Consider the following 57,182-nt stretch of genomic DNA (forward strand, 5'->3'; position numbering starts at 1 on the left):
TGGGGATTGCGCTCCTGGACCGCCACGCAGGACGTCAGCGGCCGGGGACTCACCGCCGGCGTCACCTCCGCGTCCGGCAGTGGGGGCGCCGGGGCGAGCCCCGTCGTCGCCAGGAACGCGCCCACCAGCCGCGCGCGCTCCCGGTTCGACGCGAGGCCCTCGAAGGGGAAGCCCAGCACCAGCACCTGTCCCGCCGGCGCCGTGCCGGACACCAGCCCCGCGCCCAGCGCCGTCCCGGCGTAGCGCAGCACGTCCCTGCCCCCGCCCGTCGGCGCCAGCACGTCGGTGACGCCCACCGGATAGGCCCCGAGCGTCCCGTCGTCCAGCGGCGTGGCGGTCAGGTCCGAGAGGAAGCCGCCCGCCGAGCCCTCCAGCCGAAGCACCGGCGCCCCCGTGCCGATGGAGGCCCTCAGGATGTCTGAAAGGAAGAGCTGATCCTCCGCGCTGCCCGCCGCGAGCGCGGACACGGTGCGGCCACCCGACAGCATCAGGTGTCCGCCCCCGGTGACGAACGCGCGCAGGGCGTCCTGTTCGGTGCGCGTCAGCCCCGCGCCCCCCACGCCGCCGCGCCCGGTGGACCAGTCCACCAGTTGGTAGCCCGAAGGGGACACGAGCCCTGTCGCCACCGCGTTGCCCGTCGCGCTGTCGAAGGCCACCGCCGCCTGGGCGAACGCCGCGCCGTGCTGGCGCAGGTAGCTGCCGTCGTTCATCGCCTCCAGGTAGACGCGCAGCGGGGCGGACAAATCATACGGCGTCAGCGTCTCACCGCAGGCCACCGTCGCGTCCAGCCGCTCGTACGCGTTGACGAGCAGCGCGCGCGGGGCATCCCCCACACGCACGCCCAGCGTGGCGGACGGGAACGATTCGCCGCCCGCGTTCACCGCGGCGACGCGGAAGTAGCGCAGCGTGCCGGCGGCCAGCGTGACGGTGGCCTCGGTGTTCGTCACCGCCGTGCCCTCGTCCCACGCCCGGCCATCCGCGCTCTGGTAGAGGCGGTAGCCCGTCGGCGCATCCGTGCCCTGCTCCGAGGCGACCCGCGGCGGCGCGGTCCACTTCACCTCCACCGCGCCCGGCGTCGCGTTGCGCGCGGCCACCGCGCCCGGGGCCTCCGGCGGCAGGTGCACCGCCACGCTGTCACGGGCCGCGAAGTACTTGATGAGGCCCTGCACGATGGCGCGCGCGGCCACGTGGCGGATGCGGGCCTCCTTGAGCTTCGCCGCGTCCGCCGTGTTGTCGTGGTACGCCATCTCCAGCAGCACGCTGGGCATCTCCGGGTTGTGCGTGGGGTTCACCTCGCCCAGGTTCGCCGAGCGCAGGGTGCGCACCCGCCAGGCCGGATCCACCTCGCGCTTCAGGTCCGTTTCAATCTGCGCGAGCAGCGCCCTGGCCATCACGTCGCTGTCCTTCACGCCCGTGAAGTTGAGGGTGCCGTCCACCGGGTTCGGCCCGTAGACGTACGCCTCCGTGCCCACCACGTTGCCGGAGGTGGACGCGTTGGTGTGCCACGCCACGTAGACGGCGTCCTCGCCCTCCTCGTGCAGCCACGCGGCGAAGCGCGGCCGGGCCGTCACGTCCGCGTTGCGCTCGTTGGACAGCGCGTTGGCCCCCGTCGGCGCGTACACGGTGAAGGGCGCCCCGCTGTACTGCACGTGGTAGCGCGCGCTCTCCTCGAAGCGCGGACGCGGAAGCGGTCCCTGCGCCGCGTCTCCCATGAGGCCCCGTCCGCCGCCCAGCCGCACCGCGTCCACCGACAGCGTCGCGCCCGTGCCCGCCGCCGAGTCGTTCCGCAGCTCCACCGCGCCCGAGTCCGGGTGTTGCCCCGCCTTGAAGTAGAAGCGGCCCAGCAGCACCCATGTCCCGCCGTGGCGGCGCTGGTTCACGCGGAAGTGACTCTCCCCGCCCGCGTGCTTCACGACGTAGTGCGCATCCTGCGCGCGCGTGGGGTCCGCGCCGTAGGAGACATAGACGTTGTAGGCCGCGTCCGCCGGCACGTCCGGCGTCCACGTCGCGCTCGCGGTGACGGTGGCCGCCGTGTCCAGCGTGCGCGTGGTGCCCAGCGTGAAAGGCTCCACGTTGTTGGCCATGGGCACGGGCGGAGCGCCCCAGCCCTTCTGTTCGGAGGCGTGGAAGCGCCCAGCGTCACCAGCCTCCGCGTAGCCCGCCTGACCGTCATCCACGATGGCGAGCAGCGGGTTCAGGTCCGTCTCCCGCACCGGCACCACCGTGGCGCCCGCGCCCACCAGCAGGGGTAGCAGCTCCTGGGACACCACCTCCGCGGAGATGAAGTCCTCCACCACGCCCCAGGTGTTGCCCCGCTGCGTCGCCCAGCGCTTCAGCCCGTTGTCCCGGTAGAAGCCGTGTCCCGGGCTCAGGTAGATGACCTTGCCGGACAGCGCGCCCTCGCCCAGGCGCGTCTGCGGCACGCCGGCCGTCTTCACGTTGGCTTTGGCGCCCCGCGCTTCACGCCGCACCACCGGTGGTTCCTGGGAGGACAGCCGGTGCTGCTCGTGCGCCCGGGGCCCCGGCGCTGGCAGATAGTGAACACCTGGCGGCTCCAGGCCCAGGTCATCCCCTTCGAAGCTCGGGAGGGAGGCGCCTTGCGCTCGCGCGACGGCACCGGTGCACAGCAGGGCCAGCGCCACCAAGCGCGACCAGGACGGAAAGGACGTTCGCATCACGCGGCCGACCTTACCCGTTCACTCAGGAGCGGCAATCGGACCCGTGGGTGCTAGCCTGCCGCACCCTTCACCCTCCGATGACCGTTCCTGCACCACACCGTCCCCAGTTTCCCTCCCGCCGCAGCAACGGACTGTTCGCCTCGTTCGGACATGCGTGGGCGGGCCTCATCCACACCGTCGCCTGGCAGCGCAACATGCGCATCCACCTCATCTCCGGCGTGCTGGTGGGGCTGGTGGGCAGCGGCATCCCCCTGGGGCTCGCGGAGAAGGTGACGCTCATCTTCTGCGTGCTGCTCATCTTCTTCGCGGAGATCCTCAACAGCGCGCTGGAGCAGCTGGTCGACCTGGCCGTACAGCAGTTCGACGAGAAGGCCCGGCTCACCAAGGACGCGGCCGCCGCGGGCGTGCTCGTGCTCGCCGGGGGCACCGTCGTCATCTTCGCCGCCATCCTCATCAACTACTGGGAGACGGTGCGCACCAACACCGACGCCATCTTCCGGCAGGTCGCGCTGGGGTTGCCCCTGGCCGGGTGCGCCACGGTGCTCGTGCTGCCCCAGCCTCGGCCCGTGGCCGTCGATGTGCTCGCGTTCCTCACCGGCTGCGGCCTGCTCGCGCTGACGGCGCCCACCTCCGCCAGCCTCGTCTTCACCGCGCTCACCGCCGCGCTGCTCTTCATCGCCGGAGCGGCGGCCCGCGAGCGCAGGCGCCATCCCCAGCCCTGAGACACAGCGCGTCAAAGACTGGAGCGTGGAGACAAAAAAACCGGCGGTCGCCGGTTCGCTCCCACCACCTTGCGGGCGGGGACCCCGGAACCGGTCCGGAGCCCGCTCACCCGCGAGGGTCTGTCGTGCATCCTAACGGGCTACGCGCGCTGCTGCCACTCCGGCACGGCCTCGGGTGTCGGCTGGGTGGCACCTGCCTTGTCGCCCTCCCGCAGGTCGGTGGTGACCAGCTCCAGCAGCTCCGTCGCGATGCCGATGACCTGGTGCGGCGTGTAGCCGGCTGCGCGCAGCTGATTGAAGAAGGTGCGCGCCAGGATACGGGTGCCCTTTTGGTCGGTGCTCACGGGAATTGCCTCCGGAATCGGGCCCAGGCCAACGGGCGCCGCGTCATCACTCGGCTGCTGAGTTCAACCGGCGTGCCAGTCGTTCTCTTCCAAACGGATTCCCCAACAGTCCCCAGGGGTTGAAGCCCGGAAGTGGACGGCACGGGAAGTGGAAGGTGCGAAGGGGGTTACGCACCCGGACGTCCGCTCCGCCCGCGAAGGGGAAGCAGGGTGCATCAGCGGGTACGCACCTACCCCGGGGCCTGCGGACGAGCGTCTCGTCTTTTCAAGTGCTTGCATTCCCTGGGGTGGCTGGAGCACATACGCGCCCCCACCGAGGAGCAAAACCAAGATGGCGTACCGGGTGAACAACATCGGGCTGTGGCTGGACGAGCCGGAGGAGCTGCTCGGCCAGCGCGCCGCGGAGAAGCTGGGGGTCACCCGGAGCGACCTCTCCTCCGTGCGCGTGGTGCGCTCGGTGCTGGATGCGCGCAAGAAGGGCAGCCCGCGCTACATCTACACGCTGGAGGTGGAGCTGGCGCCGGGCAGGAAGGCGCCGAAGCTGCCGCCGGATGTCAGCGAAGCGCCGCCCCCGCCGGAGCTGCTGCCGCGCGTGAAGGAGCCGGAGAAGCTGCCGCTGATCATCGGCACCGGACCCGCCGGGTTGTTCTGCGCGCTGGGCCTGCTGGAGCGCGGCGTGCGCAGCATCCTCTTGGAGCGCGGCCGCGAGGTGGTGACGCGCCGCAAGGACGTGGCGAAGCTCATGCGCGACGGGTCCCTGGATCCGGAGAGCAACATGAACTTCGGCGAGGGCGGCGCGGGCGCGTACACGGACGGCAAGCTGTCCACGCGCATCAACCACCCCATGGTGCGCAAGGTCATCGAGGCGTTCGCCCGCTACGGCGCGCCGGATCACATCCTCATCGAGGGCAAGCCGCACATCGGCTCGGACCTGCTGCCCGGCGCGGTGGCGAAGCTGCGCGACGAGCTCATCGCGGGCGGCTGCCAGGTGCACTTCGAGCAGCGCGTGGACGACCTGCTCTACCGCGACGGCCACATCGCGGGCGTGAAGATGGCGGACGGGCGCACGCTGGAGAGCGACCGCGTCATCCTGGCGCCGGGCAACTCCGCGCGCGAGCTGTACGAGCGCTTCGCCGCCGACGGCCAGGTGAGCGTGGAGGCCAAGCCCTTCGCGCTGGGCTTCCGCGCGGAACACCCGCAGTCGCTCATCAACGGCATCCAGTACGGCGCCGCCGCGAAGCACTCGAAGCTGCCGCCCGCGGACTACAAGCTGGCGGAGAACCTGGACGTGGACGGCGAGGTGCGCGGCGTCTACTCGTTCTGCATGTGCCCCGGCGGCATCGTGGTGCCCACGCCCACGCAGGACGGGCTGCAGTGCACCAACGGCATGAGCAACTCGCGGCGCAACGCGAAGTTCGCCAACGCGGGCATCGTCGTGTCCGTGTCCGTGGCCGACTTCGAGCGCGAGGGCTTCCGGGGGCCGCTGGCGGGCCTGGAGTTCCAGCGGCACTGGGAGGAGAAGGCCTACAAGCTGGGCGGAGGCCGCTTCTTCGCGCCCGCGCAGACCATCCCGGACTACCTGGCCGGCCGCGTGAAGAAGGACCCCGGTGACACCAGCTACCGCCCGGGCCTGGCGCACACGGACCTGAACCAGCTCTTCCCGGAGCGGCTGACGCAGTCGCTCAAGGCGGCGCTGCGCACCTTCGACAAGAAGATGCGCGGCTTCATCAGCGACGAGGGCAAGCTCATCGGCATCGAGAGCCGCACCAGCTCTCCGGTGCGCATCACCCGGGGCAACGACCTGCAGTCGGTGTCCATGCGCGGCCTGTATCCGGCGGGCGAGGGCTGCGGCTACGCGGGCGGCATCGTGTCCTCCGCCATTGATGGACTGCGCATCGCTGAGCAGATTGCCACCGAGCTGACTTGAGGTCCCCTCCCCTTCCGGGCAGGGTGGCCGGGGAGGGAAGAACCCATGGCGTACCGCGTGCGCACCCCTGACGGAGAGCTGATGTTCCCCTCGCTGGGCGACATCGAGCGCGCCTACGTGCAGGGGCTGGTGGACCCCGACGACGAGGTGCGCGAGGACGGCTCGGAGAAGTGGCGCAAGGCGTCCTCGCTGCCCGTCCTGGCCCACGCCCGCAGGCCCCAGGCCGCGAAGGACTCCCGGGCCCAGACGCTCACGGTGCTGGGCGCGGTGGCGGTGGGCGTGTTCGCGCTCGTGCTGCTTGTCATGGGCAGTTCCTGGAATGTGCGCATGCTGGGCATCGCGTTGGCCCTGGTGGTCAGCGGAATGCTCACGCGGGTGACGTTCAAGGCCTACAAGCGGCCCCCGCCCGTCCCCTGACGCCGCTTCCTCCCCTGCCCTCCGGGGCAGCGGGAAGGCCCCCGCCGACAGCAGGCCCCACACGGCCCATCTTCCAGGGAAGGCGCCCTCCAGGGTGCCTTCCATCGCGCTGGAGGAGGACCGCACCTTGCTCAGCACCTACCTGTCCCGAGAAGCCGCCCGGAAGCTTCGCCATGGAGCGCCCTGGCTGCGCCGCGAGGACATCGTCTCCATGGAGGGCGAGCCGGAGCCCGGCACGCCCATGCAGCTCAAGGACGAGGATGGACAGGTCCTGGGCCTGGGTGACGTGGACCTGGAGGCCTCCTATGCCGTGCGCCGCCTGGGCCTGCCGGACGAGGCCGTGGAGGGGCTCATCCCCCGCCACGTGCGCCACGCCTTCGAGCGCCGCGCGCGCCTGGTGGACGACCCGCGCTTCTGCCGCATCGTCAACGACGACGGCGACGGGCTGCCCGGCCTCATCGTGGACCGGTATGATCAGCACTTCGTCGTGCAGACGCTCACGCGCTCCATGGACGCGCGCCAGGAGGAGATCACCCGCACGCTGGGCGAGGTGACGGGAGCGGCCTCCGTGCTGCTGCGCAACGACACGCACCGGCGCAAGGCCCTGGGCCTGCCCGCGCAGCGACCGCACGTGATGTACGGGACGCCGCCGCGCTGGTGCCGCCTGCTGGAGATGGGCGCGCGCTTCACCGTGGACCTCACGTACGGCCGGGGCACGGGCTACGGGTATGATCACCGCGAGCTGCGCCGCTTCCTGGGCCGCACCGGCAACGGGGACCGCGTGCTGGATGTGGCCTGCAACGTGGGCGGCCTCTTCGTCCACGCGGGCAGACATGGGGCCAAGCAGATCCTCGCCTTCGACGGCAACGCGGACTCCGCGGACCTGGCGCGCGAGAACGCGGAGGCGAACGGACTGCTCGGCAGGGTGACGGTGGAACAGGGCGAGCCCCTGGCGGTGCTGCGGGCCCTCAAGGACACCTTCGACCTGGTGCTGCTGGACACGCTGGGGGTGGCCGCCGAGGAGGACTTCATCGAACAGGTGCGCCTGGCCCTCCGGCGCACCCGCCATGGCGGCAGGCTCCTGGTGGTCGGTTATCACCCACCGCTGGCCCTGGGGTCGTTCACGGAGGCCGTGGCCACGGCGTGTGAGCTGGAGGCGCGCATCGCCTTCCGGCTGGTGCGGATGGGCCTGCCGCCCGACCACCCGGTACCGGTCGGCTCCCCGGGCGCCGAGTACCTGGAGGCGGTGGCGCTCGAGGTGAGCTGAGCGGACACCCGAGGGGCCCTGAGCGACTTGTCTCGCCTGGAGGGCCCCCTCCGGTGGTAGTGTCCGCGCCGCGATGACTACCGAAAACGAAACCCAGGCCGCGTCTTCCACCCCGGAGGCTTCCGTCGAGACCGTCCGCAAGGTGTACGCGGTCGACCTGCGCGAGAAGGACCGCGTCAACACCGTCTTCCGCGTCACCAAGAAGGAGAAGGTGAACGCGCGCAGCGGCAAGGTGTTCCTCTCGCTGTCCCTGGCCGACAAGAGCGGCACCGTCGACGCCCGCGTCTTCGACAAGGTGGACGCGCTCGAGCCCACGTTCCAGAGCGGCGACTACGTCCTCGTGCAGGGCGGCGTCATCGTCTTCCACGGCCGCACCCAGGTGGTGGTGGAGGCCGTGGAGCGGCTGGATCCGGAGCCGCTCGACCCCAAGGAGTTCGAGCCGCCCGCGGCCCCTCCCGCCGAGGCGAAGCCCGCCGCGGAGGCCAAGGAGCCCCGCGAAGCGAAGGAGCCGCGCGAAGCGAAGGAGCTCAGGGAGGCCAAGGCCCCCGAGGCGGCGAAGGAGCCCCGCGAGCCCAAGCCGGAAGCCCGTCACGAGGGCGGCGGTGGCCCGCGCGCGGTGGGGCAGATCCGCGAGCTCATCAACGAGCGCGTCAACGACCCGTACGTGAAGCAGTTGCTGGTGGCGTTCCTGGACGACGCGCAGGTGTCGGCGGGACTGCCCGTCGCTCCGGCGGCCAAGGGCGTGCACCACGCGTGGCGCGGAGGCCTGGCCGAGCACGTCCTGTCGGTGATGCGCCTGACGCTGCGCGTGTCGGACCACTACCCCATGGCGGACCGCGACCTGCTGCTGGCGGGCGCGTTCCTGCACGACGTGATGAAGGCGGGCGAGGGGTCCTCCGACAAGGGCTTCGAGAACACCGACGAGGGTCGGCTCGTGGGCCACGCGGTGCTGGCGGCGCAGAAGATCCGCGAGAAGACGCTGGGCATCCCCGGCTTCCCTCCCCTCCTGGAGCAGCACCTGACGCACCTGGCGATCTCCCAGCAGGGCGCGGGGGGTTCCGCCGGGGCCCGGGTGCCGCTGACGCTGGAGGCGCAGATCGTCGATTCGCTCAGCGCGCTCGACACACGCATCTCCTCGTGGGTGGAGGCCATGCAGCGCGATCCGAACGAGCGCTGGACGGAGCACCTGCGGGCCTATGATCGCGCGCTCTGGAAGGGCTCCGTGCCCACCGGTCGCGGCCGTGCGCCCGTGGAAGGTGGCAGCGGCCGTCGCAAGCACCGCGAGGAGAAGCGCAAGGCCCGGGGCGACAAGGCTCCGCAGGCGCCTGCTGGCGCCGAGGGCACCAGCGCTCCCGCGACCGAGGCGAAGGAGGCCCGTCCGGAGCGTCCGCCGCGTCCTCCGCGCGAGCCTCGCGCCGAGCGTCCCCCGCGCGAGGACCGTCCGCCCCGCGAGGAGCGTCCGGCCCGTCCGCCGCGCGAGGACCGTCCGCCGCGCGACCCCAAGAACCTGCCCGGCGAGTTGACCTTCAAGCCGTTCAGCGCGCTGGCGCCGTCCGCGCCCGCGAAGTCCGGTGGTGAAGGCGAGGGCTCCTCGGAGGGCTGAAGTCCATGGCGAAGCGGCTGGGAGAGCGGTTGATTGAGGCCGGCCTCGTGACGCCAGGGGCCGTGGAGCAGGGACTGGAGCACCAGAAGATCACCGGCCACAAGCTGGGGGACTGTCTGGTGGAGCTGGGCCTGCTCCAGGAGGCCGCGCTGCTGCGGCTCCTGGCCAACGAGTTCCAGACCCGCTTCGTCACCGCGGACAAGCTGGCCAAGGTCCGCATCGACACGAAGGTGCTCGACAAGCTGCCGGTGCGGCTGGCGGAAGCGCAGAACGTGCTTCCGCTGGCCATTGATCCGGAGCGCCGGCTGTTGTCGGTGGTGGCCGCCGAGCCGCAGAACAAGTCGCTGCTCGACGAGATCGCGCTCGTCACCAACATGTCGGAGGTCTACGCGTACATCGGCCTGCGCAGCGCCATCTCCGCCGCCATCCGCAAGCACTACTACGGCGACCCCACCGCGTTCACCGCGCTCCTGGAGGGTCCGCACGGCGGCGGGCCCCGGCGTCCGGAAGCCCCCGCGAGCAACAACGGAAGCTCCGACTCCGGCCGCAGCGGCACCTCCCCCGGGCGCAGCACCACCACCAGCCTGCAGATGCGGCTGGAGACGGACGCGCGGATGCGCCTGCGGGGGCCCGGCAGCGGCACCCAGGTGCGGGCCGCCACGCAGCGGCGAGAACCGGGTGGCCCGCGCGGACTCATCAGCGACTCCGACTACGTGGAGACGCTGAGCCTGATGGTGGGCCTCTTGGAGCAGGACCGGCCGCGGCACCGGGGACACTCGGCGCAGCTCGCGCGGCAGGCGGGCATCGTCGGCCAGCGCATGGGCATGCCCCACAAGGAGCTGGCGGCGCTCTCCATCGCCGCGTACCTGCACGACCTGGGCAAGCCCGCGGAGCGGCACTTCTCGCTGGCGAGCAACGCGGCGAACGCGGAGTGGAAGGCCCAGGCGAAGGCCAGCTACCGCGCGCCGACGAAGCTCTTCGAGACGGTGCACCTGCCCACGCAGGTGAACACCATCCTCGCGCAGCTCTACGAGGCCTGGGACGGCTCCGGCACGCCCCAGGGCGCCAAGGGCGAGGACATCACCCTGGGCGCGCGCATCCTGGCCGCGGTGGACAGCTTCCTGGAGCTGACCAAGAACCCGGGCAACGCGCACGGCCGCGTCTTCACCAAGCAGCAGGCGCTGGAGCACCTGCGCAAGCACGCGGGCATCCTCTACGACCCGGTGGTGGCGGACATCGTCGGCCAGCTCCAGAGCGGGGAGCTGCTGGTGCACCGACTGGCCAGCGAGGGCCGGCAGGTGCTCATCGCGGAACCGGATGAGACGACGCGCGGCGAGCTGCTGGAGGCGGTGCTCAAGCAGGAGCTGGTCGCGCACGCGCTGTCCACGCTGGATGGCGCGCTGGACGGCCTGGCGCGGCAGGACTGCGACGTGCTGGTGGTGAGCCTGCGGCTGGGACAGCAGGAGGTTTTGGACCTGCTGGAGGCCGCGCGCGCCGCGCCGGAGAGCGCGGGCCTGCCCATCGCCGTGGTGGGCGAGCCGGATGCGCAGGCGCGCGAGCGGCTGCTGATGGCGGGCGCGACAGCGGTGCTCGCTCCGGGCGACAAGGCGGAGGTCGCGCGCACGGTGCACACGCTCTTCCAGGACCGGGTGCAGCACAACGGCCCGGGCCGGGTGGTGCGCGGCAGCTTCGACGAGCTGCCCCCGCGCGAGCTGCTCCGCACGCTGGGCGGAGGCCGCAAGAGCGGTAGGCTCCAGCTGCGCCACCACACGCTGGAGGGCTTCCTGCACCTGGAGCGGGGCCGCGTCGTCTTCGCCTCCTTCGGCGGACACGCGGGTGAACCCGCGCTGCAGGCCCTGCTGAAGCTGAAGCAGGCGGACTTCCTCTACGATCCGGACGCGCTGCTGCTGGACATGCCGCAGCTCGACCAGGACCTGGAAGCCCTGGCCGGCGCGGTCAGCGCAGGGTGAGGTTGAAGAGGCGGGCCGCGTTGGCGGTGGTGACGCTGGCCACCTCCTCCAGCGGGACGCCCTTCAGCTCCGCCATCTTCTTCGCCGTCTCCAGCACGTGCGCGGGCTCGTTCTTGCGGCCCCGGTGCGGCACGGGCGCGAGGTAGGGACTGTCCGTCTCCACCATCAGGCGCTCCAGCGGCGCGAAGCGCACCGCGTCCTGGAGGGCCTCCGTCTTCTTGTAGGTGATGACGCCGGACAGCGACAGGTAGAAGCCCCGGTCCAGGTAGCGCCGCGCCGCGTCCGTGTCGCCGGTGAAGCAGTGGATGACGCCGTTCGTGACGTCCTCGGCCGCCAGGGCCGCGTCGCAGTCCTCATGCGCGTCGCGCACGTGCACCACCAGCGGCTTGCCCAGGCGCTTCGCCAGCGCGCACTGGCGCCGGAAGACGGTGGCCTGCACGTCGCGGGGCGAGTGGTCGTAGTAGTAGTCCAGCCCGGCCTCGCCCACCGCGCGCAGCTCCGGACGGGCACAGGTGCGCTCCAGCACCTCGAAGTCCGCCTCGGTGGCGCGGGCGGCCGCGTGCGGGTGGATGCCCAGCGTGGGCGACAGGAAGTCCGGGTGGCGGGCGGCGATCTCCAGCGCGTTGCCCCAATCCCCGGGGTTCTCGAACTGCCCCACCAGCACCGCGTGCACCAGGCCGGCGGCCCGGGCGCGCTCCAGCACCACCGCCACGTCCGCGTAGTCCTTCGGCTCCAGGTGGCAGTGCGCGTCGACCAGTCTCATGGGCCCTCCCGAAACAGCTCTTCCAGCTCCAACCGCGCCTCTTCCGAAGCGAAGGTGGCCACGGCCGCGCGCACGCGCTCCTGCCCCTCCGCCACGCCCAGGCGCCACACGCCATCCGCCGCGTCCAGCCGGTCATCCTCGGGGGCGGCGCGGTTCTCCAGGACGGAGAGCAGCCAGGGCAGCGCCCGGGCATCTCCCAGCCGGCCCAGGCCCCGCGCGGCGGCGCCACGGCAGGGGTCCTTCGCATCCTCGAGGATGTCCTTCAAGCGCTCCAGCGCGCCCGGCACCTTCAGCTCGCCGCACAGCTCCACCGCGAGCGCCCGGTCCGCGCTCCACTTCTTGCGCGTGCGCTGCATCAGCCAGTCCGCGCCCTCCGGAGCCCCCAGCTTCATCAGCACGCCCGCCGCCTGCGTCTTGTCGAACGCGGGCAGCAGCCACTTGCCGAACAGCTTCTTCACCGCCGGCAGCGCCCGCACGTCCTCCAATTCCGCCAGCGCGCCCAAGGCCCGGAAGCGCAGCGTGTCCACGTCCAGCGCGGCCACCAGCACGTCCAGGCCCGCGGGGTGCTTGAGGGCGGCGATGCCGCGCGCGGCCTCGAACCGCACCTCCGGCGTGGGGTCCTCCAGCATGCCGGCCAGGGCCCCGCGCGCGTGCGGCAGCGCCAGGTCCGCCAGCCGTCCGGTGGCCTCCAGCCGCACCCGGGTGTCCTCGTCGCGCAGGCGGGGCAGGAGCGTGTCCGGAAGCTGATCCGGCGGCAGCACCACCGACGCGAGGCTCACCCCGGAGCGGCGCACCTCCGGCTGCGAATCCGCGAGCAGTCGCACCAGCGCGTCCGTGAACTCCGCGACGTGCGCGGACTCCTCGGAGGCCAGTTGGAAGAGAAGATCCGCCGCCTCGGCCCGGCTCACTGGACGCTTCTCGCGCTCCAGGGTCAGCAGGGCGCGATCCCGTTCGGCACGCCAGTCCACCACGTCTTCTCACCTCGCTGCCGGGAGCGGTGAACCGCCCGGTGTGTCGTGTTCCTGGAACAACCCGTCCGGCTGCGGGCTATTTCTTGTTACCGCCGGGCGGTGATGAACCGCCCGGCGCTTCGTGCCCCAGACGCCTTCCGCGAACGGAGCCGCCCTACTTCACGTCACTGCCAGGGGCCACGTCGCCCGGATCCAACAGGGACAGGTCCTTGCCACCCGAGCCGGCCGTCAGCAGCATCCCGCGCGACTCGATGCCCTTGAGCTTGCGCGGCTTCAGGTTCGCCACCACCACCACGCGCCGGCCCGCCACCGCCTCGGCCGTGTAGGCCTCCGCGATGCCGGAGACGATGGTGCGCGGCGTGCCCTCGCCCAGGTCCACGTCCAGCTTGAGCAGCTTGTCCGCGCCCTTCACCTTCTCCGCGGCCACGATGCGTCCCGCCTTCAGCACCACCTTCGCGAAGTCCGCGTACTCGATGTCCGCGGCGGGGCCGGCCTCCGCGGTCCCCGTGCCCGCACCGGCGCCAGCAGACGCCTGCGTCGTGGGCACCGCGGGCTGGGCTTCAGGCGTCTTCGCTTCCACGGGCTTCTTCTCCTTCTTCTTGTCCTTGCCCCCAGACCCGGGAGTGGTGGAATCGGCCACAGGCAATTCCGGGGGGGCCTTGATGATGGCGTTGACCCGGTCCTCTTCCAGACGGGGCAGCAGCGGCTCCGGCGTGCCCAGCGGGCGGGTACGGTCGAGAAGTGGATACTTCGCGGTCGCGAGCGCCTGGAACGTCAGCGGCGGTGCGTTGAGCTGGGCGAACAGCCGCTCCGACACGCGCGGCGTCACCGGGGCCAGCAGCGCGCCCAGCAGGTAGGCCACGTCCGCCGCGTCCGACAGGTCGGCCCGCGCGGCCTCCGCGTCCTTCTTCACCAGCGCCCAGGGGGCCTGCGTCTGGAGGAAGGCGTTCGCGGTGGACGCGATGTCCGTGATGATCTTGATGGCGGCGCGGTACTCCAGCTTCTCGAACGCTTCGCGCACCTCCGGCACGCGGGCCAGGGCCTGCTCCACCAGCGTGCGCCCCGCCCCTTCCTGGCGGCCCGGCGCGAGCTTCTTCTCCAGCGGTCCCGCCAGCATCGACAGCGCGCGGTTGGCCAGGTTGCCCACGTTGTTGACCAGCTCGCCGTTCACCCGCAGGCGGAAGTCCTTGAGGCTGAGGTCCAGGTCCTCCACGCCGGCGCCCAGGTTGGCCGCGTAGAAGTAGCGCAGGTAGCTGGGGTCCAGCTGCTCCAGATAGTCCCGCGCCGGCACCATGGTGCCTCGGGTCTTGGACATCTTCTCCCCGTTCACGGTCAGGTGCCCGTGCACCTTGATCTCGTTGGGGATGTGGAACCCCGCGACCTTCAACACGGCGGGCCAGAACAGCGCGTGGAAGTAGACGATGTCCTTGCCGATGAAGTGGACGATGCGCGTGGGCGCGTCCTTGGCCCAGTACTCCAGCGCATCCTTCGCGCGGCCGGTCTCCTTCGCCCACTTCTCCGTGGTCGCGATGTAGCCGATGGGCGCGTCCAGCCACACGTAGAAGAACTTGTCAGTCTCCCCCGGAATGGCGAAGCCGAAGTACGGCCCGTCGCGGCTGATGTCCCAGTCCGACAGGCCCTTCTCGAAGAAGCCCTGGAGCTGGGTGGCGAGGCCCGGGTGGATGAAGCCGGGGCGCTTCAAGACCTCCTGGAGGAAGTCCGCGTGCCGCGACAGCCGGAAGAACAGGTGCTCGGAGTTGCGGCGCACCGGCGGCGTGCGGCACAGGGCACAGTGCGCGTCGATGAGGTCGGTGGGGTTGTACGTCTTGCCGCACTTCTCGCACGCGTCGCCGTACTGATCCGCCGCCTTGCAGTTGGGACAGGTGCCCCGGATGAACCGGTCCGGCAGGAACCGCTTGTCCTTCTCGCAGTAGGCCTGCTCGACGTCGCGGCGGTCGATGTCGCCCGCGTCCTTCAGGCGCCCGTAGATGAGCTCCGCGTACTGGCGGTTCTCCGGCGAGTTGGTGGAGTGGAAGTAGTCGAACCGGACGTCGAAGTCCCGGAAGTCGCGCTGGTGCTCGTCGTGGAAGCGCGCGACGAACTGCTCGGGCGGGATGCCCTGCTTCGCGGCGTTGAGCTCGATGGGCGTGCCGTGCGTGTCGTCCGCGCAGAAATAGACGACGTCCTGGCCGCACGAGCGGAGGAAGCGGACGTAGATGTCCGTCTGGACGTACTCGACGACGTGGCCGAGGTGGATGGCGCCGTTCGCGTACGGAAGGGCGCTGGTGACGAGGATTCTCTCCGCCATGGACTCTCCTGAGGGCGGCGGACCATAGCCGCTCGGGGAAACGAGGTCATCGACCAACATGCGCCGCGGCAGGTGCATGGCACGATGGTGGATGTTATCGACCGCCCACCATGTGCACCGTCCTCATCCTCCGTGACGTCCACCCCGAGTGGCCGCTGGTCCTCGCCGCCAACCGGGATGAGTTCTACGCACGTCCGGCCCACGGCCCGAAGGTCCTCTCCGAGTCCCCGCGCGTGGTGGGCGGCCAGGACGTGGAGCGGGGCGGAACGTGGATGGGTGTAACCCACGAAGGGGTGTTTGTCGGCCTGACGAACCAGCGGGGCGCTCGCGGTCTGGGCTCGGCCCCCCGCTCCAGGGGCGAGGTGGTCCTGCGCGCCCTCCAGGCCGGTTCGGTGGAGGCCATCGAGCGCTACCTCGGCACCCTGCCCGCCCCGGAGTTCCTTCCCTTCAACCTGCTCTACGGGGACGGGCGCGTGCTCCGGGTGGCCTACGCACGGCCGGGTCATCCGCACCTGCTGCACGAGGACGTGCCGCCCGGCGTGCACGTGCTGCCCAACGACAGCCTGGACAACCTGGCGCTGCCCAAGGTGGCGCGGGCCCATGCGCTCGCTGAAGGCGTGGCGGGGCGCCCGTGGCCGGAGCTGGTGACGGGGCTCCAGGCAGCGCTGGCCGACCACGCCCTGCCGCCCCGGGACGCGGCGACGGGGCCCCTGTCGGAGGACGGCCTGCCCGCCGACTTCCTCCAACAGCTCCAGGCGCTCTGCATCCACACGGAGGTGTACGGCACGCGCTCGGCGGCCATCGTCGCGCTGGCGCCCGGCCGCGTGGGGCACTACCTGGCCACGGACACGTCGCCCTGCCAGGGCGGATGGCGCGACGTCACGGGCCTGCTCACCACCGCTTGAAGTCCGCTCGGCGGAGCGCCCGACGTCAGTCCAGCCAGGCCCGCATCACCGCGTCGCGGCCCGCGTCGTAGGCGGATTCGAAGGCGGGGCCCCGGCCGGTGAAGGCCTCCACGGGCGGCGCGGGCACGTCCACGCGGATCTCCCGCACGTCGCAGTCCAGGTCCCCCCGGTAGAAGGCCGGCTCGCCGGTGACGTTGATGGCGATGAGCCGCGCACCCGGGAACAGCTGACAGGCGTCGTGGATGGGGGTCGCGGACACGCGGTCCGCGCCCGGGTCGATGCGCTCCAGCGACGCGTCCTCGAACAGCAACGGATTGGCGGCGCTCGCGGCGACGGCCTCCGACAGCGGTCCGTGCGTGACGGTGATGAGCCGCAGGCCCTGATCCGTGGGCGCCTGATGGAAGGTGACGAAGGGCACGGGCAGGTCCTCCACCCGGGCTCCCGCGTAGAAGCGCTCCAGCACATGGGTGAAGCGCTCATGGCTCAGCCGGGGCACCGTGCCCGCGCCGCCCGCCGCCCCCAGCGCGCCCGCCGCGACGGCCGGGCCCAGCGCGCCTCCCGACACCAGCACCGCCAGCAGGCCCACCGCCGCGCCCACCGCGCCCCGCGTCGCGGTCGTCTTGCGCGTCTCCTGTTCGTAGTCCGCGAAGAAGGCCCGGTAGCGCTCGCGCAGGTGGCCCCGGGGTTCGACGGCATAGAGCCCGCCCACCACCGCGCCCATGCTGTTGCCCACCACGCAGTCGATGGGGATGCCCCGGGCCACCAGTGCGTCCAGCGCGCCCACGTGCGCGAGCCCCTTGGTGCCGCCCACCGACAGCACCACGCAGGTGCGCGAAGGCGTCCCGCGCACGCCGTGCCGGCACGACGCGACCCCGAAGCCCACCATCAGCGCCAGCAACACCCCGCCCAGCCGCCGCCCCATGCATCCTCCTGTGAGGGAAGTCCGGGCACCCTACCCCGTTCCCGCTTGCCCGGCCTCGCGGCCCGGGACACAGCCCCCCGGGTCGGTCGCCCTCCTTCGGCGTCGCGCGGATCCATCCAGCGGCCCGCCTGCGGCCCGGCGCGCTCCACCCGGCAGCCCGCGAAAACACGACCGCCCCCGGAACAGGAAGTTCCGGAGGCGGAAGTGGGACCATCACGGTGCCCGGCGTGGCATCACGCCGGGTGCGTGGAGGGGCTTAGTACGTGGCCTTCAGCGACGTGCCGCTGTAGGCGGAGTAGCCGCGGAGCATGATGTACATCTTGCCCGCCGCCGTCTTCGCCGCCGCGCTGCACGACTCCGCGTTGCCGGAGAGGTACGGACGGCAGTCGTAGGACGACGTGGTCGGCGCGGAGCCGAACTTGATGTACATGTCCGCGTCACCCGTGCCACCGCTCAGCACGTAGGTGGAGGCCTTCGCGGCCGGCAGGTCGATGCAGTAGTGGGTCTCGGAGCCGGAGGCGCCCGACAGGCCCGTCTTCGCCACACCGTTGGTCAGCGGGGTGCAGGTCGGAGGCGTCACCGTGCCGCCCACGCCCACCGCTTCCCACGCCGCCGTCACGGCAGCCTGCGTGGCCGCGTCGTAACCCAGCGCCACGGCGGCCTGGACCGTCCAGGTCTTCGCCTGGGCGAACGTCGTGCCCGCCGTGTAGATGTCCGTGTTGGCCTTGTACCAGATGCGGGCGGCCTTCTCGACGCCGATGGCCGGCACCACGATGGTGGAGCGGCCGCGCGGGTGCGTGCCACCCTTCGACAGCAGCGCGAACGCCAGGTTGGGCACGCCGGAGCTGTAGTGCACGTCCGTGCTGGACGTCACGTTGGCCGCCCAGTCCTTGGACGCGCCGTCCTTCGCCGGGTCATCCATGTAGCGCAGGGCGTCGTTCGCCGTGCCGGGCGTCCAGACGTCCTCGCCCACCATCCAGATGGCCGCCGCGGTGCTCCAGCCGTTCACGCGGCTCTCGCAGATGGCGCCGAACGTGTCGGACATCGCCTCGTTGAGGCCACCGGACTGGCCGGAGTACGTGAGGTTGGACTCCTTCGACGTGACGGCGTGGGTCAGCTCGTGGACCGTGACGTCCGCGTCCTTGCCCAGCTCGATGGAGTTCACGCCGTCGCCATCGCCGTACACCATCTGGGTGCCGTCCCAGTAGGCATTCACGTAGTTGGTGCTGTAGTGCACCGTGCTGATGAGCGCCGTGCCCGCGTTGTCCAGCGAGTCGCGGTTGAACAGCGTCTTGTAGCAGTCGTAGGTGTAGCCCAACATGTTGTAGTTGGTGTCGAGGTGCGAGTCGCCGATGGCGGCCTGCCCCTCGGTGCGCTTGAGCGTGCCCGGCGTGCTGGTGCCGTTGTTCGCGCTGTACATCCTGCGGTTCAGCGCCGTGTGGATCTCCGGCACCGTCAGCAGCGTGGCGCCGTTGAGCGCGTCCACATAGACGCGGTTGCGCAGCGGCATCAGGGCGCTCTCGCCCGTCACCGTCACCTCGTGCGCGAGGCGCAGGCGCTGGTCATCCTGCGACCGGACGTACACCAGGCGCGAGCCCGTGACGGCCAGGCCCGTGCCCTGCGTGTCGCGCAGCGCCGCCGTGCGGGCGGCCTCCACGGCGACCAGCGGGCGCGCGGACACCGTGCCACCGGAGCGAGCGGAGCCGTTCGCGCCGAAGATGGCGCCGGACGGATCCACGTGCACCACCAGCTCCTCGCCCACCACCGGCAGACCGTTCAGCGTCTGCGCATAGCGGATGTGCGAAACGCCCTGCTCGTCCACCGACACCCGGCGGACCTGCAGGTCCGACGCGTTCAGGCGGAACAGCGACGCGATGCCCGGCATGGACCCGGCGATGGCCGTGTGCACGTCCGCGGCGGCGAAGCCCGTCAGGGGGCGATCCGCCTGGCCCAGACGACCCTGGATGGTGTGAGGCGTCCCGTCCTCGTTCGTTCCGACAATCTGGGCGCCGGGAATCACGCTCAGCGCGCTCTGCACATCCGCGACCTCATCCGGCTTCTGCTGATCATTCGAAGGGTTGGTGTCCCCGACGCCGCAAGCGGCGAGGGGAAGGGTGGCCAGCAGCGCGGTAACGAAACGAGTGGTGCGAACCAAGGTGGTTCCTCCTGCCAGGCGAAAGGGGGTGTCGCCGTGGCAGCGCTCCACTGAGCATTCTTCGGGCCAACGCCTTAAGTGGCCGGAATGCTTCGCATCAAGAGAAGGCATCGAAACCGGGCTGGCACATGAATGCCCAGTAAATCTTCTGAAATGTGCAAGTAATCGTTACGCAGCGGTGGCCAAGCCCATGACTTTCCAGGGGATTTCAGACGCCCGCGCGCGCTGTCCTCAACCGTGACAGTCCACGCGCGGTGTGTCCTCTATTCAGGCAATCCATGGTTGACGGCTTTTTCTTGGTGAGCAAAGCACCGCCGGGTTTCACACCGCGCCCGGTCGTCCGCACGTGATGCAGGCGGCCGGACGGCTGCGTCAGCGCGGCATCCCAAGGAGCACGCGCGCGCGTCCGTCCATGGGCAGCGCGACCTCTTCCACGACCGTGATGCCCGCGTCGCGCGCGACGTCGGCCAGGTGCCGCATCCACGGTTTGTAGGGCATCCCGTTGTCGGAGCAGCAAGGGACGACGGCGAAGCCCAGGCCGTGGCGCGCGGCATACTCGATGATGATGCGGGTGGCGCCGTCGGGGTGCATCCCCACCACCAGCTCCGCCTCGCAGGGCTCCTCCAGGGTGAAGGGCCGCTGCGCGTACTGCACCGGCAGGTGCTTGTGGCGCAGGTCGAAGGTGGTCACGGTGCGCCCGCGCTGGGTGAGGGCCTCGTTCAGCTTCCCCATGCCGCCGGCCACGTCATAGACGCGGGTGGCCTGGGGGAAGCGCGTGACGAGGAGGTCCGCGAAGAGGTCGAAGCGCCGCTTGTCCGCCATGTGCCCTCCTCTACCCCAGGCCCGGCCCGGCGCGCACGCACCGGATGCCGGGCCGCTGCCCCGCCCGGTCCTCAGCCTCGGGTGCAGACCGTCCAGAGGAGCCGTTCAATGACGAGCTTCCCGCTGGCGGACGACTTCAGCGCCAGGTCCGCGTCCGCGCACGCCACCAGGGCGTTGAGCAGCTCACGGCGCTCGTAGCGCGCGGCGGCCTGCATGCCGAACGCGAGCGCCCACGCGTTGGGCGTCTTGCGCTTGGCGACCTTCAGCTCCGCCTCCAGCTTCGGAAGGATGCGCGTCTCCACGTCGCGCCCGTTCTTGGGAGGATTGCCTCCGCCGTACCGCTCCAGCCAGGCGTGGTTCTCCAAGAGCGAGCGGACGATGGAGGCCACCGCGCCCAAGAGCTGCAACGCGTGCGTCCCCTGCCCCATCGCGTCCTCGGCGTAGGACAGCGCGTCCTTCAGCTCGCGCTTCTGGAGGGCCTCCGTCAATTCGAAGAACTCCTCCTCGCGCGCGTGGTGCACCAGCAGCGCCACGTGCGCCGCCTCGATGGTGGGCCCTTCCGCGTAGACGGCCAGCTTCTCCAGCTCCGACTGGAGCAGCCGGATGTTGCCGCCGATGCGCTCCTTCAACCCCTCCAGCGCGCCCGGCCCCAGCTTCTTCTTCAGGGGGGCCAGGAACTCGCGGGCAATCTCACTGAGGTCCAGGTCCTTGTGCCGCGCGGCCACCTTGCGCTCGAAGAGGCGGCCCTTGTCCTGCGCGAACTTGAGCAGCGGGCTGCGCGAGTCCACGTCCGTCGCCGCCAGCACCAGCGCATGGCCCGGGGGCACACCCTTCTGGAGCAGCTCCAGCAGCGCGGACGCGTCGCCTTCGGGCGCGCTGATGCGCTCCTCGCGGCAGAAGGTCGCGGCCTCCTGGAGGAAGGCGAGGTCCGCCTCCGCCAGGTCCACGTTCAGTTCGTCCTTCCACTGCTCCACCGTGGGCGCGCCGGGCGTGCGCGGGTCCAACTGGTCCACGCCCCAGCCCGCGCGGCCCGCGAGCGCCAGCAGCCGCCGCGCGCCTTCCTTGCGCTTGCCCGCCTTCCACGCGTCGCGCGCCTTGGCCAGCGCGTCGCCCTTGCCCTTCTTGGGCGCGATGAACTCCGGGTCCCGGACGAGCACCACCTTGCGTCCGGGGAACAGGGGCATCGTGGCCAACTCCTGAGCCACCTCGCGCGGTGAGGCCGCGTCCAGCACCGCGAGGTTCAGCCCCATGGCGGCGTCCGGCACCAGGGTCTTCACCAGCTCGTCGGCGCCCTTGCGGACCAGGAACTCCTCGCCCCACAGGAGGTACAGCGGCCACACCTTGCCGCCCTTCACCTCCGCCAGCACCTCATCCATGTCCGCGCTCAACGGCCCTCCACGCACAGCTCGATGAGCAGGCGCTCCAGTTGCAACCGGGGCGCGCCGTTGCGCGTGCCAATGGCCACGCGCGCCGACTCCAGCAGCGCGTTGCGCCGGTGCAGCGCGGCCTCCGACGTGCGTCCCGCCACCTCCGCCGCCAGTGCCTTCAGGTCCCGGTTCGCCATCCCCGCCTCCGCCTCCGCCTTCGCGAGCGCCACGTCGCGCGTCCACAACAAGAGCAGCTCCAGCGTCGTGTCCGCGTCCTCGCGCGACCCGCCATGGCCTTCCGCGAAGCGCAGCAGGCCCGGGATGTCATTGCCTCGCAGGGACTCGAACGCGGTGATGACGTCCTTGCGCTGCGCCAGCGCCTTCACATCCAGCGCGAGCGCCCGGCCCAGGCTGCCGCCGGACATCACCGCGGCCAGCGCGGCGGTGTCCGCGTCCAGCTTGCGCGCCTCGCGCACGTGCTCGGCGACCATCTCCACCGGCAGCGGGGCGAAGTGCACCTTGCTGCACCGGCTGCGGATGGTGGGCAAGAGCCGGTCCATGGCGCTGGCCACCAGGATGAGGGTCGTCTCCGAGGGCGGCTCCTCCAGCGTCTTGAGGAAGGCGTTCTGCGCCTGGACGTTCATCTGCTCGGCGCTGACGATGATGGCCACCTTGCGCTTCGACTCCAGGCCGCGCAGCGCCAGTCGCTCCTGGAGCTGCCTTATCTGCTCCACGCGCAGCTCGCGGCTGGGCGTGCCGGTGAAGTCCGAGCGGCCCGCCAGGCCCCGCGACACGCGCTCGTCGTCCGGCATCACGTACGTGACGTCCGGGTGCAGCCCCTTGGCGATGCGCACGCAACTGGCGCACCGGCCGCAGCCCACCTCCGGAGCCTCGGGGCACGTGAGGGCCTGGGCCAGCCCCACCGCGGCCAGCTCCTTGCCCACGCCCTCCGGTCCGGCGAACAGGTAGGCGTGGTGCACCGAGCCCGTCCGCAGGGCGGATTGGAGCGCATCCATCGCGCGGGGCTGTCCCTGCACCGAGGCAAGCGTCATGGGGGCGTGTATCTCCGCTCGGCGGGCACCCGTCAACCGCCGCCTTGACCCCCACGCACGCGGACGGTCAGATTCAGGCCGCGTGCCGAACTTCCTCGAAGGCCATCTCCCCCTGCTGGCGGGGGCCATCCTCACGGTGGTCCTGCTGGGCATCCGCGGCACCACCCGAGACCCGGACCTGCGCGACGACCTCCGGGGCGCCGTGCGGATGCTCATCGCGTTCCTCGTGCTGCGGACGGTGTCTCGCTTCCTGCCGGAAGCGGGCACGTCGGAGGGCCTGCGCAAGGCCGTGGGCGTGGGCTGGATGCTCACGTTCGCCTACGGCGTCATCCGCGCCGCGGTGGCGTTCGCGCTGAAGCTCGTGCGGATGCGCTCGCCGGTGACGACGCCGAAGATCCTCCGCGACGTCATCGACTTCACGCTGTACGCGCTCGCCACGGTGCCCATCCTCCAGAGCCAGCTCAACCTGGACCTGGCGGGCCTGCTGGCCACGTCCGCGGTGCTCACGGTGGTCATCGGCCTTGCGCTCCAGGAGACGCTGGGCAACCTCTTCGCGGGCCTGTCGCTGCAGTTGGACCGCCCCTTCGAGGTGGGCGACTTCATCCGCATTGGCGAGCACACCGGGCGCGTGGTGCACATCGGGTGGCGCTCCATCCGCATCGCCAACTTCCGGCGGGAGGTCATCACGCTGCCCAACAGCATGGTGGGCAAGGAGCACGTGAAGAACTTCACCCAGCACCGCGAGCCCGTGGGCATCGAGGTGCAGTTGGGCGTGTCGCTGGACGCGCCGCCCAACCAGGTGAAGCAGGCCCTGCTGGACGTGGCCCGGGAGATTCCTCAGGTCCTCATCCAGCCGCCGCCCATGGCGCGCACGGTGTCCTTCACCGACTCCAACGTGCAGTACATGGTGCGCGTCTTCCTCAACGACTTCGCGCTGTCGGACAGCGTGAAGGAGGAGCTGCACACGCGGCTGTGGTACCGGCTGCGCCGCGAGGGCATCGAGCTGCCCCATGCCCAGCGCACGGTGCACGTGCGCCGCGATGCCACCACGAAGCGCCGCGACCTGGCCGACACCACCGTGCGGGACCTGCTGCGACAGGTGGACCTGTTCACCCCGCTGGGTCCGGAGGAGCTGGAGCGCCTGCACCGCGAGGTCGTCGTGCGCCGCTTCGGCCAGGGCGAGCGCATCATCCAGGAGGGCGACGAGGGCGGCACCTTCTACGTCGTGGCCTCCGGCGAGGTCAGCGTGAGGGCCGGCACGCTCCAATCGGAGATCACCCGCCTGGGGCCGGGCCACTACATCGGAGAGATGTCGCTGCTCACCGGCGAGCGCCGCGCCGCTTCCGTGGTGGCCCTCCAGGACTCCGTGCTGCTGGAGCTGGACCGTCCCACCTTCGCGCGCCTGTTCTCCGACTACCCGGGCCTGGCCCGCCAGCTCTCCGCGCTGCTCGCCCAGCGCCGCAACCAACTGCGCGCCGTGGCCCAGTCCGTGGGCGGAAGCCCGGACCACACCCCCGAGGCCGGCCGCATCCTGGGACGGCTGCGGCAGCTCTTTGGCCTGACGCAGGAGTAGGTGTGGCTTTCCACAGGGCAATTCCGGGGCAATCCCGACCCTCTGGAGGTACGCCCCGTGGTGGGCCGGACGGCATGCATCCAACCATGCGTCCAGGGCCTTTGACGCTCGGCGCCGGAAGGGTCTAAACGTTCACATATGCAATCCGTCCGTGGCTTCCCCGCGCGATTAGGTGCCCTGCTCCTGCCTGGCGCGCTGCTCATGGCCCTGCCCCAGAGCGCGGCGGCCACGGCCCAGGTAAAGCCAGACGAGACACGCGTGGGACTGGAGCGCCTTTCGCACCGCCGCGTGTTCTTCGGCCACCAGTCCGTGGGCGGCAACATCCTGGAGGGGGTGCGCGGCCTGACGTCCGCGGCGAACGCGCCCGCGCCCGCCTTCGTGGAGGTGAAGGACGCGACCGCGACGCTCAAGCCCGGCACGTTCGCGCATGCGCTGGTGGGACAGAACGAGCAGCCGGAGACGAAGCTCGCGCACTTCGAGCAGTTGCTGGACTCAGGCCTCGCGAAGCAGGTGGACGTGGCGCTGCTCAAGTTCTGCTACATCGACTTCAGCAGCGGCACCGACGCGAAGGCCCTCTTCGAGAAGTACCGCGCCACGCTCGCGGGCCTGAAGACGCGCCACCCGGGTGTCACCTTCGTGCACGTCACCGCCCCCCTGACGACGGTGCAGCGCGGGGCCAGGGCCTGGTTCAATGAGTTGCGCGGCCGGCCCGTCTTCGGCGTCGGGGAGAACGTGTCGCGCGAGGCGTTCAACGCGCTGATGCGCCAGACGTACGGCGGCAAGGAGCCGCTGTTCGACCTGGCCGCGCTGGAGTCGTCCCAGGCCGACGGCACGCGTGAGACGTTCGACGTGAATGGCCGAGCCTACCCGGCGATGGTGCCCGCCTATTCGGATGACGGCGGCCACCTCAATGCCCAGGGACAGGCGCGCGTGGCCTCCGCGTTCGTCACCTTCCTCGGGGCCCTGCCCGAAACCCCGCGCGAGGCCCCGGCCTCCGCGAAGGCCAATCCCTGACATGCGCATTCCCTTGATGATGATGCTCGGCCTGGGGCCGACCGTCGCGCGTCTGAAATTGCGGCGCTGCAAGTCGGTGGGAGCGATTCCCACCGTCTGGGGGCGCGTCTGGATTCACGGTGAGGGTGAAGTCGAGGTAGGTCACCGCGTGGTGTTCGACGCGCGGATGGCTCCCATTGAATTGCATGCGCAGCGGGGGGCTCGCATCGTGATTGAAGATGACGTGACCATCGAAGGTGGCAGCTCCATCGAAGCGCAGTCCTACGTGGTGCTGGGCGCGCGAAGCCGCCTGGGCATGTGGTGCAAGCTCCTGGACAACATGTACCACCCGCTGCGCGGCAACCGGCACGAGCGGCCCAAGTCGACGCCGCTGGTGGTGGAGGAAGGCGTCACGGTGGGCAGCCGCTCCATCCTGCTGCCGGGCACCCATCTGCAGAAGGGCGCGAGCGTGGCGTCCGGGACGGTCATCTCCCGCCGCATCCCGCCGGGCGTGTCGGTGGGCGGCTCGCCGGCGCGGGCGCTGCGGCGCGAGGTGGCGCGATGAGGGCCGGTCTTCCCTCCACGGCGGAGGCCGCGCAGGTGGTGCGCGCGGGCCTCCAGGTGATGCGCACGGAGGTGCTTCCCCGCGCGGAGCGGGCCGTGGGGGTCGCGCGGGCGCGGTGGCTCTTCCGAGCCTTCCACCTGGGCCAGGGCGTGGCGGCGTACGGGCCGGTGGCGGCGCGCAACGACGGGCACGCGGAGCTGGGGGACAAGCTGACGTTCCTGGGCGGCATGCTGCCCACGTCGGTGGTCTGCTACGAGAACGCGCGGCTGGTGGTGGGCGCGGAGACCCAGTTCAACTACGGCGTGTCGCTGGAGGCGTGGGAGTCGGTGCAGATTGGCGCCCGGTGCATGTTCGCGTCCTTCGTGCGCGTGAGCGACCGGGACGGCCAGCGCATCGCGCCCATCATCATCGAGGACGACGTCTGGGTGGCCCACGGCGCCATCCTGCTGCCGGGCGTGCGCATTGGCGCGCGGTCGGTGGTGTCCGCCGGCAGCATCGTTTCGCAGGACGTGCCCCCGGACTCGCTCGCCATGGGCAACCCGGCGCGCAGCATGAGCCTGGACCTGGTGGCCCGCGAAGCCACCGGCTCCTGAAGCCGTCCCCTTTGCTTCTTCGCCGCCCGGCGCTCAGCAAAGCGCGCCGGGTGCGTTGTTCCCAGCACCGTCCTTCCACACCCCATTGCCAGACAGGATCCACCCCATGAGCACGCGTGACACGCTTCGCACCTTCATCGTCGACACCTTCTTCGTGGATGAGTTCGGCGACGACGACTCCTTCCTGCGCAAGGGGCTCATCGACTCCACCGGCATGATGGAGCTGGTGGCCTTCATCGAGTCGGAGTTCCACATCAAGCTCGACGACAAGGAGCTGGTGCCGGAGAACCTGGACTCGCTCTCCCGCGTGGTGGCGTTCGTGGGCCGCAAGCAGGCGCTGTCGAAGGCGAGCTGAGCCCACCATGTGCGGCATCGCGGGCTTCACCTTCGAGGCGGGCGCGGACACCGCTCCGGCGCTCCACGCCGACCGGCTGCGCCGCATGACCGCCAGCATCAAGCACCGGGGCCCGGACGCACAGCGGGCCCTGCTCCTGGACGGGGCCGCGCTGGGGCACGCGCGGTTGTCCATCGTGGACCTCGCCTCCGGCCACCAGCCGATGCGCGACGACGCCACGGGCCTCACCCTCGTCTTCAACGGTGAAATCTTCAACCACGTGGAGCTGCGCGAGCAGTTGTCGGGGGCCTACGCCTTCCGCACGCGCTCCGACACGGAGGTCATCCTCGCGGCCTTCCTCACGTGGGGCATCGACTGCGTGCGCCGCTTCGAGGGCCAGTGGGCCTTCGCCCTGTGGGATCCGCGCGACCGCTCGCTCTGGATGTCGCGCGACCGGGTGGGCATCTGCCCGTTGTTCTACGCGACGTTGCCGGGGAGCCAGCTGGCCTTCGCGTCGGAGGCGAAGGCGCTCTTCGCGAGCGGTCTGGTCGCGCCCGCGCTGGATGCCCGGGGCCTGAAGCAGACCTTCCAGCTCTGGGCGCCCGTGGCGCCGCGCACCTCGTTCGAGGGCGTGTCGCTGCTGCCGCCCGCGCACACCGCGAAGTGGCGGGACGGCCTGCTGACGCTCCACCGCTACTGGGACCTGGACTTCGGCGTGACGCCGGATGCGCCGGACGCGCCCCGCCTGCTGGAGGAGCTGGGGGCGGTGCTGGACCGCGCGGTGCGACTGAGGCTGCGCGCGGACGTGCCGGTGGCGGCGTACCTGTCGGGCGGGCTGGATTCGAGCCTGCTGTGCGCGCTGGCGCAGGAGCAGCTGGGCGGCACGCTGCGCACCTTCTCCGTGGGCTTCGCGCACGCGCGGTTCGACGAGCGCACGCACCAGGCGACGGTCGCGGAGCAGCTGCGCACCGAGCACCGCGTGGTGGAGATGCGCGACGGGGACATTGGCGCGCTGGTGCCCGGCGTCATCTTCCACGCCGAGCAGGCGATGATGCGCTCCGCGCCCGCGCCCTTCCTGCGGTTGAGTGGCTGGGTGCGCGACCACGGCATCAAGGTGGTGCTGACGGGCGAAGGGTCGGACGAGATGTTCCTCGGCTACGACCTGTTCAAGGAGACGAAGGTGCGCCAGTTCTGGGCGCGCCAGCCGGGCTCGAAGTACCGGCCGATGCTCCTGCGCAAGCTCTACCCCACGCTGTCGGTGAGCCAGCAGAGCGTGGAACTGTTGCGCGAGTTCTTCGGCCAGGGGCTGGAGACACCGGACGCGCTGGCGTTCTCGCACCTGGTGCGGTGGGGCAACAGTGGCCGCATCCTGCGCTTCCTCGCGCCGGAGTTCGCCGCGCGGGTGGCGGACGAAGATCCGGTGGCGTCGGTGCTCGCCTCCGTGCCGAAGGCCGTGGCCGGGTGGCGTCCGCTGGCGCGGGCCCAGTACCTGGAGGCGCGCACGCTGCTGTCGGGATACCTGCTGTCCGCGCAGGGCGACCGCATGCTGCTGGGCAACGCGGTGGAGGGGCGCTTCCCGTTCCTGGACACGGGCGTGATGGAGTTCGCCGCGCGCGTGCCGGAGCGCCTGCGGCTGCGCGGGCTGGATGAGAAGCACCTGCTCAAGCGCTTCTCACGGGGCCGGGTGCCCGCCTCCATCCTGGAGCGCAGCAAGTTCCCCTACCGTGCCCCCATCGCGGGCGCGCTGGTGGGCCCGGAGGCCCCGGCCTGGGCGCGCGAAATGCTCGCACCGGAGGCGGTGGCCGCCACGGGCGTCTTCGACGCGCGCAAGGTGGAGCGGTTGGTGGCGAAGCTGCGCGCGCCGAACTCCGCGGAGAGCGAGGCGGACACCATGGCCCTGTTCGCCGTGGCCTCCACGCAGTTGCTCGCGCATCACTTCCTCACCCCGCGCGCGGTGCCGCAGGCGGATGTGGACGCGGTGCAACTGGAGGCCGCATGAGCACCCACGCGGACACCGCGCCCTCGTGGGTGCGCGCCCACGCGCAGGCCACGCCCGATGCCCCGGCGGTGGATTCACCGTGGGCGCGGCTCACCTACGCCCAGCTCGAAACACGGATGCTCGCGCTCGCGGGACTCCTGCGGGACGCGGGCGTGGAGCCGGGAGCACGCGTCCTCATCGCCCTGCCCCTGGGCTGCGCGGCGGCGGTCACGGGGCTCGCGGTGCAGGCGCTGGGCGCGTGCGCGGTGGAGCTGGACCGTGAGACGGGCGCGGACTCGCTGGAGGACATCCTCGCGCAGACGGGGGCCCGGCACGCGGTCATCTTCGGTCAGGACGCCCGACGCTGGACGGGCCGCGCGTCACTCACCCACTTCTTCGTGGTCCACGGCTCCCGTCCTCCGGAACGCCTGCGCGGCCTGCTCGCGCCCGCGACGTGCACGTGGTTGCAGGAGGACGGCACGGTGGATCCGGACGTCGTCCCAGCGCCCCTGTCCGCCCTGCCCTCCCTGTCACCGGAGGCGCCTGCGTCCATCGTCTACACGTCCGGCAGCACGGGCACGCCCCGGGGCGTCCTCCAGACGTTCGCCAACATCGCGGCGAACACGCGCTCCATCGTGGAGTACCTGGGCCTGACGGCGCGCGACCGCGCCATGCACATCCTTCCGCTGCACTACTGCTACGGGAAGAGCGTGCTCCAGACGCACCTGCTCGCGGGCGGCTCCGTGTTCCTGGATCCGCGCTTCATGTACCCGCAGGTCGTGCTGGAGGCCATGGCCTCCGAGGCGTGCACCGGTTTCGCGGGCGTGCCCCTCACCTTCGAACTGCTGCGCCGCCAGGCCGCGCCCGAGTCCCTGTCCAAGCTCACCCTGCGCTACCTCACCCAGGCAGGCGGCGGCATGTCCCCGGACACGGTGCGCTGGACGCGCGAGTCCTTCCACCCGGCGGAGCTGTTCGTGATGTACGGCCAGACGGAGGCCACCGCGCGGCTGAGCTACCTGCCGCCCGCGCGCGCCACCGACAAGGCGGGCTCCATTGGCCAGGGCATCCCGGGGGTGACGCTGGCCGTGGTCGCGGAGGACGGGACGCCCCTCGCGGACGGAGAGGTGGGCCAACTGGTCGCCAAGGGCGCGAACGTGACGCCCGGCTACCTGGACGCACCCGACGAAACCGCCGCCATCCTCCACGACGGTTGGCTGTGGACCGGCGACCTCGCGTGGCGCGACGCGGACGGCTTCTTCTTCCTCGTGGGCCGCGCGAAGGAGATCCTCAAGGTCGGCGGCCACCGGGTGAGCCCCGTGGAGATGGAGCACGTGCTCGCGCGCCATCCGGCGGTGCTGGAGGTCGCGGTGGTGGGCGTGCCGGATGAGCTGGGCGGCGAGGCGGCGTGCGCGGTGGTGGTGCTGAAGCCGGACGCCACGCCGAAGGAGGACGACCTGCGCCGCTTCTGCCGTGAGTCCCTGCCCGCCCACAAGGTGCCGCGCCACGTGCTGTTCACCGAAGCGCTCCCGCGCGGTCCCACCGGCAAGGTGCTCAAGGCCGACCTGCGCACGCGCGTGCTGTCTTCACTTTCTTCCCCTGAATCGAGGTCGTGACGATGAAGTTCTCCAAGCAGGTGCTGGAACTGGACTGGGAGGCCAAGGCCGCGTCGCTGTCGGACGGGCTGAAGGAGGCGGTGCTCAAGAAGCTGCGCAAGCGCGGGCTCGTGGTCGCCGTCTCCGGCGGCATCGACTCCGCGTGCGTCGCCGCGCTGGCGGTGCGCGCGCTGGGGCCGGACCGCGTCTTCGGCATCCTCCTGCCGGAGCGCGACTCCAGCGGGCTGTCCTCCAAGCTGGGCCGCGAGCTCTGCGAGAAGCTGGGCATCCAGCACACGCTGCATGACATCGCGCCCGTGCTGGAGGCCGCCGGGTGCTACTCGCAGCGCGACGCGGCGGTGCGGTCGGTGTTCCCCGACTTCCAGCCGGACATGAAGTGGAAGATCGTCATGCACGGCGACCGGCTGAACACGGACGCCCTCAACGTCTTCTACGTGGTGGTGCAGGTGGACGGGCAGGAGCAGCGCTTCCGCCTCACGCCCCAGGCCTACGTGCAGATTGTCGCCGCCACCAACTTCAAGCAGCGCGTGCGCAAGATGATGGAGTACTTCCACGCGGACCGGCTGAACTACGCCGCGTCCGGCACGCCCAACCGCCTGGAGTATGATCAGGGCTTCTTCGTGAAGCTGGGCGACGGCGCCGCGGACGTGAAGCCCATCGCCAGCCTCTACAAGACGCAGACGTACAAGCTGGCGCGGCACCTGGGCGTCATCGACGGCATCCTCAACCGCGAGCCCACCACGGACACCTTCAGCCTGGAGCAGTCCCAGGAGGACTTCTACTTCTCCGTGCACTACTCCCAGTTGGACCTCATCCTCTGGGCGAAGAACCACGGCGTCACGCCCGAGGAGGTCTCCGCGGAGATGGGCCTCACGCCGCAGCAGGTTCAGCGCGTGTTCGACGACATCGACCAGAAGCGCCGCACCACCGCGTACCTGCACGCGCAGCCGCTGCTGCTCGAAGAGGTCTCCGAGCTGAAGCCGTACAAGATCGGCTGAAGCCCGCGCCTCACCCGCCGCCGGAGGCCGCTTCGATGGAGTCCGCGGCCTCCACCCGGAGGCGCTCCTCCGGGGTGAAGGAGTCGAAGAGCAGCCGCTGCACGGCGGCCTGACGCAGGGCCGGATCCGGCTGGGTCCGGCCCAATGCCTCACGCTTCGCACGGAAGTCCGCCAGGCGCTGCTTCCACTGGGCGCGCTCCTGATCCAACGCCTCCAGCCGCTCGGTGGCCTCTGGCCCCACGGTGGACAGCCGGTGCTGGTGCAGGTCCTCCGGCGTCGCGCCACCGGCCAGCAGCTCCTGCTCCACGGCCATCTGGCGCAAGGGACGCGCGGCCTCCTCGCGGCTCTGGCGCACCGCCGGAGGAAGGCGCTCCTCCAGGGCGGCCATGCGCTTCTCGCGCTCGTCGGCCGTCAGTGACGCATCCTTCTGCAGCTTCAGCCGCTCCACGGCCACGGCGTCCACCGCCTCCTCCTGACCGAACATGCCATCGGCGCTGCCGCCCAGGTGCTCGCGGCGCAGCTTGCGCAGGGCCTCCAGGCGCTCGGCGGTGTCCATCGCGCCGGCCGAGGGCGTCCGTCCGAACGCACGGGCCGCTTCGAGATAGGCCAGGTAGTCGTCCAGCACCTGCACCGCTTCGTCCATGGCGGCCGGGGGCAGCTTCTTCGCCCGCAGCGACGCGAGGATGCGCTCGCGGATTTGCGCCGGGGACTCCTCGCCCGTCGCGGACAGGTAGTAGTTGAAGAAGCGCAGCAGGTCCGGGTTCGGCACCAGGTGCCCGGACGCATCCACGAAGACAGCGCCATCTTCCTCGGTGTCCCGGAGCGAGCCCGGCAGGGGCGGCAGCGCTTCCCCGGGGGACGTCGTCGTCGGGACACCGCCAGCGCCAGCCACGGGCGCTCCAGCGGGCGTCGCGCGCGGGCCGGGGGCCTGGGCGATGGGAACGGAGGTCAGCGGTACGGCGGGCCCGGGCGAGTCCTCCGCCCGGACCTTCCACCACGAGAAGACGCCGGCAGCCAGCAGGGCGCACAGCGCGACCACGAGAATGACGGCGCGGCTCTTCATGGCGGGATGCTCCTGGAGGGACTACAGGCCCGCGGTCTTCAGCCGGTTCGCCTGGGTGCGGAAGACGGACTTCGGGTCGGTGAAGAACGCCGTGAGGCCCAGCACCTGGTTCACTTCGTCCAGGTGGTTCATGTCGTAGTTGTCACGAATCACCGAGCCGAAGCGCGAGCTGCAGCGGCCCACGAGGCCGTCGTTGGACTCGCTGTAGAAGAACGACGACAGCTTCAGCGCGTAGTCGGACGCGTCGAAGACGTTGGTGAAGGGATCCGTGCCGGACCAGGAGTAGTAGCGCTGGCCCTGGGTGCCCGTCGCCGCGCCGGTGCCGCACGAGGACGTGGGCAGACCCGCCGGGAACTTGGCGTTGTACGTGGCCGCGCCCGACGCGGACAGGGCCGCCAGCGCGCCAATCGCGTCCTGGGGCTGCGTGTGGCCGGACAGCAGGCCCAGCACCATGCCCAGGTTGTTGGCGAAGTACGCCAGCACGCTCTCCGTGAACGAGCCGCCCTTCAGGTTCGAGCGCAGGTAGGTCGCCAGGTCCGCGCCCTTGTGCGGCGTGCCCACCGTCGTCACCGACGCGACCAGGTCCGGCCGCACCGCCGCCACGTAGCGCACGTCCAGGCCGCCGTGGCTGTGGCCGATGAGGTTCACCTTCTTCGCGCCGGAGCGCGCGAGCACGTTCTGCACCTGCGCGAGCAGCGCCTCACCGCGCGCCTCGCTCGTGTTGAACTGCGGAACGTGCGTGATGTAGACCTTCGCGCCGCCCGACGTCAGGTTGGATTCAATGCCGTAGAAGTAGTCGAGCACGCCAAACAGCGAATCGAAACCCGCCATGCCGTGCGCCAGCACGATGGGGTACTTCGTCTGCGTGTACGTATCTGCACGGGCAGGCTGCGCCCAGAGGGCAAGAACCGCGACGGCCAGAACAAGGGTCCGGACAGCGTTTCGCATACAGGCTCCTGGTGGGAGGGCGGGCCGGTCAGAGGGATTGACCCGCGAATCAGCCCATAAAGCGAGACACTGATAAAAAGCAAGCCAGCCCCTGATTTACCTGCAAAGCATGTCATCTCCGGGTCAGGCCAGACGCCGGGGGTTGTCCCCTCTCCCTCTGCGACGCATTGCGACACAAAATGAGACGCATTGCACCATAGCAATCCAACGCATCGCATCAACAGTCCAACGCCCTGCGTTGAGCTGGCATCATGCGGGGCCTTCCCGAGGAGCGCACCATGGACGCCGCGGCCTACCAGGACTTCACCACGGAGTTGACGCGCAGGGCTGACGCGGACGGTCGTTTCCGGGGGCTCGTGGCGCTGGGTTCGATGGCGGCGCGGGACTACCTGCCGGATGACTTCAGCGACCATGACTTCTTCGTCATCGCAGAGCCCGGGCACGCTGAAACATTGAGACAGGAGCGCGGTTGGTTGCCGCGCGCGGAAGAGGTGTCACATGCCTTCCGCGAGACAGCGCACGGCGTGAAGGTCGTCTACCGCGACGGGCACCTGTTGGAGTTCGCGGTGTTCGACCTGGAGGAGTTGTCCTGGGCCCGCGTCAACCGCTACCGCGTGTTGTTGGACCGGGGTGACGTGGCCGCGCGGTTGGAAGAGCGTGCTCGGGAAACAGCGCGGGAGCTCCAGCGCACGGCGCCGGACGATGCGTGGTTGTTCGGGCAATGGCTCACACAGGTGCTGGTGGGCCTGGGACGCCACACGCGCGGCGAGGTGCTCAGTGGACGGTCGCGGCTCGATGAGGCGGTGCGTCTGTTCTGCCTGCTACTGGCGCGCCACGTCCCCGCGCCAGAGGCTTCAGTGCTGGACGGGTTGGATCCGGTGCGGCGCGTGGAGCGCGTCTACCCGGGCGTGGGGCGTGAGCTGGCGCGCGCGCAGGAGGGCGACTCGCCGGGGCTCGCGCGGGCGCTGCTCCGGCTTGGCGCGCGCGAGCTGTCCCACGTGCCTGCCTTCCCGCGCGAAGGGGTGGCCGCCGTGGAGGCGCGGCTCCGGGCACTGCACGGGTAGCGCCGCTCAGGCCTGCGCGCTGGCGGCGGAGAAGGACGTGGAGGCGGGCACCGGCTCCCGGGCGTTGTGCGCGATGACGAGCACCTCTTCCGGCCGGGCCTGCTTCCGGGCCCAGTCCATGAGCGCGGTGAAGCCGTCGGACGCAGGGGCCGCTGTCTCCAGGGGCACGCGCTGGTGGTGCGCGAAGAACAGGTCCTCCGGGCCCAGGTTCTGGTGCGCCCACGTGCGCCAGCCCGGCAGGGGCCGGCCTGGCGCGGGTTGCAGGCCGGTGACGGTGAAGCCCCCGGTGGAGAAGACACGCGTCAGGCCCACCAGCGTCGCGCCGGTGCCGAAGCCGCACACCACGCGCCGCACCTTCGGGAAGCGCTCGCGCACGTGGGCCCTCAGGGCCGACGCCCAGGACTCCACGCAGGCCACCAGCGCGGTGTTGGACAGCTGCCGGGGCCAGCACCAACCCTGGCGCTCATACGCAAGCGCGTGCTCCCACAGCTGCGCCATGGAGTCCGCGTGGCGCACCTGTCCCTGGAAGCCGTGGGCCCGGAGGTACGCCTCACCGGCCGCGTCCGTCAGCGCCACCGTGGGCAGGCCCCGCTCGCGGCCCAGGACGTCCAGCGCCAGCGCGCTCGACGCACCGGACAGCTCCACGAGGCCTCGCGAGCCCGGCGGCAGCGCGGCCAGGTAGCGCGCGAAGGTCAGGTACTTGAGGCTTCCGGACGGCAGTGCTCCACCCCAAAGCACCACCGGCCCGTCCGCCCGGGGACGTGACAGGGAATACGCTCCGCGCATGGTCGGCCCTCCCGGTGCGCATACCGCCCGCGCACCCCGACTGGCGTTGAGTGTCCGGGGACGCGGCCCGGGAGGCCATCGTCCCCGGGCCCTGGCGGATGTCCCCTGGAGGACGGCGCTCGCACGGTTATGCTCCGCGCCATGTCTCAAGCACCGCGCGTCCGCATCCTCCTGTCGGAGACGTACAACCCCTGGTTCAACCTCGCGACCGAGGACTGGATCTTCCGCGAGTTGGATCCCAGCGCGCAGACGCTCTTCCTGTGGCGCAATGACAACACGGTCGTCATCGGGCGCAACCAGAACCCCTGGTCCGAGTGCAACCTCACGCGCATGGAGGAGGACAAGGTCTTCCTCGCGCGGCGCACCAGCGGCGGCGGCGCGGTGTTCCACGACCTGGGCAACACCTGCTTCACCTTCCTGTCCGCCAAGGAGGGCTACAACAAGACGGCCAACATCACGATCCTCCTGGACGCGCTGTCGCGCCTGGGCGTGACGGCGCAGGCCTCCGGGCGCAACGACCTGGTGATTCCGCTGGAGGACGGGCCCCGGAAGATCAGCGGCAGCGCGTACCGCGAGACGAAGGACCGCGCGTTCCACCACGGCACGTTCCTCATCGGCGCGGACCTCACGCGGCTGTCCAACTACCTCACGCCGCACCCGAAGAAGCTGGAGTCCAAGGGCAGCGCGTCGGTGCGCTCGCGGGTGATGAACATCCGCGACCTGCGGCCGGAGGCCTCCCACGAAGCGCTGGTGAAGGCGATGATTGGCGCGTTCTGCGACTTCCACGGGGCGACCGCGGAGCCGGAGCTGCTGGAGCCGTCGTTCCTCGAAGGCCAGCCGTCGCTCAAGCGCACCTTCGAGCACTACGCGTCCTGGGACTGGCGCTTCGGCAACGCGCCCCGCTTCAGCCACCAGATGGTGGAGTACCTGTCCTGGGGCTTCTTCGAGGTCCACGTCGACGCGGAGAACGGACACATCACCCGCGCGCAGGTCTTCTCGGATGCGCTCTACCCGGACCTCGTGCAGGACCTCCAGGCGGCGCTGGTCGGCAAGCCGCACAGCCGCAACGGGGTGCAGCAGGCCGTCGCCGAGGCCCGCTCCCGCCATCCGGCACAGGAGCGGGAGCTGGGCGAACTGGAGGCGTGGTTGATGGGCCAGGTCGAGGTCTGACCCGGCCCATCAGACAGCGTCAGCGGTGACCGCCACCGCCCCAGCCGCCACCACCGCTCCCGCTGCTGCCGTGGGAGCCGCCACTGGAGCGGCCACCGCCACCACCGGAGCCGCGGCCGCTGGACGACCCGCCGCCGGAGGAGTGGGCGCTGGAGCCACCACCGCTCCAGCTGCTGGAAGAACCGCCGCCCGAGGGACGGCCGCCACCGGAACCACCGCCCGAAGGACGCCCGCTGCTGGAGCCGCCCCAACCGCCGCTGGAGCCACCGCTCGTCTCGCGGACGCCGCCGGAGCTGCCGCTGCTCGAAGGACGCCCGCCGCCGGAACCGCCACCCCAACCGCCGCTGGAGCCACCGTTCGTCTGATGAACGCCGCTGGAGTTGCCGCTGCTCGAAGGACGCCCGCCGCCGGAACCGCCGCCCCAACCGCTGGAGCCGCTCGAAGGGGGACGCGCGCCGGAGCCGTTGCCGCCCGGAGGCGAGCGGGGACCGGAGTTCCAGCCGCCGCCATTCGAAGGACGCCCACCGCCGGAGTTGCCACCGGACTGCTGGTGGTGGCCACCGTTGCCGGGACGACCGTCATTGCGGCCGTTGTAGCGAGGGCCCGGCGAAGCCTGATGCGAGCGGTAGCCGCCGTAGTAGCCCGGACGCCCGTAGCCGTAGCCGTTGGAACGGTTGTAGTGCCCCGGGCGGTAGCGGTCGTGGTGGTAGCGGTTGTAGCCGTAGCCGTAGTAGCGCCACGACACGCCCGGATACCGGTACCAGGTGCGCAGGAACGGGTTGGGACGACCGAAGGAGAAGGCGATGTGCGCGTGGCGGTACACCGGGACGATGACGCGGACCGAGCCGCGCGACGCCCAGCCGCCGCCGATGAACACATACGACGGCCCCCGGCGGATCCAGTGCGGTGACACGAACACGAGGCCCGGACGCGGCGGCTCCATCCACGAGCCTTCCACCCACTCGTAGCCGTTGTTGCCCCAGTACCAGTAGCCCGGCGCCCAGGTGTAGTCGGGCGCGGGCGCCGCGGACTGCACCTCCACGCGCAGGGGCGGAGGCGCCTGGGTGGCCGTCACGTCCTCGCTGGCGACCTCCACGGGAATCTCCACGTCGTCGGAGCCCTGCTGCGCCCAACCGCCGGAGATCCACCGCCACACGTCGCCGTCCTGCGCCCAGTAGCCGTTGACGTACTGGTAGCCGGGCATCCGCTCCACCCAGCCGCCGGACTTGAAGAGCCACTGGTCGCCATCCCAGTACCAGTGGCCGGACGTCCACACCGCGCCGGCGTAGGGCCGGGCGCTCGGCGTCTCGGCGGGCATGTCAGGGGGGGCGGTCGGCGCGATGGGCCCGGACTCGTCCGCGTTGGGCTGCTCGACGTACGCATCATCCCCCCAGTCGTCCGCGGCGACCGGTGCGGTCTGCGCGTACGCCCCCTGGGAGGCCAGGCCGACAATCAAACAGACCCACCATCGAGAACTCATGACTTCGTCTCCAATCTCCAGACCCCGGAGGGGACGCGGGTCTCCCCCTATTTATTCATCTTCTGGACGGGCAGCCTGGATTCCGGTGCGACACTGCTACAGTCCCGACGGACGCGAATGCTGCGCCGACTCCTCCCCACATTGCTGGCCCTGGGTTGTGGACTGCTGGCCCTCGGCTGGGGGCTGGTGACCCTCCAGCGCATCTTCACCCAGGAGCGCGAGGACGCCCGCGCCCAGGTGCATTCCCGCAGCGCGGCCCTGGAGCTGCTCGCGGCGGAGGCGCTGCGCACCGCGCTGGCTCAACGGATGAAGGACCACCTGCCCGCGCTGAACGCGGCCATGGGGGATCCGCTCCAGCCCGCCGAGGGCTACTACCTGCTGTTTCGCGGCCACCAGTTCCTGCCGCGCGTGGACTGGCTCCGGGACGGCACGGACACCCCCGCGAAGGCCGCCTACGAGAGGCTGGTACAGGCCCTGGAGGATGGCGACGCCCCGGCCCCCTGGCAGGAGCGGCTGGCGCGGCTGCGCGCGGTGGACGCCGCGATGGCCACCGGGAGCAACGCGCGCATCAGCGCGGCGGTGGAGGCGCTGCTGCGCCACCACGCGGTGCATCCCCTGCCGACCGACCAGGAGCTGCCCTTCACGCTGATCGCGGTGGAGCACCTGCAACGCGGGGATGAAACCCCGCCGCTGATCCGCGCGCTGGTGGGCGAGGGCCTTCCGGAAGAGCTGGGCGGCATGGCCCGGGGCGCGGGCCTGCAACGGGACCTCCTGCGCGCGCGGCCCCGGCTCACCCGGGACGACTTCGACTTCCTCCAGGAGCGCATCGTGGCGCTGAGCCTCGAGCTGGGGGAACCCAGCGACGCGTTCCAGGCCCGCGTGCGGGAAGCCGGCGCCGGCGCGCTGGTGCTCCCGGACTCCCTGAAGGGGCCGTCGATCTTCGGCGAGCAGTGGTACGTGGAGCCAGGGGCCGAACAGGTGCGGGGACTGGCCGTGGACCTGACCGTGCTGCTCGCGGACCTGACCAGGGACCTGCGCGCGCGCGGCCTGCTCCTGAAGGACAGCGAGGTGCGCCTGCGGCCCGCGGGCGTGGTGCGGCCGCTGTCGGATCCAGGGTTGGAGGTGGCCATGCCCGGCTGGGCGAAGGCGGAGGCGGACATCGAGGCGCGCTACGGCCTGAAGACGCTGCTGGTGGCGGTGTGCGGCGCGCTCGCGTCCGCCATCGCGGCGCTGGCGGTGGTGGCCCAGCAGCGCAAGTACCGCTTCGTGGAGCTGAAGAGCGACTTCGTCTCCACCGTGTCCCACGAGCTGCGCACGCCCCTGGCGTCCATCCGCCTGCTGGGCGAGACACTGGAGCGCAGGCTGGGAAGAAGCCCGGAGGCCGGGGACTACCCCACCCGCATCGTGCGCGCGGCGGAGGGGCTGCACTTCCTGGTGGAGAACATCCTGTCCTTCAACCGCATCGACAAGGGGAGATGGGCCCTGCGGCCTTCGCGCGTGCGGCTGGAGGAGGCGGTGGGCACGCTGCGCGATGACCTGCTGGACGCGGTGCAGGTGCCGGTGGAGCTGCGCTCGGAGGTGGACGACGTGGAGCTGGACGCGGACGCGTCGCTCGTGCGGATGTTGTTCGCCAACCTGGGCCGCAACGCGTGTCTCTACAACCAGCGCAGCCCGGTGGTGCTCACCGTGCGCGCGTACCCCCAGCCGGGCTTTGGCGCCACGGTGCTCTTCAGCGACAACGGCATGGGCATCCCGCCGGAGGAGTGGGAGCGCGTCTTCGACGACTTCTACCGGCTGACGACGACCGGCCCCGAAGTGCACGGCAGTGGCCTGGGGCTCGCGCTGTGCCGCAGAATCATGGGCCTGCACCAGGGCAGCATCCAGATCGCCTCCTCCAGCGAGGAAGGCACCACCTTCGCCCTGACCTTTCCCGAGACGCGCCGATGACGACGACGAGTCCCCCCTCCACCCGCCCCTCCATCCTCATCGTCGAGGACGACGCCAACCTGCGCATGGGCCTGCGCGACAACCTGCGCGACGAGGGCTACGACGTGACGGACGCCGCGTCGGCGAAGGACGCGGGGCCGCTGCTCCAGGGCCGCGTGTTCGACCTGCTCATCCTGGACGTGATGCTGCCGGGCGAGGACGGCTACAGCCTCTGTCGCCGGCTGCGCTCCGAGGGCGTCAAGAGCATGGTGATGATGCTCACCGCGCGCTCGCTGGAGGATGACCTGGTGCGCGGCTTTGAAGCGGGCGCGCAGGACTACCTCACCAAGCCGTACCGGCTCAGGGAGCTGCTCGCGCGCGTGCGGGCGCTCGTGCGAAGGGCCGGCACGGCGCCGCCGCAGGTGATGACGTTCGGCGCCTTCACGCTGGACCTGGGCCGCAGGGCGGTGCTGCGCGCGGACGGCAGCGAGGTGGACCTGACGCGCACGGAGTTCGACCTGCTGGCGTTCCTCTTGCGCCACCGGGACCGCGCCCTGCCCCGGGGCGAAATCCTGGACGCGGTGTGGGGCCGCGACGTCATCGTGGATCCGCGCACGGTGGACAACTTCGTGTCGAACCTGAAGAAGAAGCTCGGGTGGACGAGCGTGTCTGGATTCACCATCCACACGCTGCGCGGCGTGGGCTACCGCATGGAAGTGCCGGGTGCCGGCCCGTCATGACAAAACCATGACGAACACATGGAGCGCTGTCCGCCCTTCGGGGTGCACGACTCCGTAGGTTGCCTCTTGTGGGGACGGGACGCCTGGAGCGTCCGCCCCAACCAGGAGGCGGGCACATGTTTGAGTCGGTCATCGAACGGCGGGGGTTGCGCTCGGAACGGTTCGGTACGGGCGCGTGGTTGTCCATCGGCGTGCACGCGGGACTCCTGGGCCTGGTGGTCTTCATCTCAGGCCGCCCGCCGGAGGAAGCCCTCAAGGAGGAGCCGGTGGTCGTCTTCCGCCAGCCCGCCATCCGCAAGGGCGTGCAGCAGGCCGCGCAGCCGAAGCCGGCCGCCGCCAACCCGGTGGCCCCGAAGCCCAAGCCGCGCACCGACCGCATCCCGCGCACCCCGAAGCCGATGCCCACCGCGCTGACGGAGCCGAAGCCGGACCCGGAGCCGACGACGGTGGCGGACGCGACGAACACCGACCCGACCGTGGGCCCGGGCTCCGACGAGCCGGTGGGTCACCCGGACGGAGACCCGGACAGCACCAGCTCCATCGGAGCCATCGGCGTGCCGAACATCCCGGTCCAGGAGACCACCGGCACGGAGGTGCTTCCCTTCGGGAGCGGCATGTCCCGGCCGGAGATGCTGGGCGGCGCGCAGTTCGGCTACACGCGAGAGGCGCAGCTCGCGGGCGTGGAAGGCACGGTCTCCGTGAAGTGCGTCATCACCGCCGAGGGCCAGGTGCGCAACTGCCGCATCATCAAGGGCCTGCCGCACATGGATGACGCCGTGCTGTCGGCGCTGTACTCGCGGCAGTATCGGCCGATGACGTTCCAGGGCCGCCCGGTGAACGTGTCGTACACGTTCAACATCAACCTCAAGCTGCCCCGGTAGGCCCCGGGTGTCCGCCAGTGAAAGCGCCTGGACGCCTGCCCCCCGGGGGCAGGGGAAAAGGTTCGCGGTGGGAAAGCGCGCCCGTTAGGAACATCCCGTCGCGCCTGGCCATGTGCGCGATACCGGCACCGGATGGAGCGGGCCTCCCCCGGCCCGCTTCCGGTGCCGGTCCCTTTTCGCTGAGCGATGTCGGACACCTGGTACGACGTGGTGGTGGTGGGCGCGGGCTTCGGTGGACTGGCCACCGCGCTGGAGTTGTGTCGCCGGGGCGCGCGCGTGGCGCTCTGCGAAGCGTTCAACTATCCGGGCGGCTGCGCGAGCACCTTCCGCCGGGGAGGCTACGGCTTCGAGTCCGGCGCCACGCTGTTCTCCGGCTTCGACGCGCATCAGCTCTTCGGCCGGTGGATCCGCGAGCATTCGCTGGATGTGACGGTGGACTGGCTGGATCCGCTGGTGGAGATGCGAGCCCCCGGACTGCGGTTGCCGGTGCACCGGGACCGCGCGCGGCTCATCGAGGATTTCAGCGCGATGCCGGGCGCCCCCGTGGAGGCCTTGCGGCGCTTCTTCCAGCTCCAGGCGCGGGTGGCCGACGCGCTCTGGCCGCTGTTCGATGACCCGGACCTGTTGCCTCCGTTGAGCGTGACGTCCCTGCTGCGGCACGCGGGGCGCGCGTGGAAGTATGCGCCGCTGACGCGCTGGCTGGGCCGGCCGCTGGGCGCGGTGCTCGCGCACCACGGGCTTGAGCACTTCACGCCGCTGCGCGTCTACCTGGATGCGCTCTGTCAGATCACCGTGCAGTGTTCCGCGGCGGAAGCAGAGGCCCCCTTCGCGTTCGCGGCGATGGACTACTACTGGCGCGGCACGGGGCACGTGCGGGGCGGCATCGGCCGGTTGGCGACGGCGCTCGTGAAGGCGATCCAGGCCCGGGGCGGACAGGTGCTCCTGGCCAACCCGGTGCGCGCGGTGACGCCCGTGGACGGCGGCTGGCGGGTGACGGCGCGGCGGAGTGAATTGCTCGCGCGGCACGTGGTGGCCAACGTGCTGCCGCAGGGCCTGCGCTCGCTGCTGGACGTGCCCGTGGGACGCCTGCCCCGCGTGGATGCGCTCGCCGAGCGCGTGGCCGGCGGCTGGGGCGCGGCGATGCTGTATCTCGTGGTGCGTCCGCCTGAAGGGGACTCGGGGAGCGCGCATCACCTGGAGCTGGTGCGTGAGCCCGGTTCGGCCTTCACGGAGGGCAACCACCTGTTCGCTTCGGTGAGCGGAGTGGCGGACGAAGGGCGCGCGCGTCCGGGCCAGCGGACGGTGACGGTGTCCACGCATGTGCCCCTGAGGAAGCTCGCGGCCATGGGGCCCGAAGCGCAGGCGCCCTACTTCACCGACCTCCATGCGCGGATGCGCGAAGGCCTGGAGGCGCTGGCCCCCGAGTGGATGGGCAGCGTGGTGCACGTCATGACGGGCTCACCGCGCACGTTCCAGCGCTTCACGCTGCGAGAGGGCGGCGCGGTGGGCGGGGTGCCCCGGCGCGCGGGCCTGGACAACTACCGGTTGCTGGGCCCGTTCCAGGCGCAGCGGGGCCTGTGGCTCGTGGGGGATTCGGTGTTCCCGGGGCAGAGCACCCTGGCCACGGCGGTGGGCGGCGTGCGCACGGCGGCGAGCATCGCGTCGGCGCGGTGAGGCACGGGCTCGGGCCCTACCCCATCGCCGCCGTGTCCCCCGCGCTCGGGGGCATCGTTCGCGCGGTGGCCGCCAGCTCCTCGAGGATGCGCACGGCCTCCCTCGCGGCGTCTTCCGGGCGCACGCTGGTGTCGGAGATGCCGGCGATGAGCCGCGTGCGGTCGTGGTCCACCGCCCCTGGCGTCGCCCACGTGCTCGCGGCGGGCGCCGTGAGGTACGCGGAGTAGGCGTGATGTCCCGAACCGGGGCGCTCACCAATCACGTGCACGATGGCGCGAGGCGTTGCGTCACCTTCGTCACCGAACAACAGGCGCCCTACCTGATATCCCGCGCGCACCCGGCCGTGCTTCACCACCAGCACCTCGGGGGCCACGCTCCAGCCCTGCGCGCCCAGCTCCGCGCGCAGCGTCTCCACGAACGGCGCCAGGTGCCCCGCGTCCATCAGCGACCGTGGATCCAAGCCGTCCGACACCACGAGCTGCGCGTCCCACCGTCCCGCGTGCCGCTCGCGCAGCTTGCGGACCTCGGCTTCTGAATCGCCGTCCAGGGATTCGCCCGACGGCGGATGCAGGATGTAGTCGCGCCGGTCCTCGGAGCACGTCCGCAACCGCACCGCTCCGGACAGGGACTCCACCGTCGCGTCGGACAGCTCCGACCAGAGCCCCACCTTGGCGTCCTCGTACAACTGGCGCAGGTCCTGCTCCAGCGCGGGCTCCAGCGTCCACGGCTGCTCGCCATGGCCCACCGCCAGCGGCACGCCCCGGGCGCGCACCCTCGCCATCTGCGCTTCCGCCTCCGCCCGCAGCTCCGCCTCCGGCCGCGTGTCCCCGTGGTGCCGGCGGTAGTGCACGTAGACGTGGCGCGGGTCCCCGAAGTGCTCGGTGGGGCGGCCGTCCGCGTCGATGACGCCCAGGCGCTGGAAGAACGCCCACATCCGGTCATCCACCTTCAGGCCGTACCGCTCGCGCAGCCGCACGTGGTCCTGGAAGGACGTGGTGAGGTAGCTGAGCATCGGATCATTCCGCGTGGGCAGCGCCATCAGGTACGCGGGCCCGGCTTCCGCGAGCTGCTCCTGGCACCAGCCCAGGTCATCCAGCGTCACGTCCATGTGCAGCGTGGAGCACACGTCCAGGCCCAGCGTGAGGCCGTGCAGCTTGCCCATCACGATGTCTTCCAGGCAGCAGCGCACCAGCTGCTCGCGCGTGCGGAACACCTCCGGCCCGATGAAGCCCGCCACGTCGTTGACGTGCACCCACGGCGCCGCGTCCCGCCCCGCGCTGCCCTGCGCCACGGCGACCCGGCGCTTGAGGGCCCGCGCGAAGCCGTACTTGCGCGACTCGTGGATGAGCATGTCCGTGCCGTGGTGGTGCCCGTTCGTCGCGTCCGCGCCCTGCCCCGTCTCGAAGTACAGGCCCCACCGCCCGGTGCGAGACGCCGCGTGCGCCACCATCTTCTCCAGCGTCACGTCGAAGGTGCGGTTGGCCGCCTCGTTCCCCCCGAGGCTCTGGAACCAGATGCCCGTGGTGCCCGGGTGCCGCGCCTCCACCTGCGCCTGCACGTCGATATGGGACAGCACGCAGTGGGGCATCACGTCCGTCAGCCCGAACGTCACCAGCACTTCGTGCAGCGCCGCCTCCACCGCCGCCACCGACGTCGGATCCGACGACACCGGGTTGGTCCCCAGCACCACGTCCCCCACCGCGAAGGCCCAGCCGTTGAAGACCTGCCAGCGGATGTCCTCCGGATGATCCGTGGGCGAGTTGGGCTGCAACCGCGCGCCCAGGTAGCCCCGAGCGCCCACGCGGCTCCCCGGCAGCGGATGGAACACGCGGCCACCCACGGCCTTCAGCTCCGCGTCGCTCATCAGCTTCACCACGCACGCGATGACGTCGCTGGGAAGCCCGTCGAGCACGTCGTGCACGGACGCCTCGTCCGCAGTGAGCAGGAAGTCCTTGAGCTGACCCAGCGTCCAGTCCGCCACGCGCCGCCAGCGCGCCGCGTCCCACGCTTCCAGGCTGAACACGTGCAGCCGGTCCTCGAAGGGCGGGTGCGCGTGCACGTCTTCCAGCCGCGTGCGCGACAACAGGGTCCGGGCCCGCTGCCGCGAGTCCTCGTCCGCCGCCGCGACCCCGATGGCCGCATCGCCTTCCTTGAACGCGTTCGCCGCGCCCAGCACCTGCTGGTACAGCCGCGCATCGAAGGCACCGTGCTGCCGCTGCACGTAATCCAGCACGTCTTCATCAGGAAGCACGTCGGGGAGACTGACGCTCATGGGGCATCAGCTTTAACCGGCCGCCCCGCCCCGCAACCATCCCCCCAGGACCTTGTCGCCTGGGTGACGCCCGGATGCCTGCTGCTCCAGAAGCTTGCTGCTGCAATCGTCAGGTGGCTCGCGGCCCGTCCAATGGCTCAGCCGCCATCCGCGCCCGGGACGCAGCCTGGGGGTGGCCGCCATGCGTTCAAATCCTCCACGAGGGCGTCCTGGACGCGGCCCACGCCGTTCGGTGCATCGAGTCCGTGGACGGCGGGTTCGCGCGTGAAGGCCATCATCCGGGAGGGGACGGGCTGCCGTGGACAGCCTTCCTGGAAGGTGGCCTCCGCGTCCTCCAGCAGCTCGTTCACGTAGTCTTCTCCGACGGCCCAGGACCACGGGTAGGTCCAGGTGCCCGACCAGGGTTCGGCGCCTCCCGAGGGAAACCAGCTCCAGTTGAGGCGCGTCTGTCCGGAGGAGCCTCCGAACATTCCTCCCTGGACCCCGCCCACAAGGTTCGTCGCGGTCCATTCAATCCGGAAGTCCTTCGGCACGGGCGTGCGCAGGGCTTCCACCTGCACGTCGGCCTGCACCTCCGGAGCCAGCAGCAGCATCCACGTGAGTTCGCGGAGCCGCTCCGGATCCACGCGGCCCACCCGCACCTCGGAGCGGCGCGCGGCCTCCGTGCGAACCACGTCCACCCGCCCCTGGGACTGCAACGCCAGCCCTCCGCAGCTGCGGGCTTCGTACGTCGCGCCGGTCACCAGGTGGAACGCGTCCAACTGATCACAGAAGGCGTGGTGCCCGCGTCGGCCCCGCACCACCAGCCAGCCGTCCATCGGTGCGCGGATGCGTCCCAGCGGGAGCGCGGGCAGCACGGGCAATACTCCCGGAGCGTCGGCCAGGCACTCGCGCCAGGTCTTGTAGCGCTGCTTCGCGGGCTGCTTCCTCGCGCGTGCGGCGCAGTCCGGAGGACGGGGTCGGTCCTTCGCGGACGCACGAAGCTGGCCATCGCGCAGGAACTCCGGGCGAAAGGCCTGCTCCGCCCGCGCACGCCACGGTCCGGTCTCCATGCCGCACGCGTCGGCCTTCGTAGGACAGGCCAGGGCCTCCAGCCGATGTCCCTTGGAGTGCTCGCGCGTGAGCACCGCGCGAAGCTCCGGAGGGTTGACCACGGTGTGGGGCCCGGGACGTCCCAGCTCCAGGTGGGACGCGAAGAACGCCTTGCCGCCGTCGCGCCACCACGTCTTCAACGCGAGCGCGGACACGTCCTGTTCGCCGGAGTCGGGTTCCGAGACGGGCAGCCATGCATCCTCCTCGCGGGCCAGCGCGAAGCAGCGCAGATCCCGCAGGGCGATCATCGCCGGGCGCAGCGGGGCCACCGTGTCGCCGTCCGCGAGTGCGTCTACCTGCTTGTCGAACGCGGCCAGTCCGTCACGCGCCTCGGTCCACCCGGGCGTGTCCGGAGCGCACGGAAGGATGCGAGGCGCCGCCGTCAACAGCCAGCCAAGCCCAGCCGACACCACGAGGGATACGGACATGCCCCGCATGGCAGACCGCTCCGTGCCGGACGTCAAGCCGTCGTCCCATGACGCTCCGTCCTGCGCACGGGCCGGGAGCGGCCCTACTCCGCGAGCAGGCCTGACCAGAAGCGCACCAGCCGCAGCGCCTCCAGCGCGTTGACCTCCCGGTCCATCTCCGCGTGGGTGATGAGCGGCGTGGGCATCAGGTGCACGCGCGTGAAGGGCTCCAACGCGCGCGCCAGCAGCGTGGACTCAATCGCGGGGATGACCGTGTCGTCCATCCCGTGCAGCAGGTAAACCGGCGCTCGAGGTGGGGCCGAACGCTCCGGCGACAGCGACGGGTCTCCCGCGAAGTCCTTCACGAGCGGCAGCAGCCGGGCCCCCAGCGCCGCCACGTCGCGCGTGTTCACCTGATGCAACAGCGTTGCGGAGGGCTCGGGCAGCTCCGCCTCCCGCCTGCGAGCCTCCGCGAACGTCGCCTCGGCCTGCTTCCCGTCCACCAGCGTCAGGTGCGACGCGTGCAGGAAGGTGCGGACCCCGGCGCGCAGCGGTTCCACCTGCTCGGAGGGCACCAGCCGGTCCGCCGCGCTGAGCAGGATGACCACCACGCCGTAGTCGTGCGGCTTGCGGCGCACCCCGTCCGCCTGGACGCCCGTGCACAGGAAGGACAGCACGCGCGACAGCTCGCCGTGACCGCCGAAGGACAGCACCGCGGCCACGTTGTCGCGCAGGGACGGCCGCCCCGCGGCGACGACGGACAAGCCTCCGGAGAAGCTGATGCCGAACAGGTCCAGCTTCCCGTCGGGCGTCAGCGCCGATTGCGACAGCGCCCAGAGGGCCGTGTCCTCGATGACGTCCGTCAGACGCGGGGTGATTTCGTAGCGCAACAGGTCCGGCGGCTCCGGCGTGAGCACCGGCTGTCCCCCGGTGGCCAGGTCCCCCGCGAGCTTCACCAGTCGCGGCTCGTCGATGCCCGCCGCATGCACCCCCGAGGTGAGCACGATGAGCCGGCCCTTGCGCTCCGCCGGCTGGTAGAGCCGCGCGCGCACCGGTCCGTGGCGCGTGGGCACCTGGAGCTGCGACACCGTGAAGGGCCCGGTGTCGAAGCGCGCCAGAGATTCCGCCGTGGTGCCGCGAAGGCCCGCCGCTCGCAGCATGAAGGACAGCCCCCGCAGCTCCGGAGGCAGCAGGAAGACGAGCCCCAGCAGCAGGACCGACAGCGCGGCCACCAGCGTCCAGCGGGTGCGGCGCTTCATTGCATCAGGGTTTCGACGAAGGTGCACAGCTGGTCGCGCTCGAAGGGCTTCTCCAGCAGCTCCTTCGCTCGGCGGCCCACGAACTCCCGGGCCTGGGGATTCACCCCGCCCGTCATCAAGCCGGTGCGCGGCGCCAGCTCCGGCGCCAACCGCTCCAGCTCCACCAGGAAGTCCATGCCACTCATGCCCGGCATCATCAGGTCGCAGAGGATGGCATCGAACCGCTCCCCATGGGACAGCCGCTTCAGGGCCTCGCGCGCGTCCTGGATGACGTGCACGTCGTAGAGGTTGCGCAGAAGCCGGCTCACCGCGCTGCCCACCGCCGGCTCATCGTCGATGAGTAGCAGGCGCCGCAGGTTCCTCGTCGCGCGCACGGCCTGCGCGGCCCCGTCCGCCGGGACCGCGAGCACCACGGGCTTCGACGCTTCCGCCTGCGCCGTGAGCGCCGGCAGCTCCACGCGGAAGAGGCTGCCCTGGCCCTGCTCGCTGGCGACCTCGATGTGGCCGCCCATCGCATGCACCAGCGTGAGGCAGATGGACAACCCCAGTCCCGTGCCGCCCTTGGGGGAGCGCGTGGTGAAGAACGGGTCGAAGATGCGCTGGCGCACGTCGCCGGGCATCCCCTGGCCGTTGTCCTCCACTTCAATCAACACGTGCCCTTCACGGCCCGGGCGCACGCGCACCCGCAGCAGGTTCTCCTCCGCGGGCCGCTCGCCGAACGCTTGAAGCGCGTTGAGCAGCAGGTGCGTGACGACCTGTCCCAGCCGCCCCTCGTTGCCGAGCACCGCGGCCACCGGCTCCAGCTCGCACGTCAGGCGCGCGCGGTGCTGGATTTCGTCGCGCATCAGCTTGAGCGCGCCATCCACCGCCCGCTGCACGTCCACCGGGCCGTGGCTCTCCTCCTCCACCCGGGAGAAGGTCCGCAGGTCTCGCACGATGGAGCGCACGCGCCCGGCGCCCTCCAGCGCTTCGGCCACCACCTGCCGCAACTCCTCCAACTGCTCCGCCGGCACCACCGGCTGCGCCACGCGCTCCCAGAGGTACGCCAGGTTGGACGTGACGTAGGAGAGCGGGTTGTTGATTTCATGCGCGACGCCCGCCGCCAGCGTCCCCACGGACGTCATCCGCTCCGCCAGCCGCCGCTGCGTCTCCAGCCGGGAGCGCTCGGAGACATCGCGCACGAGCCCCACGACGAAGCGCTCCCCGTTGGGCAGCGTGTACGCGGCCCGCTGCGTGAGCACTTCGCAGGAGCGGCCCTTCATGTCGGTGAAGCCGCCCTCGTCCTCCACCGTCTGTCCGGTGGTGAAGGCGCGCTCGTCCTGGCGCCAGGACAGCTCCGCCTCATGGGCCGGAATGACGGAGGAGGACACGTTGCCGCGCAGCGTTTCGACGGACTGCCCCATCAGCCGGCAGAAGGCGCTGTTCACCGCCACGTAGCGGTGTTCGCGGTCCTTGACGAACAGCGGCTCCGGCACCGCGTCCAGCGCACCCTGGAAGATGTCGCGGGTGCGCCGGAGCGCCTGCGCATCCCCATCCGCCGAACGCCGGCGCAGCGCGGCGATCCTCGCGCCCCAGAGCGTGCCGGGGGGCGCGACACATTCGTCCGCGCCCGCCTCGTTGAGGACTTCCGCCTCCGCGCCGTCGCGGGACGTGAGCACCACCAGCCAGGAGCGCGTCGGCAGCCGCCGGGCGTGCACCCACTGGCAGCGGGCCTTCACCGCCTCCAGGGGACCTCCATGGTCCCACAGCACGAGCAGTCCCTCGGGCAGGGGCTCCGGGGGCGTTTCGACGCGGAGCACACGACACGCGCGTCCCGCCGCCGTGGCGCAGAGGTCGCGCTCCACGTCCTGGGCCACCGGGGCTGGGACCGCCACCAGCATTGCCTGCACCGCGTTGCTCCTCGCGCCCCGCGGTCCGTGACACCCGCGCCGCCGGCCCGCATTGCAGCCATCCGGGGCCAACCCGTCAACGAGGGGCCATGAGGACCGCTTGCAAACATTTTCAGGGTCTGGTGGGACTCAGACTTGCAGGGAGGCGCGAGCCACGACGCGGGGTCCTACCTTGCATGAGGACAGGAGCGAACACCGGGCGCAGTGCTGGGGCAGCGTCTTCGCCGGGCAGGCCCCGCTCATTCCGTAGTGGCACAAAGCGAAATCGTAGCGGACCGGGTCGTCGGGATCGAGCGCGCGAAGGGACGCCGTCACTTCCTCGGCGGTGCGCCAGGTGAGATCCGTGCGGCGGGTCAGCCCCAGGTGGAGCGCCATGCGTCCAATGTGCGTGTCCAGCGGCACGAGCAGCACGGACGGGGGCACCTGCTTCCAGATGCCAAAATCCACCGCGTCGGGTCCGCGCACCATCCAGCGCAGGTAGAGGTTGAGGCGCTTGGCCGCGCCCGGTCCCAGCGGCGAGGGCAGCAGGTGGTGCAGGCCCCGCTCGGGGCCCATGGCCTCGCGCAGGGGCTCCATGGGCACGTCCCGGAGCGCGGCGGTGAAGGCGGCGAGCGCGCCGTGCAGCGTGCCGCTGGCCTTCCAGCCCTGGACGAAGAGCGCCTCCAGGCTGCCGTGCTCGCGCAGCGCCCGGCCCATGCCCAGCAGCAGCACGGCGAGGTCGGTGCCCACGTTGAAGCGGTACACGAAGCCCGTCAGCAGCGCCTTCGCGCCGGCCACGTCCAGCTTGCGCACGAAGGCCGCGGGGGATGGGCCCATGTGCTTCAGCAGTCCATCCACCTTCGGGCGGAACAGGTCCGCGCGTCCGTACGCCAGCGCCGCCGCGAGCAGCGCGCTGACCTCCACGTCGCGAGGGTCCTGGTAGCGATGGGGGAACTCCACCGGATCGAAGCCGATGCGGGCCCCCGCGTCGGTGGAGGCGAGGAACGCGTCCAGGCGGGGGCGCAGCCGCTCGGCCGCCTGGGTGCTCAGTCCGGTGTGCGCGCCACGACGCTTCTTCATCTGATGCGCTCCTCCGTCATCGGCTGGCGCGCGGCCCTGGTGCCGCGCGCCCTTCCCTTCCTAACGGGTGAGCTCGCGCACCGCGTGGCCCAGTTCCGGGAGGATGAGTGCCTCCAGCGCCAGACGCACCGCCTGCGGTGAGCCTGGGAGCGCGAAGAGGATCATCCCCTGGTAGGTGCCCGCGGTGGCGCGCGACATCATCGCGGGGCTGCCGATCCGCTGGTACGACAGCATCCGGAACAGCTCGCCGAAGCCGGGCAGCTCCTTCTCGAACAGCGCGCGAAGGGTCTCCACCGTGCAGTCGCGCCGGCCAATGCCCGTGCCGCCGGTGAAGAGCACCGCGCGAGCCCCCGCCGCCTGCGCCTGCGCGAGCGCGCCCCGGATGGCCTCCGGATCATCCTTCACGACAGTGTGGCCGGCGACGGTGTGCCCGGCGGCGGACAGGCCCTCGCGCAGGTCCTTCCCGCTGCGGTCGTGCGCCGCGTCCCGGCTGTCCGAACACGTCACCACGAACGCGCTGACGTGCACCGGAGCCCGCGACTTGTGCTCCGCCGCCACCGCCGAACCCTCGTGCGAATGCCCGTGGTCATGCGAGTGGCCGTGCTCGTGCGAGTGGCCGTGCTCATGCGAATGCCCGGGGTCACCACCGTGCGCGTGCGAGTGCCCGTGGTCATGGCCGTGCTCGTGAGCGTGGCTGTGCTCGTGCGAGTGGCCGTGCTCGTGAGCATGGCCGTGCGCATCCTCGGGAGCGTGCTCGTGGGCGTGACCGTCCTGGCCGTGCTCGTGCTCATGCCCCGGGGCATGCGGGTGGGAGTGGCCATGACGGGGGTCATGGTCGTGGTCGTGTCCGTCGTGTCCCATGGTGGACGCTCCTCGAAAGGTCGAAAGGGGGCGGTGCGGGAAGAGGTCAGGCGTCGGGCAGGTCGACGACGAGCGTGCCGTCCTCGACCGCGAGGTGCACCGTCGGCTGGTCATCACACACGCCGGGCGAGGTGACGTTCTGCCCGGTGTCCATGTCGAAGCCCACCTCGTGGCAGGGGCACACGACGGTGTTGTCCTCGATGCGGCCGCCCGACAGCAGGCACCCGGCGTGGTTGCACCAGTCGTCGAGGCCCTTGTACCGGCCGTGGATCTTCGCGATGCAGACGTTGCGCTTGCCGATTTCGTAGCCGCGCATCTCCCTCTCTGCGAAGTCCGCGGGCCCCAGCTTTATCTTCGTCATTGCGTTCCTTTTTCCGCGTTCCTTTTCCCACAACCCGTCCGGGCCTGCATCCACCTTCCCCCAGCATTAATTTTCCGACCGTGACTTCCGACGTGACACCCTCCGCGGCCGTGCTCACCGACAAGGCGACCGTCGCCCAGGTCCTCCGGGACATGTCCCTGCTGCTTCAACTCCAGGGGGAGACGGGCTTCCGCGTCCGGGCCTATGACATCGCCGCCGACCGCATCGCGAACCTGCCGCAGGACCTGGGCGCCGTCGTCAACGAGGGCCGCCTGCAGGACCTCCAGGGCATCGGGCCCGGGCTCGCCGAGAAGCTCTCCGAGCTGGTGAAGACCGGCCGCATGAGCGCCTTCGAGGAGCTGAAGGCCCGCTTTCCCGCCGGCCTCCTGGAGCTGATGAAGCTGCCCGACGTGGGCCCCAAGAAGGTCGCCGTGCTCTGGAAGGAACTCCAGGTCGGCAGCGTGGAGGACCTGGAGCGCGCCTGCCAGGAAGGCCGCGTGCGCGAGCTCAAGGGCTTTGGCGCCAAGAGCGAGACGAAGCTGCTGGACGGCATCGCCGTGTACCGGCGCGCGAAGGGCGAGCGCAAGCTGCTGGGCGACGCGCTGCCCATCGCGGAGCAGCTGCTGGAGCTCATCCGCTCGGCCCCGGGCGTGGTGCGCGCCAGCCTGGGCGGCAGCGTGCGCCGCCGCGCGGAGACGGTGTCCGACGTGGACCTCATCGCCTCCGCGCAGGACGCGGGGCCGGTGCTGGACACGCTCGCGAACGCGCCGGGCGTGGCGACGGTGCTGGGCAAGGGCGACAGCAAGTGTTCCGTGCGGATGGTCGCGGGCGATCTCCAGGTGGACCTGCGCGTGCTGCCGGACGAGGACTTCGCCACCGCGCTGCACCACTTCACCGGCTCCAAGGGCCACCACATCCGGCTGCGCAACCTGGGGCATGAGCAGGGCCTCAAGATCTCCGAATGGGGGGCGCACCGCGAGGACGGCACCAAGGTCCCGGTCCCCGACGAGGCGACGCTGTACCGGCTCTTGGGCATGCAGGAGGTGCCGCCGGAGTTGCGCGAGGACTCGGGCGAGGTGGAGGCGGCGAAGGCCGGGAAGCTGCCCGAGGACCTGGTGACGCTGGAGGACGTGCAGGGCGCGGTGCATGCGCACAGCACCTGGTCCGACGGGCGCAACTCCCTGGAGGAGATGGCGCGCGCGGCGCAGGCCCTGGGCCTCAAGTACCTCACCATCACCGAGCACAGCGAGGCGGCCATCTACGCGGGCGGCCTCAAGGTGGATGACCTCAAGCGGCAGTGGGAGGAGATCGACCGCGTGAACGCGGCGGTCCCCGGCGTGCGGCTGCTCAAGGGCATCGAGGTGGACATCCTGGAGACGGGCGCGCTGGACTACGCGGACAGCGTGCTGGAGCAGCTGGAGGTCGTCATCGCGTCCATCCACGTGCGCCACTCCATGGACGAGGACCAGATGACGCGCCGGGTGCTGGCCGCGCTGGACAATCCGCACATGCACATCCTGGGGCACCCCACCGGGCGCCTCATCCAGAGCCGGGATCCCTACCCCCTGCGCATGGAGGAGGTGCTGGAGCGCGCGGCCGAACGGGGCGTGGCGGTGGAGGTCAACGGCAAGCCCCAGCGCCTGGACCTGAAGGCCGAGTACGTGCGGCAGGCCGTCGGACGCGGGGTGAAGCTGGTGGTGAGCTGCGACGCGCACCGGCAGGAGGACCTGCGCAACCTGTCCTACGCGGTGGCCACCGCGCGCCGGGGCTGGGCGAGGAAGAAGGACATCCTCAACACCCGGCCCGCGGCCAGCTTCCTCGCCGCCCTGCGGGAGCGCTGATAGGCTCGCGGGCGCGCTGATGTTCCGCCCGCTCCTCTTCGTCCTCGCCCTGCTCTGCCTCCTCGTCACGCCCACCCGGGCCGGCGCGGAGGCCCGTCCGTCGCGCGCCGACCTCCAGCGCGTGCTGGAACTGCATGCCCGCTCCGTGGTGCGCGTGCGCGGTCCCCAGCACGCCGGCCCCGGCATCATCGTGGGCGCGGACGGGCAGGTCCTCACCGCCGTGGCGCACGTGGGCCCCCAGTCCGCCCAGGTGGAGCACGCGGGCAATGCGCTGACGGCGCGCGTGGTGCTCTCCAGCACCGTGCTCCAGGTCGCGGTGGTGGCCGGTCCCCAGGGCGCATGGCCCGCCGCGCCGGTGCGGCTGGTGCCGGAGGGACTCGCGGGCCGCTGGGTCGTGGGCGTCACGCCGGGAGGCAAGGGCCGCAGGGACACGCCTCGCGCCGCGAAGGCGAAGGCCGCGCCCGCGCCCTTCTTCGACGTGCCCCTGACGCTCGCGCCGGGCAGCCCCCTGTACGACGGGGACGGGCGGCTGGTGGCCGTCGTCGTCGAGCGCCGGGGCAAGGCCGTCCGTGCGCTGCCCCTGAGCGCGGTGAAGGCGGAGCTCGCGTCGGCGGACGCGCCATGAGCCGGCCTCCGGGGCCACCATTCCGCTTGAGCGCGGTGCAGGAAGCGGTGGGCCTCTGGGCCCTGGGCTTCCTGGGCATCGTCGGCGCGTTCCTCCTGGCCGGTGGCACCAGCGTGCCCAAGCTGGTGGCGACGGTGGGCTTCCTCTACCTGCCGCTCATCCCCATGCGCTGGCGTGACGAGGACTACCGCGACTACGGCCTGTCCCTGCACGCGTGGAAGCAGGACCTGCGCCTGTTCGTCATCCTGTCGCTCATCGTGGGGCCGCTGTTCTTCGCGGGCTTCGCCGCCTTCGTGCAGGTGGTGCCGCACCTGCCCCCGGGGCTCGCGCGCCACCTGACGCCCACCATCGGCGAAGGCCACTTCCAGCCGCGCCTGCCCCCGCGCTTCGGCGAGTGGATCATCGATCAGCTCTTCGTCGTGGCCCTGCCGGAGGAGTTCTTCTACCGGGGCTACGTGCAGGCCCGCCTGCGCGACGCGTGGCCCCAGGGGCGCGTGGTGCTGGGCGGTCGGCTGGGGAAGGCCTTCTGGGTGACGGCGCTGCTCTTCGCGCTGGGACACCTGGCCATCTTCCAGACGTGGCGGCTGGCGGTGTTCTTCCCCGCCCTGCTGTTCGGCTGGATGCGCGAGCGCACCGGCACCATCGTCGGCTGCACCCTCTTCCACGCCGCGTGCAACCTCTACGTGCGCTTCCTCGAAGTGTCCTTCTTCGGCGGTCCCTGAGGCACGCCGACGCGAGCGGCCGGACTCAAGCCGGCTCAGGCCGGAGGCAGGTGCTGGACCTGGAGGTCCGGCCCCACCGCCAGCGTCGTCCCCGGCGCCAGCTCCACCCAGCCCTGCGTGCGGGTGACGTGGCTGGCCACCACCACGGTGCGTCGGCGCCGGTGCGCCCCCACCGCGGGCCAGGCCTCCGACGTCGTCGCGTCCACGCCGCAGCGTTCGCACTCCGCGCTGCCTTCCAGGCGCGTGTAGTACAGCGGAGATTCGCCACAGCGGGTGGCCAGGAGCACCGCGCCATTGGTGACCACCAGGTTCAATGGGGGCGTGCGCACCTGCCCCGCCGCCACGAGCGCGGCCTCCACCTCGCGCACCGTGTCGCGCAGCAGGCGCCCCGCGACGGCCGGCTCCAGGCGTGGATCATCCGTGCGGCCCGCGTCGCGCAGGTGCTTGAGGAACAGGGCGAAGAGCACCTCGCTGTCGGTGGCGCCGCGCACCTGCCGCTGGAGGTGCTCCGGCACGCGCGCCAGCAGCGGAGCGCGCAGGGGCTCGAAGCCCGGCAGCGGGTCCTGATGGGCGAACAGCCAGTGGCGGGCCCGGAAGGGCTGGGTGTTGTCCTCGGGCGACAGGCCGGGTGGCAGCCGACCCGCGTGGAAGAGCACCGCCTCCGATTCGTGTGGAGGGCCCAGGTCGTCCAGGGTGACGTCCGTCCCCGGGGCCAGCCGGCGCAGCAGGACCTCCTCCTGGGCATAGGAGCCCACGCCCAGGGCATTGGCGCGGGCGTCCGGACGCAGGACGACCTGCTGTGTCAGGCGGTGCAGCTCGCACCGCAGGAGATTGGGATCCGACGACAACGCGGCGAGAATCGCGGACATGCGCTGTACCCCCCTTCCTTCCTAGGGATAAGGCCGGGGTGGGTGCGATTCAGCGACGCCCCCCTGCTCCCCTGCTCTGGCGCTAAGCCCTTGAAATGGCTGGCGTTTGGCCTTCCAGTGAATTGACACGTCACACCGTGGGGCCTAACCTCGGTCCGCTTCTCGGCAGCTCCCCCCCAGAGGAACCGGGGTGCAGGTCTTTACCGGAGACGGAATGGCGGACGACATCGCAATCGGCATCGACCTGGGCACGTCGTATTCGTGCGTGTCCGTCGTCCACGAAGGCCAGCCCACGGTCATCCCCAACGAGTGGGGCGAGACGACGCATGCCTCGTGCGTGTCCTTCCTGGAGGAAGGGTCCGTGCTGGTGGGCAACGCGGCGAAGAAGAACATCATCACCAGCCCCGAGAACACGGTGTACTCGGCCAAGCGGCTCATCGGCCGCTACTACTTCTCCGACGAGGTGAAGAAGGCGCAGGCGGTGATGCCGTACCGCATCGTCGAGGGCGAGAACAACTCGGTGCGCATCGGCGTGCGCGAGCGCAGCTACTCGCTGCCGGAGATTTCGGCGCTGGTGCTCAAGGAGATGAAGGCCGTCGCGGAGACGTACCTGGGCCGCGAGGTGACCAAGGCCGTCGTCACGGTTCCGGCGTACTTCAACGACAACCAGCGTCAGGCGACCAAGGACGCGGGCCGCATCGCGGGGCTGGAGGTGTTGCGCATCATCAACGAGCCCACCGCCGCGGCGCTCGCGTATGGCTTTGGCCGGGACGTCAACCAGCGCGTCGTCGTGTATGACCTGGGCGGCGGCACGTTCGACGTGTCCATCCTGGAGATTGGCAAGGACGTCTTCGAGGTGCTCGCGACGGCGGGCGACACGTACCTGGGCGGCGACGACTTCGACGACCGCATCATGACGTGGATGGCGGACGACTTCCTGGCGCGCACGCGGTTGGATTTGCGGCAGAACAAGTACTGCCTGCAGATGCTCAAGGACGCGGCGGAGAAGGCGAAGATCGACGTGGGCCAGTACGGCACGGCGGAAGTGGTCTGCCAGGGCATCTGCCAGGACGCCAACGGCAACGTGATGGACCTGCGCAACACGCTCAACCAGGACCAGTTCAACCGGATGGTGATGGACCTGGTGCAGCGCACGTTCAAGGTCTGTGACGAAGCGCTGCAGAGCGCGCGGCTGACGGCGGCGGACATCGACGCGGTCATCCTGGTGGGCGGGCCCACGCGGCTGCCCATCATCCGCAACTCGGTGAAGCACTACTTCCAGAAGGATCCGCTGGAGGGCATCAACCCGGATCAGGTCGTGGCGATGGGGGCCGCGCTCCAGTCGCACGCGCT

Annotated in this window: 47 protein-coding genes (2 of these 47 cut by a window edge); 25 read left to right on the forward strand and 22 right to left on the reverse strand. The window is 71.1% G+C overall.

The window, feature by feature from the left end:
• A protein-coding gene (locus D7X74_RS01505; protein ID WP_120531097.1) for an N-acetylmuramoyl-L-alanine amidase crosses the window boundary here: on the reverse strand, nt 1-2,675 show its 5' portion. Its footprint begins 202 nt before the window's first position; the window shows 2,675 of its 2,877 coding nt (coding positions 1-2,675); the start codon lies at nt 2,673-2,675; its stop codon lies beyond the left edge, outside the window.
• An 80-nt stretch (nt 2,676-2,755) separates the two neighbouring features.
• Here D7X74_RS01505 and D7X74_RS01510 point away from each other — a divergent pair, with 80 nt between their 5' ends.
• Entirely contained in the window at nt 2,756-3,400 is a 645-nt protein-coding gene (locus tag D7X74_RS01510; RefSeq protein ID WP_120531098.1) for a diacylglycerol kinase, read from the forward strand.
• Between the two features lie 140 nt (nt 3,401-3,540).
• Here D7X74_RS01510 and D7X74_RS01515 read toward each other — a convergent pair whose 3' ends face one another.
• Nucleotides 3,541-3,744, reverse strand: a complete 204-nt coding sequence (locus D7X74_RS01515) for a hypothetical protein (RefSeq protein ID WP_233595317.1) — start codon at nt 3,742-3,744, stop codon at nt 3,541-3,543.
• A gap of 331 nt (nt 3,745-4,075) precedes the next feature.
• Here D7X74_RS01515 and D7X74_RS01520 point away from each other — a divergent pair, with 331 nt between their 5' ends.
• From D7X74_RS01520 to D7X74_RS01540, 5 genes are all read left to right on the forward strand, one after another.
• Nucleotides 4,076-5,671, forward strand: a complete 1,596-nt coding sequence (locus D7X74_RS01520) for an NAD(P)/FAD-dependent oxidoreductase (RefSeq protein WP_120531100.1) — start codon at nt 4,076-4,078, stop codon at nt 5,669-5,671.
• 45 nt (nt 5,672-5,716) lie between these two features.
• Nucleotides 5,717-6,088 (forward strand): hypothetical protein, encoded by a 372-nt coding sequence (locus D7X74_RS01525; protein ID WP_120531101.1) that lies wholly within the window; start codon nt 5,717-5,719, stop codon nt 6,086-6,088.
• 127 nt (nt 6,089-6,215) lie between these two features.
• Nucleotides 6,216-7,355 carry a class I SAM-dependent rRNA methyltransferase gene (locus tag D7X74_RS01530; RefSeq protein WP_120531141.1) on the forward strand — a complete coding sequence of 380 codons (1,140 nt, stop codon included), beginning with the start codon at nt 6,216-6,218 and terminating at the stop codon, nt 7,353-7,355.
• 73 nt (nt 7,356-7,428) lie between these two features.
• Entirely contained in the window at nt 7,429-8,958 is a 1,530-nt protein-coding gene (locus tag D7X74_RS01535) for a 3'-5' exoribonuclease YhaM family protein (RefSeq protein ID WP_120531102.1), read from the forward strand.
• Nucleotides 8,959-8,963: 5 nt separating this feature from the next.
• Nucleotides 8,964-10,928 (forward strand): HD domain-containing phosphohydrolase, encoded by a 1,965-nt coding sequence (locus tag D7X74_RS01540; protein ID WP_120531103.1) that lies wholly within the window; start codon nt 8,964-8,966, stop codon nt 10,926-10,928.
• Here the strand turns inward: D7X74_RS01540 and D7X74_RS01545 are convergent.
• From D7X74_RS01545 to metG, 3 genes are all read right to left on the reverse strand, one after another.
• Entirely contained in the window at nt 10,915-11,691 is a 777-nt protein-coding gene (locus D7X74_RS01545) for a TatD family hydrolase (protein ID WP_120531104.1), read from the reverse strand. The genes D7X74_RS01540 and D7X74_RS01545 overlap by 14 nt on opposite strands.
• Nucleotides 11,688-12,662, reverse strand: a complete 975-nt coding sequence (locus D7X74_RS01550; RefSeq protein WP_199732673.1) for a HEAT repeat domain-containing protein — start codon at nt 12,660-12,662, stop codon at nt 11,688-11,690. The genes D7X74_RS01545 and D7X74_RS01550 overlap by 4 nt, the downstream gene beginning before the upstream one ends.
• 154 nt (nt 12,663-12,816) lie before the next feature.
• On the reverse strand, nt 12,817-14,970 hold the full coding sequence (gene metG, locus D7X74_RS01555; RefSeq protein ID WP_120531105.1) for a methionine--tRNA ligase: 2,154 nt from the start codon (nt 14,968-14,970) through the stop codon (nt 12,817-12,819).
• Between the two features lie 110 nt (nt 14,971-15,080).
• Here metG and D7X74_RS01560 point away from each other — a divergent pair, with 110 nt between their 5' ends.
• Nucleotides 15,081-15,875: an NRDE family protein gene (locus D7X74_RS01560; protein WP_120531106.1), complete on the forward strand. Its 795-nt coding sequence runs from the start codon at nt 15,081-15,083 to the stop codon at nt 15,873-15,875.
• A gap of 25 nt (nt 15,876-15,900) precedes the next feature.
• Here D7X74_RS01560 and D7X74_RS01565 read toward each other — a convergent pair whose 3' ends face one another.
• The 5 genes from D7X74_RS01565 to holB form a co-directional block, all read right to left on the reverse strand.
• A complete protein-coding gene (locus tag D7X74_RS01565) occupies nt 15,901-16,797 on the reverse strand; it encodes a patatin-like phospholipase family protein (RefSeq protein WP_120531107.1) in 897 nt (298 codons plus the stop codon).
• A 256-nt stretch (nt 16,798-17,053) separates the two neighbouring features.
• Complete coding sequence (locus D7X74_RS01570) at nt 17,054-18,952, reverse strand: M4 family metallopeptidase (protein WP_120531108.1); 1,899 nt, start codon at nt 18,950-18,952, stop codon at nt 17,054-17,056.
• 372 nt (nt 18,953-19,324) lie between these two features.
• The gene (locus D7X74_RS01575; protein WP_120531109.1) at nt 19,325-19,774 is read right to left on the reverse strand and encodes a hypothetical protein; all 450 of its coding nucleotides are present in this window, start codon (nt 19,772-19,774) and stop codon (nt 19,325-19,327) included.
• Between the two features lie 71 nt (nt 19,775-19,845).
• Entirely contained in the window at nt 19,846-21,150 is a 1,305-nt protein-coding gene (gene holA, locus D7X74_RS01580) for a DNA polymerase III subunit delta (RefSeq protein ID WP_370450701.1), read from the reverse strand.
• A gap of 8 nt (nt 21,151-21,158) precedes the next feature.
• Nucleotides 21,159-22,193 (reverse strand): DNA polymerase III subunit delta', encoded by a 1,035-nt coding sequence (gene holB, locus D7X74_RS01585; protein ID WP_120531111.1) that lies wholly within the window; start codon nt 22,191-22,193, stop codon nt 21,159-21,161.
• An 82-nt stretch (nt 22,194-22,275) separates the two neighbouring features.
• Here holB and D7X74_RS01590 point away from each other — a divergent pair, with 82 nt between their 5' ends.
• The 8 genes from D7X74_RS01590 (at nt 22,276) to nadE (ending at nt 30,840) form a co-directional block, all read left to right on the forward strand.
• Entirely contained in the window at nt 22,276-23,766 is a 1,491-nt protein-coding gene (locus tag D7X74_RS01590) for a mechanosensitive ion channel family protein (protein ID WP_233601926.1), read from the forward strand.
• A 138-nt stretch (nt 23,767-23,904) separates the two neighbouring features.
• Complete coding sequence (locus D7X74_RS01595; RefSeq protein WP_120531113.1) at nt 23,905-24,780, forward strand: hypothetical protein; 876 nt, start codon at nt 23,905-23,907, stop codon at nt 24,778-24,780.
• 1 nt (nt 24,781) lies between these two features.
• Nucleotides 24,782-25,324: a DapH/DapD/GlmU-related protein gene (locus D7X74_RS01600; RefSeq protein ID WP_120531114.1), complete on the forward strand. Its 543-nt coding sequence runs from the start codon at nt 24,782-24,784 to the stop codon at nt 25,322-25,324.
• On the forward strand, nt 25,321-25,917 hold the full coding sequence (locus D7X74_RS01605; RefSeq protein WP_120531115.1) for an acyltransferase: 597 nt from the start codon (nt 25,321-25,323) through the stop codon (nt 25,915-25,917). The genes D7X74_RS01600 and D7X74_RS01605 overlap by 4 nt, the downstream gene beginning before the upstream one ends.
• Nucleotides 25,918-26,023: 106 nt before the next feature.
• The gene (locus D7X74_RS01610) at nt 26,024-26,272 is read left to right on the forward strand and encodes an acyl carrier protein (protein ID WP_120531116.1); all 249 of its coding nucleotides are present in this window, start codon (nt 26,024-26,026) and stop codon (nt 26,270-26,272) included.
• 7 nt (nt 26,273-26,279) lie between these two features.
• On the forward strand, nt 26,280-28,250 hold the full coding sequence (asnB, locus tag D7X74_RS01615) for an asparagine synthase (glutamine-hydrolyzing) (protein ID WP_120531117.1): 1,971 nt from the start codon (nt 26,280-26,282) through the stop codon (nt 28,248-28,250).
• Nucleotides 28,247-29,842: a class I adenylate-forming enzyme family protein gene (locus tag D7X74_RS01620; RefSeq protein ID WP_120531118.1), complete on the forward strand. Its 1,596-nt coding sequence runs from the start codon at nt 28,247-28,249 to the stop codon at nt 29,840-29,842. Before asnB ends, D7X74_RS01620 begins: the two co-directional genes overlap by 4 nt.
• A gap of 2 nt (nt 29,843-29,844) precedes the next feature.
• Complete coding sequence (nadE, locus tag D7X74_RS01625) at nt 29,845-30,840, forward strand: NAD(+) synthase (protein WP_120531119.1); 996 nt, start codon at nt 29,845-29,847, stop codon at nt 30,838-30,840.
• A gap of 10 nt (nt 30,841-30,850) precedes the next feature.
• Here nadE and D7X74_RS01630 read toward each other — a convergent pair whose 3' ends face one another.
• Both D7X74_RS01630 and D7X74_RS01635 read right to left on the reverse strand, forming a co-directional pair.
• A complete protein-coding gene (locus D7X74_RS01630; protein ID WP_120531120.1) occupies nt 30,851-31,903 on the reverse strand; it encodes a lipase secretion chaperone in 1,053 nt (350 codons plus the stop codon).
• A gap of 21 nt (nt 31,904-31,924) precedes the next feature.
• Nucleotides 31,925-32,851 (reverse strand): triacylglycerol lipase, encoded by a 927-nt coding sequence (locus D7X74_RS01635; RefSeq protein WP_120531121.1) that lies wholly within the window; start codon nt 32,849-32,851, stop codon nt 31,925-31,927.
• A gap of 251 nt (nt 32,852-33,102) precedes the next feature.
• On the opposite strand from D7X74_RS01635, the gene D7X74_RS01640 reads away from it, so the two are divergent.
• Nucleotides 33,103-33,915, forward strand: coding sequence for a hypothetical protein (locus D7X74_RS01640; RefSeq protein ID WP_120531122.1), 813 nt, complete (start codon nt 33,103-33,105; stop codon nt 33,913-33,915).
• A gap of 6 nt (nt 33,916-33,921) precedes the next feature.
• Here D7X74_RS01640 and D7X74_RS01645 read toward each other — a convergent pair whose 3' ends face one another.
• Nucleotides 33,922-34,701 (reverse strand): pyridoxal-phosphate dependent enzyme, encoded by a 780-nt coding sequence (locus D7X74_RS01645; RefSeq protein WP_167508710.1) that lies wholly within the window; start codon nt 34,699-34,701, stop codon nt 33,922-33,924.
• A 141-nt stretch (nt 34,702-34,842) separates the two neighbouring features.
• On the opposite strand from D7X74_RS01645, the gene D7X74_RS01650 reads away from it, so the two are divergent.
• Nucleotides 34,843-35,871, forward strand: coding sequence for a lipoate--protein ligase (locus D7X74_RS01650; protein ID WP_120531123.1), 1,029 nt, complete (start codon nt 34,843-34,845; stop codon nt 35,869-35,871).
• A 19-nt stretch (nt 35,872-35,890) separates the two neighbouring features.
• Here D7X74_RS01650 and D7X74_RS01655 read toward each other — a convergent pair whose 3' ends face one another.
• Nucleotides 35,891-37,351 (reverse strand): YXWGXW repeat-containing protein, encoded by a 1,461-nt coding sequence (locus D7X74_RS01655; protein ID WP_233601927.1) that lies wholly within the window; start codon nt 37,349-37,351, stop codon nt 35,891-35,893.
• A 117-nt stretch (nt 37,352-37,468) separates the two neighbouring features.
• On the opposite strand from D7X74_RS01655, the gene D7X74_RS01660 reads away from it, so the two are divergent.
• The 4 genes from D7X74_RS01660 (at nt 37,469) to D7X74_RS01675 (ending at nt 42,572) form a co-directional block, all read left to right on the forward strand.
• Complete coding sequence (locus D7X74_RS01660) at nt 37,469-39,298, forward strand: HAMP domain-containing sensor histidine kinase (RefSeq protein ID WP_120531124.1); 1,830 nt, start codon at nt 37,469-37,471, stop codon at nt 39,296-39,298.
• A complete protein-coding gene (locus D7X74_RS01665) occupies nt 39,295-40,017 on the forward strand; it encodes a response regulator transcription factor (RefSeq protein WP_120531125.1) in 723 nt (240 codons plus the stop codon). The genes D7X74_RS01660 and D7X74_RS01665 overlap by 4 nt, the downstream gene beginning before the upstream one ends.
• Nucleotides 40,018-40,133: 116 nt before the next feature.
• Complete coding sequence (locus D7X74_RS01670) at nt 40,134-40,898, forward strand: energy transducer TonB (RefSeq protein WP_120531126.1); 765 nt, start codon at nt 40,134-40,136, stop codon at nt 40,896-40,898.
• A 186-nt stretch (nt 40,899-41,084) separates the two neighbouring features.
• The gene (locus tag D7X74_RS01675; protein WP_120531127.1) at nt 41,085-42,572 is read left to right on the forward strand and encodes an NAD(P)/FAD-dependent oxidoreductase; all 1,488 of its coding nucleotides are present in this window, start codon (nt 41,085-41,087) and stop codon (nt 42,570-42,572) included.
• Nucleotides 42,573-42,588: 16 nt separating this feature from the next.
• Here D7X74_RS01675 and eutB read toward each other — a convergent pair whose 3' ends face one another.
• From eutB to D7X74_RS01710, 7 genes are all read right to left on the reverse strand, one after another.
• The gene (gene eutB / locus D7X74_RS01680) at nt 42,589-44,844 is read right to left on the reverse strand and encodes an ethanolamine ammonia-lyase subunit EutB (RefSeq protein WP_120531128.1); all 2,256 of its coding nucleotides are present in this window, start codon (nt 44,842-44,844) and stop codon (nt 42,589-42,591) included.
• Nucleotides 44,845-44,981: 137 nt separating this feature from the next.
• A complete protein-coding gene (locus D7X74_RS01685) occupies nt 44,982-46,364 on the reverse strand; it encodes a hypothetical protein (RefSeq protein ID WP_147446430.1) in 1,383 nt (460 codons plus the stop codon).
• A gap of 83 nt (nt 46,365-46,447) precedes the next feature.
• Nucleotides 46,448-47,602: a hypothetical protein gene (locus D7X74_RS01690; protein ID WP_120531130.1), complete on the reverse strand. Its 1,155-nt coding sequence runs from the start codon at nt 47,600-47,602 to the stop codon at nt 46,448-46,450.
• Complete coding sequence (locus D7X74_RS01695) at nt 47,599-49,482, reverse strand: ATP-binding protein (RefSeq protein ID WP_120531131.1); 1,884 nt, start codon at nt 49,480-49,482, stop codon at nt 47,599-47,601. The genes D7X74_RS01690 and D7X74_RS01695 overlap by 4 nt, the downstream gene beginning before the upstream one ends.
• Nucleotides 49,483-49,620: 138 nt before the next feature.
• Nucleotides 49,621-50,550 carry a TIGR02757 family protein gene (locus D7X74_RS01700; protein ID WP_199732674.1) on the reverse strand — a complete coding sequence of 310 codons (930 nt, stop codon included), beginning with the start codon at nt 50,548-50,550 and terminating at the stop codon, nt 49,621-49,623.
• 60 nt (nt 50,551-50,610) lie between these two features.
• Complete coding sequence (locus D7X74_RS01705; RefSeq protein ID WP_120531144.1) at nt 50,611-51,078, reverse strand: molybdenum cofactor biosynthesis protein B; 468 nt, start codon at nt 51,076-51,078, stop codon at nt 50,611-50,613.
• A 379-nt stretch (nt 51,079-51,457) separates the two neighbouring features.
• Complete coding sequence (locus D7X74_RS01710; protein ID WP_120531132.1) at nt 51,458-51,772, reverse strand: Rieske 2Fe-2S domain-containing protein; 315 nt, start codon at nt 51,770-51,772, stop codon at nt 51,458-51,460.
• A gap of 80 nt (nt 51,773-51,852) precedes the next feature.
• Between D7X74_RS01710 and polX the strand changes: the two genes are divergently transcribed.
• Genes polX through mrtX form a run of 3 tightly spaced genes read left to right on the forward strand, consistent with a single transcriptional unit; the run spans nt 51,853 to nt 54,960 of the window.
• The gene (gene polX / locus D7X74_RS01715) at nt 51,853-53,613 is read left to right on the forward strand and encodes a DNA polymerase/3'-5' exonuclease PolX (RefSeq protein WP_255424349.1); all 1,761 of its coding nucleotides are present in this window, start codon (nt 51,853-51,855) and stop codon (nt 53,611-53,613) included.
• Between the two features lie 19 nt (nt 53,614-53,632).
• A complete protein-coding gene (locus D7X74_RS01720; protein WP_120531134.1) occupies nt 53,633-54,238 on the forward strand; it encodes a trypsin-like peptidase domain-containing protein in 606 nt (201 codons plus the stop codon).
• Nucleotides 54,235-54,960, forward strand: coding sequence for a myxosortase MrtX (mrtX, locus tag D7X74_RS01725; RefSeq protein ID WP_120531135.1), 726 nt, complete (start codon nt 54,235-54,237; stop codon nt 54,958-54,960). The genes D7X74_RS01720 and mrtX overlap by 4 nt, the downstream gene beginning before the upstream one ends.
• 35 nt (nt 54,961-54,995) lie before the next feature.
• On the opposite strand, the gene D7X74_RS01730 is transcribed toward mrtX, so the two are convergent.
• Nucleotides 54,996-55,829, reverse strand: coding sequence for a class II glutamine amidotransferase (locus D7X74_RS01730; protein WP_120531136.1), 834 nt, complete (start codon nt 55,827-55,829; stop codon nt 54,996-54,998).
• Nucleotides 55,830-56,043: 214 nt separating this feature from the next.
• On the opposite strand from D7X74_RS01730, the gene dnaK reads away from it, so the two are divergent.
• On the forward strand, nt 56,044-57,182 hold the 5' portion of the coding sequence (dnaK, locus tag D7X74_RS01735) for a molecular chaperone DnaK (protein ID WP_120531137.1). The gene runs 469 nt beyond the window's last position; the window shows 1,139 of its 1,608 coding nt (coding positions 1-1,139); it begins with the start codon at nt 56,044-56,046; its stop codon lies off the right edge, out of view.

It is taken from the genome of Corallococcus sp. CA047B (assembly GCF_003612065.1).
In the GTDB taxonomy this organism is placed as follows: domain Bacteria; phylum Myxococcota; class Myxococcia; order Myxococcales; family Myxococcaceae; genus Corallococcus; species Corallococcus praedator.

Bases quoted from the DNA above. Each gene is read 5' to 3' on its own strand.
- D7X74_RS01605 (WP_120531115.1), top strand. From the start codon at position 25,321: ATGAGGGCCGGTCTTCCCTCCACGGCGGAGGCCGCGCAGGTGGTGCGC.
- D7X74_RS01660 (WP_120531124.1), top strand. From the start codon at position 37,469: ATGCTGCGCCGACTCCTCCCCACATTGCTGGCCCTGGGTTGTGGACTG.
- holB (WP_120531111.1), bottom strand. From the start codon at position 22,193: ATGACGCTTGCCTCGGTGCAGGGACAGCCCCGCGCGATGGATGCGCTC.
- D7X74_RS01525 (WP_120531101.1), top strand. From the start codon at position 5,717: ATGGCGTACCGCGTGCGCACCCCTGACGGAGAGCTGATGTTCCCCTCG.
- mrtX (WP_120531135.1), top strand. From the start codon at position 54,235: ATGAGCCGGCCTCCGGGGCCACCATTCCGCTTGAGCGCGGTGCAGGAA.
- D7X74_RS01510 (WP_120531098.1), top strand. From the start codon at position 2,756: ATGACCGTTCCTGCACCACACCGTCCCCAGTTTCCCTCCCGCCGCAGC.
- D7X74_RS01635 (WP_120531121.1), bottom strand. From the start codon at position 32,851: ATGCGAAACGCTGTCCGGACCCTTGTTCTGGCCGTCGCGGTTCTTGCC.
- D7X74_RS01700 (WP_199732674.1), bottom strand. From the start codon at position 50,550: ATGAAGAAGCGTCGTGGCGCGCACACCGGACTGAGCACCCAGGCGGCC.
- D7X74_RS01575 (WP_120531109.1), bottom strand. From the start codon at position 19,774: ATGGCGGACAAGCGGCGCTTCGACCTCTTCGCGGACCTCCTCGTCACG.
- D7X74_RS01685 (WP_147446430.1), bottom strand. From the start codon at position 46,364: ATGTCCGTATCCCTCGTGGTGTCGGCTGGGCTTGGCTGGCTGTTGACG.
- D7X74_RS01655 (WP_233601927.1), bottom strand. From the start codon at position 37,351: ATGAGTTCTCGATGGTGGGTCTGTTTGATTGTCGGCCTGGCCTCCCAG.
- D7X74_RS01565 (WP_120531107.1), bottom strand. From the start codon at position 16,797: ATGGGGCGGCGGCTGGGCGGGGTGTTGCTGGCGCTGATGGTGGGCTTC.
- D7X74_RS01560 (WP_120531106.1), top strand. From the start codon at position 15,081: ATGTGCACCGTCCTCATCCTCCGTGACGTCCACCCCGAGTGGCCGCTG.
- D7X74_RS01645 (WP_167508710.1), bottom strand. From the start codon at position 34,701: ATGCGCGGAGCGTATTCCCTGTCACGTCCCCGGGCGGACGGGCCGGTG.
- D7X74_RS01690 (WP_120531130.1), bottom strand. From the start codon at position 47,602: ATGAAGCGCCGCACCCGCTGGACGCTGGTGGCCGCGCTGTCGGTCCTG.
- D7X74_RS01730 (WP_120531136.1), bottom strand. From the start codon at position 55,829: ATGTCCGCGATTCTCGCCGCGTTGTCGTCGGATCCCAATCTCCTGCGG.
- D7X74_RS01630 (WP_120531120.1), bottom strand. From the start codon at position 31,903: ATGAAGAGCCGCGCCGTCATTCTCGTGGTCGCGCTGTGCGCCCTGCTG.
- D7X74_RS01720 (WP_120531134.1), top strand. From the start codon at position 53,633: ATGTTCCGCCCGCTCCTCTTCGTCCTCGCCCTGCTCTGCCTCCTCGTC.
- D7X74_RS01640 (WP_120531122.1), top strand. From the start codon at position 33,103: ATGCGGGGCCTTCCCGAGGAGCGCACCATGGACGCCGCGGCCTACCAG.
- D7X74_RS01520 (WP_120531100.1), top strand. From the start codon at position 4,076: ATGGCGTACCGGGTGAACAACATCGGGCTGTGGCTGGACGAGCCGGAG.
- D7X74_RS01675 (WP_120531127.1), top strand. From the start codon at position 41,085: ATGTCGGACACCTGGTACGACGTGGTGGTGGTGGGCGCGGGCTTCGGT.
- D7X74_RS01610 (WP_120531116.1), top strand. From the start codon at position 26,024: ATGAGCACGCGTGACACGCTTCGCACCTTCATCGTCGACACCTTCTTC.
- D7X74_RS01650 (WP_120531123.1), top strand. From the start codon at position 34,843: ATGTCTCAAGCACCGCGCGTCCGCATCCTCCTGTCGGAGACGTACAAC.
- D7X74_RS01545 (WP_120531104.1), bottom strand. From the start codon at position 11,691: ATGAGACTGGTCGACGCGCACTGCCACCTGGAGCCGAAGGACTACGCG.
- D7X74_RS01710 (WP_120531132.1), bottom strand. From the start codon at position 51,772: ATGACGAAGATAAAGCTGGGGCCCGCGGACTTCGCAGAGAGGGAGATG.
- D7X74_RS01595 (WP_120531113.1), top strand. From the start codon at position 23,905: ATGCAATCCGTCCGTGGCTTCCCCGCGCGATTAGGTGCCCTGCTCCTG.
- D7X74_RS01535 (WP_120531102.1), top strand. From the start codon at position 7,429: ATGACTACCGAAAACGAAACCCAGGCCGCGTCTTCCACCCCGGAGGCT.
- D7X74_RS01540 (WP_120531103.1), top strand. From the start codon at position 8,964: ATGGCGAAGCGGCTGGGAGAGCGGTTGATTGAGGCCGGCCTCGTGACG.
- metG (WP_120531105.1), bottom strand. From the start codon at position 14,970: ATGGCGGAGAGAATCCTCGTCACCAGCGCCCTTCCGTACGCGAACGGC.
- D7X74_RS01670 (WP_120531126.1), top strand. From the start codon at position 40,134: ATGTTTGAGTCGGTCATCGAACGGCGGGGGTTGCGCTCGGAACGGTTC.
- nadE (WP_120531119.1), top strand. From the start codon at position 29,845: ATGAAGTTCTCCAAGCAGGTGCTGGAACTGGACTGGGAGGCCAAGGCC.
- eutB (WP_120531128.1), bottom strand. From the start codon at position 44,844: ATGAGCGTCAGTCTCCCCGACGTGCTTCCTGATGAAGACGTGCTGGAT.
- D7X74_RS01600 (WP_120531114.1), top strand. From the start codon at position 24,782: ATGCGCATTCCCTTGATGATGATGCTCGGCCTGGGGCCGACCGTCGCG.
- D7X74_RS01665 (WP_120531125.1), top strand. From the start codon at position 39,295: ATGACGACGACGAGTCCCCCCTCCACCCGCCCCTCCATCCTCATCGTC.
- holA (WP_370450701.1), bottom strand. From the start codon at position 21,150: ATGGATGAGGTGCTGGCGGAGGTGAAGGGCGGCAAGGTGTGGCCGCTG.
- D7X74_RS01695 (WP_120531131.1), bottom strand. From the start codon at position 49,482: ATGCTGGTGGCGGTCCCAGCCCCGGTGGCCCAGGACGTGGAGCGCGAC.
- D7X74_RS01620 (WP_120531118.1), top strand. From the start codon at position 28,247: ATGAGCACCCACGCGGACACCGCGCCCTCGTGGGTGCGCGCCCACGCG.
- asnB (WP_120531117.1), top strand. From the start codon at position 26,280: ATGTGCGGCATCGCGGGCTTCACCTTCGAGGCGGGCGCGGACACCGCT.